Here is a 41151-nt window from a genome sequence, read left to right on the forward strand (position 1 = left end):
AGCACCGTTGCAGCATCCGAGAGCAGCGCCTGTGAACGCTCAGACAGCGCCAGACGGCTGCCAAGTTTCGCGCCGCCGAGGCGCATCAAATAGGTTCCCGCAGACAAAAGAGCAATACCGATAATAAATAGCGTCATATTGCCCATTATTTTTTCCTCGCCAGTAGGCCAAGCAGCGAAAGCAACACCGGCAATCCGGCAGCCACAAAGGGAACGGCGGCAAGCGACAGCGCGGCGCCGCTGCAACCACGAATCAATGTGGTGCGGTTTTTAAACGCCGGGATCACCAGCGCCAGTAAGATTGCCGGGAATACGGCATCCAGACCGATGGTTTCTGGGGCCGGGAGCAGTTTGCCGACACCTGCGCCAATCAGTGTGCCAATCGGCCAGAATAGGGCGACGCCCAGACCGCATAGCCAGTAGGCGGCTTTACGTTGTTCGGGTGTTTTTTGCGACAGGCCGAACACCACGCTCTCATCATTCATAATATGGCAGCCGAAAAAGCTGGCGGCGCGGGTGCCAACCAAATCGCGCACCGTTACGCCAAACGGCACGTGGCGCGCATTCACCAGTAGTCCTGCCGCCGCCGCCGCTAACGGATTGCCGCCGCTGGCAACAATGCCGATAAACATAAATTCGGACGCGCCCGCCAGTACAAAAATAGAGAGGACAAACGGCACCCACAGTGGGAAACCGTAGGCCATCGCCAGTGAGCCATAGGACATGCCGACGACGCCCACGGCCAGGCACACTAAAAATATCGCTTTTATCGTGTCTCCCTTGAGACAGGAAAAATAGTGTTTCATCTTCTTTAGTCATATCGAACGAATTTTCATTATAATGAACGGAACAGATTTGCTTTACAAGACGAACATTTCGTTCGTTATAGTGAACGTTGGATGCTTTATGACACAACCTATTAGCGTCATTGCCAGAAGTCTGGTACGCGAACGCCAGCGAACCGGACTGTCGCTGGCGGAGATTGCGCGGCGCGCAGGCATCGCTAAATCTACGCTTTCACAACTGGAAGCAGGGAACGGCAACCCCAGCCTGGAGACGTTATGGTCGCTATGCGTCGCGCTCGACATTCCCTTTGCCAGGCTGCTGGAGCCGCAGGTACAAAAAACGCAGGTGATTCGCCGCGGAGAGGGCACCAAAGTCGTGGCGGAGCAGGCGCATTATCAGGCGATATTACTGGCGGCGTGTCCGCCCGGCGCGCGGCGTGATATCTATCTGCTGTTGACGCAGCCGGGGGCCGACCGGATCTCTCATCCGCATCCGCCGGGGTCGGTGGAACATATTATTGTTACGCAGGGAAAAGCCCTCGTCGGCTTAACCGAGGCGCCGGAAGAGCTGGCGGAGGGCGATTACATTTGTTATCCCGGCGACCAGGCGCATATCTTTAAAGCGCTGGAACCGGATACTCAGGCTATCCTGGTAGCGGAGCAGAATTGAAATTGCCGGATGGCGGCGTAACCGCCTTATCCGGCCGACAAAAAATAAAACCGTAGGCCCGGTAAGCTTGCGCCACCGGGCACACGACTTACTGCAGATAGAACACCTCTTTTAGCTCTGCGCTGACCGGGCTGTTATCCGGATTCGCGGGCATAACGTCACGCATATGTTTCCACCAACGCTGGCAAACGTCGGTGCTGGCAACGGCGTTCCAGCGCTCCTCGGATTCAATCTCAACGGTGGCGAACAGCAGATTGCGCTCCTGATCGAGATAAATCGCGTAGTGATGCGCGCCGTGAGATTTTAATACGGCTTCCAGCTCCGGCCAGATTGGGTTATGACGACGCTGATACTCCTCGTGCGCGTCGGCATTTACCTGCATCACAAAGGCTTTGCGGATCATAACGCCTCCAGGTACAGCTCGCGAACTTCATCGCGGCTGGCGGTGCGCGGGTTACACGGCGCGCACGGGTCGGCGAGGGCTTTATCCAGCCAGCCTTCGATATCTTCTTTTGTGACGCCCAGCTTGCTGAAACCTTCTGGAATGCCGACGCGTTTGCTCAGCGTACGGATAGCGTTAATCGCTTCCTGACTTGCGACTTCGTCAGACATACCGCGCGTCTCCACGCCCATCGCCTGTGCGATGCGGGCAAAACGCGCGACGGCGTTCGGACGGTTAAAGTTCTCGACAATTGGCAGCAGGATAGCGTTGCAGACGCCGTGCGGCAGGTTGTGGGTTGCGCCCGGCTGGTGCGCCAGCGCGTGAACCAGCCCCAAACCGGCGCTGTTGAACGCCATACCCGCCAGGTACTGGCCGAATGCCATTTGCTCACGGGCTTCGAGGTTATGACCATCGTCAACCGCTTTCGGTAGCCACACATTGATTAAGCGAATCGCTTCCAGCGCGTTAGCGTCGGTGAGCGGATGCGCGCCAACGGAGACATAGGCTTCCACCGCATGGGTCAGGGCATCCATGCCGGTTGCGGCGGTCACAGAAGCCGGGATTTCCAGCATAACGCTGGCGTCATCCACGGCAATATCCGGGATGATATTCGGGTCGATGATCACCTCTTTGACCTTACGGGCAGAGTCGATAATCACCGCGTTGCTGGTCATCTCTGCCGCGGTACCTGCCGTAGTGTTAATCGCTACCAGCGGTACGCCGGCGTTTTTCACTTTGCCGACGCCGGAGTAGGCGGTAGATGGACCTGGGTTGGCGGTCAGAATTTTCACCGCTTTTGCGGTATCGATCGGGCTGCCGCCGCCGAAGGCGATAATGTAGTCACATTCTGCGGTCTGATACGCCGCAAAACCTTTCTGCACCAGCTCTTCTGTCGGGTTTGGGAACACCTCATCAAACAGGTGGTAAGACATTTGATGTTCATCCAGTGCGCTAAACAGGCTATCCAGCAGGCCCAGCTTTACCAGTTGACCATCGGTAACGATCAGCGCTTTGCCCCATTGCTTATTCGCCACGAGGTTCACCATATCGGCAATCGCTCCAGCGCCATGCAGGCTAATTTTTGGCAGTGCCAACATAAAGCTCATCACTATTCTCCTTAAAAAAATTCCCTGTTGCCCGATGGCGCTATGCTTATCGGGCCTACGGTAAAATGCGCACCGACCTGTAGGCCGGATAAGGCAAAGCCGCATCCGGCGTTGAGTTGGGAGGTATTAGTACAGCGCTACGGCGCTGGCCAGCGGTGTCACACCAAAACGTTTGCCGAGTGCGACCAGTTCTTCGCGCGTGATGGTCTGCTTCATACCGCCCATCGAATAGATTTTGACTAATACCTCAGCGGATTTCTCTGCGGTATCTATCAAACCGAAGGTTTCATCCAGCGTAGGTCCGCTTCCGAACACGCCGTGGAACGGCCACAGTACCAGCGAATGTTTCTGCATTTCTTGCGCGGTGGCCTGGCCGATTTCATCGGTGCCTGGCACCATCCACGGCAGAATGCCGACACCGTCCGGGAATACCACCAGACATTCGGTGCTGCCTTCCCACAGTTTGCGGGTGATCAGCGCAGTGTTGTTTTCCAGTACGTAGGTGAGGGCGATCAGGTTAGTCGCATGGCAATGCATAATGACGCGGTCTTTGCCGTGGGTGGCTTTGATGCGTTCGCAGTGGGAGAGGAAATGCGCCGGGAGTTCAGAGGTGGGTACCGCGTCGTGGGTTAAGCCCCACAGAATGTGGTAGCCTGCGCCGTCGCTGTCGATTTTGACCACGCCTAAATTGGCTGCCGGATCGAGCTGCACGTTGCGAAAGAATTTGCCGGAACCGGTAACGATAAACGGCGTGTTCGCCAGCAGCGGCATGGGTTGACTTAGCGCGATGTAGCGCGGTTTTTCGTGGAAATTAGCTGCAAACGGTGCGATATCGGCTTCATCCAGACGCAGCGTCAGGTTACCGCCATTACGTTCGTCCCACCCTTTCAGCCACGCATCAGACGTGGCTTTAATCATGCCCTGGACAAACCAGGAATCGGTAATATTTTGCATGTTCGTGTTCCCATTTATTGCCCGAAGGTTATTCGGGTCTTACGTAGGCCGGATAAGCGCAGCGCCATCCGGCAATTGTGTTTCATTTATTGCCGGATGGCGACGCGGGCGTCTTATCCGGCCTACAGATCAGGTGTCGCTGTCAGCTACGTTTGCTCAGGATCTCTTTTTCGTAGGTGCGAACGCTGTCCAGCCACTGGCTGCCAGTCGGCGTGTCGTGACGCTGGCAATACATTTCCCAGACGGCCTGCCACGGCAGAGATTTCTGCTCTTCCAGTAGCGCCAGACGCGCGGTGTAATCGCCGCTGGCCTCAAGCTGACGCAGTTGATCTGTGGGTTCCAGCAGAGCGCGCAGCAGCGCTTTTTTCATGTTGCGGGTACCGATAACCCACGCGGCGACACGGTTGATAGAGGCGTCGAAGAAATCCAGACCGATATGCACACGGTCGAACAGGTTATGACGGACGATCTCGCTGGCAATTGCCTGGGTTTCATCGTCCAGGAGCACCACGTGGTCGCTATCCCAGCGTACCGGGCGGCTGACATGCAGCAGCAGCCGTGGCACATAGAGCATGGCGGCGGAAATTTTGTCGGAAATCACTTCAGTGGGATGGAAGTGGCCCGCATCAAGGCACAGCGCGGTCTGACGGCTGGTGGCGTAGCCCATGTAGAACTCATTGGAGCCGACGGTGTAGCTTTCCGCGCCGATGCCAAACAGTTTGCTCTCAACGGCGTCGATGTGGTGCGCCGGGTCGAATTTCTCGCTAATGACCTCATCCAGCGCTTCCAGCAGGCGCTGGCGCGGGGCTAAACGGTCGACGGTAATGTCTTTCATGCCGTCCGGAATCCAGATGTTCATCACCGACGGCGTACCGAGCTGCTCACCAAAGTATGCCGAGACGCGGCGGCTGGCTTTGCAGTGATCGATCCAGAACTGGCGAATTTTCGCGTCGGGATGAGAGAGGGTAAAACCGTCAGCGCTCAGTGGATGAGAAAAACAGGTGGGGTTGAAATCCAACCCCAGCCGGTTCGCTTTCGCCCACTCCACCCAGTTTTTAAAATGCTCCGGTTTGATCTGGTCGCGAGCAATCGGCGTATCCGACTCAAGATAAATGGCGTGCAGGTTCAGCCGTTTTGGTCCTGGGATCAGACGCAGCGCCTGTTCCAGATCGGCGCGCAGTTCGGTGGCGTTACGCGCTTTGCCAGGATAGTTGCCGGTCGACTGAATTCCGCCCGTCAACGAACCTTCCGGGTTCTCGAATCCGGCAACATCGTCGCCCTGCCAGCAGTGCATGGAAACCGGCAGGCGATCGAGCTGGCGCAGTGCCTCCTCGACATCAATACCTACTGCGGCGAAACGTTGTTTTGCCAGTTCCCAGGCTTGTTCCAGTTGAGTGGTCATGCGCAAAGCTCCTTTGTCTGTCGTTTGGGTTGAAACTGCGCAACGTGGCGGGCAATTTCACTATCAGGATTAGGGATATAGGTTGTCAGGTCGTAGTTAGCGCTGATGACCTGACGGAAGTCATCGACGTTGTTTAATTCGTCGAGGGTCATAAGCTGAATACCAATATTGCCAAGGGTGGAGGCTTCAACCGGCCCGGCCATCACGCGAATACCACATGCATCGGCGCACAACTGGTTGAGTAGCGCGTTTTGGCATCCGCCGCCGACAATATGCAGTTGGGTAAATTTTTCGCCGCGCAGATTTGCCAGTTCGTGCAGAATGTCGGCATACAACAGCGCCAGACTGTCGAAAATGCAGCGCGCCAGTTCGGCATCGCTGACGGGAACGGGCTGGTCGGTCTCGCGACAGGCGGCCTGGATTTCAGCGCGCATATCGTCAGGATTGATAAAGCGATCGTCATTCGGGTTAATCAGGAAACGGCAGGCCGGCAGCGCTTCTGTTTGGGCGATAAGCGCAGGCAGATCGGTAATGCGCCGTTCTTTCAGCACGCGCTGGAGCAGCCACAAACCCATAATGTTTTTCAGTACCCGATAACGCCCTTCCGCGCCGCCTTCGTTGGTGATATTGGCAGCCAGCGCCTCGTCAGTGGTGTAGGGCATTTTGCTTTCAAAACCCATCAACGACCAGGTGCCTGAAGACAGGTAAGCGCTATGTTTATTTGCCAGCGGAGAGGCAATAACGGCGCTGGCGGTATCGTGGCTGGCGACGGCTACCACCGGAATACGGTTGCCCTGCGGGCAAATCCAGTCGCCGATAACATTGCCAGGGTGCGAGGGGCGGCCGAACCAGCCCTTTTTCGCGCCAGTCCACGCCAGCAGGGTATCGTCCCAGTCATCGGTATTGATATTGACCAATTGGGTGGTCGTGGCGTTGGTGTATTCCCAGTTCATTTCACCGGTCAGGCGGTAGCTGAAATAATCGGGCATCAGCAGCGCATGAGCGACCTGCGCCGTTAACTCAGGCTGTTGTTTCGTCAGCGCGCGTAGCTGATAGATGGTGTTAAACGGCAGAAACTGAATCCCGCTGCGGCGATAGATTTCGCTTTTGCCGATCTGGACCAGCGCTTGCGGCATGATGCCCGTGGTACGGTTATCGCGGTAGGAGACCGGCAGGCCGACACGCTGACCTTGTTTATCCAGCAGGACATAATCGACGCCCCAGGTGTCGATGCCGATGCTGTCGATAAGAATGCCTTCATTGCAGACTTTCTTCAGACCAAGACGGATATCCTTTTCCAGACTGTCGATGTCCCAGGTGTCAAACCCGTCTGTTTTTTGTAGGCAGTTCACAAAACGGTGAATTTCACGTAGCGTCAGGGTACGGTGTTTGCTGTCGTAACGCGCCAGCATCACGCGCCCGCTGGATGCGCCGAGATCAACCGCGACACAATGGCGAAAAGTCATAATCAGGTCCTTCTTAGAGTCATTGCGCACAGTCTAAAAAAGCCCTCAAAGACCTACCTTCTCGTTACTGACAGGAAAATGAGCCGCTGGCAACAAGGCAAAGATGAACGTGATAGCGTTCACAGTTTCTACTAATAGGCCGGTGTGATGTCGTCCGCATTTCCCGCTTTTTCCCGCCTTTTCTTGAAAAAAAGACCATGTTTGCGCGCTTTAGCGTCAAAAATTTAAGGTGAGGCCGATAACCCTTAATTACTATTCGGACATGTTGAATTCAGGAGGAAGCAACCATGACCGTACTGCATAGCGTGGATTTTTTTCCATCAGGTAAAGCGCCCGTGGCGATTGAGCCTCGTCTGCCGCAAGCCGCTTTCCCTGAACATCATCATGATTTTCATGAAATCGTGATTGTGGAACACGGTACGGGCATTCATGTATTCAACGGGCAGCCGTATACCATCAGCGGCGGTACCGTGTGTTTTGTTCGCGATCACGACCGGCATTTATATGAACATACCGACAACCTATGCCTGACGAATGTACTGTGGCGTTCACCGGACGCCTTCCAGTTCCTGGCGGGGTTGGATCAATTGCTGCCGCAGGAGCAGGATGGTTACTATCCTTCTCACTGGCGGGTGAATCAGAGTGTGTTGCAGCAGGTGCGCCAGTTGGTCGGTCTGATGGAGCGCGCCGGAGACGGCGTGGATGCGCCTGCCGTGGCGAATCGCGAAATTTTGTTTATGCAACTACTGGTGTTGTTACGCCGCAGTAGTCTGATGGAAGGCGCGACCAATAACGACGCCAAACTCAACCAACTGATGGCATGGCTGGAAGACCATTTTGCGGAGGAGGTCTGCTGGGAGGCGGTAGCTGAACAGTTTTCGCTATCGCTACGCACGCTGCATCGTCAGCTTAAACAGCATACCGGGCTGACGCCGCAACGTTACCTTAATCGCCTGCGTTTGATCAAAGCCCGGCATTTATTACGCCATAGCGATCATAGCGTGACAGAAATCGCGTACCGCTGCGGTTTTGGCGACAGTAACCACTTTTCGACTCTGTTTCGCCGAGAATTTAACTGGTCGCCGCGGGATATCCGTCAGGGACGCGATGCGATAATCCAGTAACGCGAACGCTATCAACGTTTTCGTCGCCAATATGCTGATAATTATACCCTTTAATACCGGATGGCGGCTGCGCCTTACCTGGCCTACGGCGGCGAGCGGTAGACAGAATAAGCGTAGTGCCATCCGGCAAGCATTCAACATGAGGTGCTGCGGTGGCAAATCAGTTAATCCTTTTGAAAAAAGATTTTTTTACTGATGAGCAGCAGGCCGTTACGGTTGCCGATCGCTATCCACAGGATGTTTTTGCGGAACATACGCATGAGTTTTGTGAACTGGTGATGGTCTGGCGGGGCAATGGCCTACACGTTCTTAATGAGCGCCCATACAGAATTACCCGCGGCGATCTGTTTTACATTCGTGCTGAAGACAAACATTCCTATACCTCCGTTAACGATCTGGTGCTGCAAAATATCATTTACTGCCCGGAGCGTTTGAAACTCAATATAAACTGGCAGGCGATGATTCCCGGCTTTCAGGGCGCGCAGTGGCATCCTCACTGGCGGCTGGGCAGTATGGGAATGAATCAGGCGCGGCAGGTCATTAACCAGCTTGAACATGAGAGTAATGGGCGCGATCCGCTGGCGAATGAGATGGCGGAATTGCTGTTTGGTCAACTGGTGATGACGTTAAAACGGCATCGCTACGCGACCGACGATCTTCCGGCAACCTCCAGAGAAACCCTGTTGGATAAATTAATTACCGCTTTGGCTAATAGTCTTGAGTGTCCCTTTGCGCTGGATGCGTTTTGCCAGCAGGAACAATGCAGCGAACGGGTGCTGCGGCAGCAGTTTCGCGCCCAAACCGGGATGACGATTAATCAATATTTACGCCAGGTCCGTATTTGCCACGCGCAGTATCTGCTTCAGCATAGCCCGCTGATGATTAGTGAGATTTCGATGCAGTGCGGTTTTGAAGATAGTAATTATTTTTCAGTGGTGTTCACGCGGGAAACCGGGATGACGCCGAGCCAATGGCGTCATCTCAGTAATCAAAGCGATTAACTGGCCATGCCTAAACCGACAATATTCGCCGCGATAATAATTACCACGCAGCCGAGGCTTAATACGGCAACGGGACGGCGGCCAGCATTTTTCCACTCTTTTAGCACCAGACCGACAAGCCCCCCGCACAGCACATAGAAGCTCATGTGCAGCATCCAGCTCATGTAGTCATATTGCGCTGGAATGCGCGCGTGGCCCCAGGCATAGAAAAAGAACTGTAAATACCACATCAGACCGCCAAGCGCGGACAACAGAATATTGCTGATAATCAACGGTCTTGCCAGCGAGAAGTCGGCTTTTATCGACAGATTTTGCACTTTTGCCAGGCGGATAAAACAGAAACCGAGGTTCACCAGCGCGCCGCCGCCCATAATCACCACGTAACTCGGCAACGCGACATAGAGCGGGTCAACGCCAAGCGCGGCAGCAGCTTCATGCATCGGTTTCGCGGCGTTCATGGCAAAAGACATCCCCGCCGAGAAAATACCGCACATCACTGCCAGCAGAAGCCCTTTCTTCAGATTGAACTCCTCCGCTTTAATGCCCATTTTGCGTTCTTTTAACTGTCCGGCGCGCGTCACAATCCCGACGCCGATCAGCGCGACAAAAACGCCAAGTAGCGTCATGCGTCCCCCTTCGGTATGGATTAACACATCGAAGTTACCGTTGATGATAGGCGTCATCAGCGTGCCGACGATAAGCGTAATGCCGATAGCGATGCCGATACCCATCGACATCCCGAGATAACGCATGGTCAGACCGTAATTAATATTGCCGATGCCCCACATGGCGCCGAACAGAAAAACCGGTAAAAGGGTGGAGAGGTTAAACTGCCCATAATAGGCCCAGAAATCAGGCAGTAACAGAGCGCTAATTGTCCACGGCAGAATAAGCCATGAGACGATGCCGCCCACTGACCACATGGTTTCCCATGACCACTGTTTCACTTGCTTGAACGGGGCATAGAAGCAGGCTGCACTGGCCGCCCCTATCAAATGCCAGAAAATACCCATCGTAATCGCGTTACTCATGACATGTTCCTCATTATTTTTTATGGACGGGATACCCCTTCCGTTTGCATGAGTTTAAAAATTACGCAGCCTGGTAACCTTATAACGATTGCCGCCGTTGGGTGTATTCTGGCAATCAGCACGTTAATGAAGTGATTAACTTCACGTTTTAAAAAAGTCGGAGCGCATCGTGACCGTCTGGATGTTATTTAAATCAGTGGGTAATATTTGTTTTCTAAAATACCTTCATCATAACGACACGAAACGACTTAGCTGGCAACAATGCAAAGAAAACGCTGCGTGAGATCACATAATGGGAATAGTCTGACTTACCGTTTGATAAAAGGGTAGTTATACAGTAATTATTTAGTTGTTTTATTTGTATTTACAATTTAAATATATTGAAATTAACGTTAGGAATCAATGAAATATAAATATAAGGAAATCCCTATATTGGCGTTGTTGATGGTGCTTTGATTTTTATTTTATATGACGAATATGAATTTCATTTATTTTATTTTGCTTTTTGAACATTATCCCAATTTTAAATTAAAGGTCTTTGTCTATATTGTCGCCATTCACATTGCGTATTATGGTTGTAATGGTCTGACATGAAACAACGTTTTAATTTTAAATTAAATGGATTCTGTTATGAGAAAATCTCTTTTCTTACTATTACCTCTTGTTGTAACAAATGCGCATGCAGTATATGTCGATGTTCGTCATGAATATCTTGATGACAGTAAAGCTAACTATGACCGTGCGTATATTTCTCATCGGTTTGCGAATGGTGTTGGTTTTGCGATAGAAGCTATCTCAAAATCAGGCGGGGATGACACCAATAAAGCGTTTAATGACCTGGAAACACAGGGCAACGAATATACGATAAGCTACCAATTTAAAACCGGTGATGTCGCCTGGCAACCGGGTTTCGTGCTAGAAACAGGCAACGGTTACTCTACCTATAAGCCTTACTTCCGCGCGACGTGGACATTAAATGAAAGCTGGTGGGTTGGTGCGCGCTATCGTTTTGAATATGTACGCCGTTCTTCTGATATCCGTGATGATGATACCATCAATCGTATGGATGTCTGGGCGGGTTATAAATGGAACAACTTTGACTGGACAATCGAAGGAATTTATAAGAAAGCTGATAAATATGATCTTTACGATGGCGGCAAAGATAACTATGAATATAACTTCAGAACTGCCTATATTATTGATCAATGGTCGCCATTCGTTGAGGTAGGTAATGTTTCCGTCAATAGCAACAGCGATGAAAGACAAACCCGTTTCCGCGTGGGTATAGGCTACACATTCTAATCATTATCCCTGTTTATTATTTATTCCCTTTTCCGGCTACTTTATAGGTAGCCGGTTTTTTTTACCTGGTGATGACCTGCGGATAATTATTATCGTGCGTTGGCCGGATAAGACGCGAATCGCCATCCGGCAACGAGATGTGCAGGAAATTATGCGCTTACATGATGCCCAGTAGACGGGGTAAGAACAGTGTGATTTCCGGAATGTAGGTAATTAATAACAGAACGCCGATAATCGCGCCGTAAAAAGGCAGCAACGGTTTAATCACTTCCTCAACTTTGACCTTACCGACGCTCGCCCCGACATATAAACCACTGCCAACTGGCGGCGTAATGGTGCCAATCGCCAGGTTATAGATCATGATAATGCCGAAATGCACCGGATCGACGCCCAGTTTAGCCATGATCGGCAGCAGAATCGGGGTAAAAATCAGAATGGCCGGACCGATATCCATAAATGCGCCGATAATCAACAAAAAGACGGTAATGACTAACAGGATAACCAGTTTATTGGCGGAAATACCGAGGATCATATCGCTCAGCGCCGCAGGAATATTGGTGATCGACATCGAGAAGGACATCGCCGAAGAGGTTGCCAGCAGGAACATGATGACCCCGGTCATTACCACTGTCTGGAGCAAAATCGAAGGCAAATCCTTAATTTTCAGCGTGCGGTAAAACACCATCGTCAGCAATAACGTATACACCACGGCAATCGCGGAGGCTTCAATGGCGGTGAAAACCCCCTGCACAATGCCGCCGACGATAATCACGATCAGCAGCAGGCTGGGAATGGCCTCAACGGCAACTTTTAGCGCCATGCCTTTTTGGACGGTGAAGAAAACCCGATAATTTCGACGCTTAGCGACCACCAGCGTGACCAGCATACAGCCAACGCCCCACAGCACTCCCGCGACCAGACCGCCGGCGAACAGAGCGGCAATCGATGTTCCCCCGCTTGCCAGCGCATAAAGGATAAAAGCCGTGGTGGGCGGAATTAACATTCCCGTCGGCGCGGAGGCGATATTCACCGCGGCCGCAAAGCCGCGATCGTAACCTTCGCGCGCGCTCATCGGCACCATCACGCCGCCGATGGAGGTTGAGGCGGCAATTGCCGATCCGGAAATTGCACCAAACATCATATTGCCGACGATGTTGGTGTAAGAGAGCGAGCCGGGCAGTTTGCCAGTAAACAGTTTGGCAAAATTGACCAGCCGGGCGGCAATTCCCCCGCTATTCATGATCACCCCGGACAAAACGAAGAACGGCACGGCCAGCAAGGCAAAACTGTCCAGGCTGGAGAACATTTTTTGCGCGGTGGCGAACATCGAAATATCGAAAGGCAGTACCAGCATCATGGTGCTGAAAGAGGCGATAACGATGCAGATCCCGATAGGCGCGCCCATGGCCAGTAAAACAACAAAGACGGCAATTAGCGTACAGGACGCAAAAATAGGGTCAATCATGTGATTTCTCCAGAGTGTGCTCAGTGGTATCCGTGGCGGAATGGATAGCTTTCAGGGCGTCAACGATATTCAGCAGCCCATAGAGGATGATCAGTACGCCCGCGCAGGGGAGCGCGTAATAAATTTTTCCCATCGGAATGCCCAGCGCAGGGGAGATTTGCAGCATAGAAATCGCAGAAATCTTTAAGCCGCCGATAATCAATACCCAAATGGAAAACGCGATAAAAATGACCTGCAGAATAATATCCCACCAGCCGCGAATCGTCGGCGACACCTTATCCAGTAAGAGAGTCAGGCTGATATGCTGTTTCTGACCGGCGACAAAAGCCATGCCCAGCATTGATACCCACACCAGGAGAAATCGCAGCATCTCTTCGGTAAGGGTGCTGGGAACGCCCAGAATGTAGCGGCTCACCACCTGCCAGCAGGCGATGCCAACCATTATCGCCAGCACCAGGCAACAGATAGCGCCCAGCAATAAATCAAGTCCTTTTCTGAATGTGTTCATCTTAATTTCCTGATTAGATTAATTTTTTGCTGTCTGGATACGTTGATACAGCCCGTAAAGCCGCGGTTTGTTTTTCAGACCGTCGTAAATAGGCTGTACTGCCTTCTGGAAGGGTTTTTTGTCGATCTCGTAGAATTCAACGTTGAAATCTTTTACCGCCGCCAGCCTGGTTTTCTCTATTTCCTTGTCCCATGCGGCTTTCTCAAATTCGATCGACGCCTTGATGGCGGCTTCGACGATGCGCTGCTGTTCCGACGTCAGCTTTTCCAGCGTGAGGGTACTCATTAGCAGGATATCGGGAATGCGGGTGTGCATATCGTAGGTGTAATAACGGGCGACTTCGCCGTGGCGGGCGATGGTGAGAGCGAACTCATTGTTTTCCGCGCCGTCGAGAATGCCTTGTTGTAACGAGGTATAGACCTCCGCCTGGCTCATGGCGATGGGCGAAGCGCCCAGCAGTTTGAGAGTTTGGATCGCCGTCTCACTCTGCATGACGCGGATCTTCTTCCCGCGTAAATCCTCAATGCGTTTAACCGGCGCTTTGCTCATATAAAAATTACGCGCGCCGGAATCATACCAGCCTACGCCGACAAAACCCTGTGCGGCGGTGGACTGATAAACAGGCTCCATCACCTGTGGGTTATCCATTACGCGGTAGTATTCATCGACGGTGGCAAACAGGTAGGGAAGTGAGAACACGCCGTACTCAGGCGAAAAACTCTCCATCAGCCCGGACGACACTTTAGTGATGTCGACGACGCCGACCTGCGTCAACTCCACCAGTTCGCGCTCGCCGCCAAGCTGTCCGTCCGGGAAGTACTGTACTTTGATATCGCCGCCCGTTTTCTCTTCAACTTGCTGTCCCAGGAAGTGCAACGCATCTTTTACCGGCTGGCTATTTTCAGCGTAGGCCAGGCGCAAAATGGTTTCGCCGTGGGAGAAGAAAGAGAGTGTGGAGAGTAAGGCCAGCGTAGCCAGACGTATAAAACCAGGTTGCTTCATAATTCCCTCGCAATTGTAATAATTTATCGGGAATGTAATTGCATGGTGAAATTATAACCTTCTTGATTTTGCCACCGCTGACAAAAATTGGCACCAAAAGAAAGATTTTGAAACCCTGTTTCACATTTCATGATTTCCAGGAATTCATCAACAGACGGTTTCGGTTGGAGGCGTAAAAAACGGTTTTTTTCAGCGGATGCCGTAACGTTTATAACCCTGGAAAAAGTACGGCATTGATAATCATTTTCAATATCATTTAATTAACTATAATGAACCAACTGCTTACGCGGCGTTAACACTGTGCCGCTCGACAATAATGGAGATGATTATGAGTTATACACTGCCATCCCTGCCGTACGCTTATGATGCACTGGAACCGCACTTCGATAAGCAGACGATGGAGATTCACCACACCAAACACCATCAAACCTATGTCAACAACGCTAACGCGGCGCTGGAAAACCTGCCTGAGTTTGCTGACCTGCCGGTTGAAGAACTGATTACTAAACTGGACCAGGTGCCAGCGGACAAAAAAACCGTGCTGCGTAACAACGCCGGCGGCCACGCTAACCACAGCCTGTTCTGGAAAGGGCTGAAAAAAGGCACCACTCTGCAGGGCGATCTGAAAGCGGCTATCGAGCGTGACTTCGGTTCCGTTGACAACTTCAAAGCTGAATTCGAAAAAGCAGCAGCAACCCGTTTCGGCTCCGGCTGGGCGTGGCTGGTGCTGAAAGGCGACAAACTGGCTGTGGTTTCTACCGCAAACCAGGATTCCCCGCTGATGGGTGAAGCCATTTCCGGCGCTTCCGGCTTCCCGATCCTGGGTCTGGACGTGTGGGAACACGCTTACTATCTGAAATTCCAGAACCGCCGCCCGGACTACATCAAAGAGTTCTGGAACGTGGTGAACTGGGACGAAGCAGCAGCGCGTTTCGCCGCTAAAAAATAATTTGCATTGCACGTCTGTAGAAGCGAGTCTGATGACTCGCTTTTTTTGTATCCGCGTAAGGAGCAGCAGATGCATTATCCGGTTGACGTGTTTATTGGCAAAATTCGTGACTATGACGGCAGCCGCCCGAGCGCTATCGCCAAGGTGCAAATCGACGGCGAACTCATGCTGACCGAGCTGGGTCTGGCAGGCGATCAGCAGGCCGAAAAGAAAATCCACGGCGGCCCCGACCGCGCGCTATGCCATTACCCCCGCGAACACTATGCTGATTGGATTCGCCAGTTCCCCGAGCAGGCGACGCTGTTTTGCGCCCCGGCGTTTGGCGAGAATCTGTCGACGGACGGAATGACCGAACACAACGTGTTTATTGGCGACATCTACCGCTGGGGCGAGGCGTTGATCCAGGTCACTCAGCCGCGCTCTCCATGCTTTAAACTTAATTTCCACTTTGCCATCAGCGACATGGCCCTCCTTATGCAGAACAGCGGAAAAACCGGCTGGCTGTATCGGGTCATTGCGCCAGGTAAGGTCTCCAGCGATGCGCCGCTGGAACTGGCGTCGCGTCTGAGCGATGTCTCGGTTCATGAAGCGGGTGTTATCGCCTGGTCTATGCCGTTTGATGACGAACAATATCACCGGCTGTTGAGCGCCGCCGGGCTGTCGGCGAGCTGGAGCCGCACCATGCAAAAGCGTCGTTTGAGCGGCAAAATTGAAGATAGCGCCAGACGACTGTGGGGGGATAAAACTCCGCCAAAATGAAAGGAAGGATTATGACTGAAGCTGAAAATGCGGTGGCGATCGTAAAAGAATTTTTGGTGGCCTCGATGATTCCCGATGCTGAACGCGCCGCAACGTATATGCACCCGGAGGTGAAAATTACCTTCACCGGAGGCCGGGCAATGGCGGGCGCGGCAGATATCGCGCAGTTTAACGGCGCTCGCTACAAGTGGGTGAAGAAGGCGCTGGGCGAGTTTGATGCGGTGCAGCATGATGATTACGTTGTGATTTATTCCAACGGTACGTTGTATGGCGAATGGCCCGACGGTCGCCCGTTTGCCGATAACCGCTTTATCGACCGCTTCGAAGTGCGCGATGGCAAAATTACCCGGATGGACGTGTGGAATGACAGCGCCGAGTGGATTCTGGCGCCGGACATTTCCCGGTAAATCTCGACGGCGAGATAAAAAATCGGCCTGCATTCGCAGGCCGATGGTTTTTAGGTTCGCTTGTACAGCGGTAGCCACAGCGTAAGCCGCAACCCGCCGAGCGGGCTATCGTCAGCCTTCACCCAGCCGCGGTGCTGCTGCATGGCGCTTTCGACAATCGCCAGCCCCAGCCCGGTGCCGCCAGACTCGCGGTCGCGCGCCTCATCAGTGCGATAGAACGGACGGAAGATCTGCTCGCGGTCTTCAGGGCTGACGCCCGGTCCGTCGTCATCGACCGTGATCGTAATACCGTCTTTATCCACCGAGAAGCCGACTTCAATCTTCGTATGTGAATAGCGCAGCGCATTACGAACAATATTTTCCAGCGCGCTTTCCAGCGCGTTTGGGTTGCCATAGAGCGGCCACGGCCCCGGCGGATAATTTACCGTTAACGACTTGCCCATCTGTTCGGCTTCAAAGGCGGCGTTATCCAGCACTTCGCCCCATAGCTGATTGGCTTTCATCGTTTCGCTGACCAGCGCGTTTTTCTGTTGGTTACGCGACATCACCAGCAGGTCATTGATCATGCTGTCCAGACGCTGCGCTTCGGTTTCAATACGCTCCAGCTCTTTGCTTTCGCCGCCACGACGACGCAGCAGCGCGGTACCCAGTTGCAGGCGCGTAAGGGGCGTTCGCAGCTCATGGGAGATGTCTGACAGCAAACGCTGCTGCGAGGTCATCATCCGTTCCAGCGCCGTCACCATCTGGTTAAAACTGGCGCCAGCGGCGAGGAACTCCTGCGGACCCGCCTCCAGCTCCGGATGCTGACGCAGGTTGCCTTGCGCCACTTCATCAGCCGCGTTTTTCAACTTACGCGCCGGTTTCGCCAGACTCCATGCCAGCCATAGCAAGAGCGGCGAACTGACCAGCATTGTGACAATGAGCAACAGGAGCGGGCGGTCAAACAGCAGATTAATAAAATCGGATTGCGAACTGCTGGCCGGTCGAATCAGGTAAAGCTGGTAATTATCCTCTCCGTCGCGAACGGAGAACGGCCCCACCATCTCTACGCGGCCATATTTTTTCTTCTGCGGATGATCGGCGTTATCCGCCTGACCAATGAAGTTACGAATGATCTGCATTTCGCTGCGTTCAGCACCGATCACGCGTCCTTCAGAGGTCACCAGTAATAACCGCTGTCCAGGCGGCGCCCACTTATCGATCGCGCGGAACAGGCGACGCCACCACATCAGGTCGTTGGGCGGATCGTTCGCAAGTTCAGCTTCTACATGTTGCTCTATCATCAATCCCTGGCGCTGTTCGCTGTCCAGCAGCTCGGTCATCTGGCGTGAATCGAGCTTGGGCAACATCAGTACCAGCATTAGCACCAGCGCCAGCGTCAACCAGAAGATGGCGAAGATGCGCGCGGTTAAACTTCCTATCATGAAGCGGAAACCATCAGATAGCCGCGACCACGCAATGTTTTAAACCACGGATGACCGTCTTTGCGTTCCGGCAGTTTGCGGCGCAGGTTAGAAATATGCATATCAATGGCGCGATCGAACGGCGTCAGGCGCTTGCCCAGCACTTCCTGACTTAAATGTTCACGGGAAACCACCTGGCCGAGGTGTTGCGCCAGCAAATAGAGCAGGGTGAACTCCGTACCGGTCAGCTCCAGCGTTTGGCCATCGAAACTGGCTTCCTGGCGGCCCGGATTAAGGCTTAGCGCATCGACTTCCAGCGTCGGCGAGCCGTTGTCGCTGCTCTGCTGCTGTTCGCTCCAGTGGGAACGGCGCAAAATAGCCCTGATGCGCGCTACCAGCTCGCGGTCGTTAAACGGTTTGGGCAAATAGTCGTCCGCGCCCAGCTCAAGGCCGAGAACGCGATCCAGCTCGCTGCCGCGCGCGGTCAGCATAATGACAGGCGTCTGGTGTGTCTGGCGAAGCGCTTTCAACGTATCGATACCGTTTTTCTTCGGCATCATGACGTCAAGCAAAAGTAAATCGATGCTGTCATCCAAAAGCTCAAGCGCCTGCTCGCCGTCGTGGGCCACCAGGACATTAAAACCTTCCATTTCGAGGAGCTCTTTTAACAGGGAAGTCAGCTCTCGGTCATCATCAACTAACAGGATTTTATTCATTGTTTACGTACCTCCGAGGCAGAAATTACGTCATCAGGCGTCGCTAATCCATGACTTTACGTTGTTTTACACCCCCTGACGCATGTTTGCAGCCCGAATCGTAAACTGTCTCTCGTTGAATCGCGACAGAAAAGATTTTGGGAGCAAGCGATGCGCAAAGTTACCGCTGCTGTTATGGCCTCAACGCTGGCATTCAGTTTTTTAAGCCACGCAGCTGAAGTTGTTACAAGCGATAACTGGCACCCCGGTGACGGGGCCACGCAGCGTAGCGCGCAAAATCATATGTTTGACGGCATAAGTTTAACCGAACATCAGCGTCAGCAGATGCGAGATCTTATGCAACAGGCAAGGCACGAACAGCCTCCTGTTAATGTTAGCGAAATGGAGACAATGCATCGGCTTGTCACCGCAGAAAAATTTGATGAAAGCGCTGTGCGCGCTCAGGCAGAAAAAATGGCGCAAGAGCAGGTTGCCCGCCAGGTCGAAATGGCCCGCGTGCGTAACCAGATGTATCGCCTGTTAACGCCGGAGCAGCAAGCGGTTTTGAATGAAAAGCATCAGCAACGAATGGAACAACTGCGCGACGTGGCGCAATGGCAAAAAAGTTCATCGTTGAAATTATTGAGTAGTAGCAACTCACGTTCCCAGTAACAACCCTGTTTTCCTTGCCATAGACACCATCCCTGTCTTCCCCCACATGATGTGGGGGTTTTTTTATCAAATACTTACATGCAATCAAAAGTAAAAACAGTTACTTATCGAAAGCTGTAAGGGTTTGGAGCGGTTTCAAAATTTCTTGAGTGTGGACACTATGTGGACACTCAGAGGGGGAAATTTATAACGTCACTCCGCCTTTTAGTGGATTCAGAGCGACGGCATTTTGCAGATAGTCAGGCGCAAGGTGCGCATAGGCCATCGTCTGCTGAATGCTCGCATGTCCCAGAATCTGTTGCAGTGCGATTATATTGCCCCCATTCATCATGAAATGGCTTGCGAATGTATGCCGCAGGATGTGGGTTGCCTGATTGGGTGGTATATCAGGTTTCACTCTGCGTAAAATCCCGCAAAATTTCTCATAATCAACTTTGAATAATTTGGCGCTGGCCTCCTCTTTAACTTTTTTCTCCAGTTCCTCAGAAATCGGCACGGTTCGCTTTTTACCGTTTTTGGTTTTCAGGAAGGTAACCCTGCAATTTGTAATCTGTGCTGGTTTTAGCGTGGCAACTTCCGTCCATCTTCCTCCAGTGCTCAGACATAAAAGCGCGACAAGTAAGTCATCACCAGCCAAAACATTTAACAGTTTTTCGATTTCTGCTTTTTCCAGGAACGTCATTTCAGGGTTGGCCTCCGCCAGTGGCGGCAGTCCGTGAATTGGGTGTTGCCCGGAAAATTCATCCAATTGAATTAATTTTGTGAACATGCCGGATAATCTGTACATGTCACGGTTTATCGTTGCGGCACTGATACCATCACGTAGTCGCATGGAACGATAATCCATCAAAGCCCTTTTACTCATCCTGCTCACTGGTATATCACCTATGCCGCTGATGGTTTTGAGTAGATGATTAAACTCTTTTGTTCCATGCTCGTGGTTTTGCCCGTGATATTTCCACCAGATGTCCAGCAACTCACTCAAAGTCCGGCGGTCTGCTCGCTGGCCTCCCCATTCTTTCTGACTGGCATTGGCGATTGTGTATCGCTCAAATGCTAGTGCTTCAGCTTTTCTTTCGAATTTCCTGCGGATGCGTTTTCCGTCGCGACCGCGAGGTCTAATGTCCACTTCATAGCGACCATCATCGAGCTTCTTAATTGCCATAAGAAAGCCCTCCGGCGCTGTATTCACCATCTTGGTAGCAAATGGTGAAAATGTAATCTTTATATAGAGTTAGCCAATCCTTTTCGCGGAGTGGTTGGACTCTGTTGACTCTGGCCCAATGTGCGCGAGAGCCGGTGCGATTTGTCCTGCGTCCGGCGCGGTTTTATCTGTCATAAGCCATAGAGCATATTTTTGGAATGTGGGATGCATAGTGATTTTTAGCAAAGCTGTGCCACCGGGTTCAAAGTTTCCTCCTTCATATTTTTTAAGTGTGCTTAGCGGTAACTCTATGATTTCACAGAATTTTGATTGGCTTAGCCCTTCAGCCTCACGCAAGGCCTTAATCTTTTCGCTTAATTTCATTTGACATGGTGCCTATATAGGGACTAAATTCCCTCAAAACTGGAACCTATATAGGTTCCATTGATTTGAGAATAAACCAGCGTCTAAACGGTTTTGAGTGGTTTAGAAAGAGCTGGATCCTATGAGGGTACCATATATGGACGCTGAAAATTATGTGATTCAGTATCCGCTTGATGCGGTTCATGTGGATAAATTTGCTGATTTATTAGGGAAGCCAAAGACAGCCGTCAGTGAAATGGTGAAGGCAAATAAATTACCAATTATTGAATTGCGTGATCCTTGCAAACCGAAGGCTCGTGCCGGTGAAAAATGGGTTTTCATTCCTGAGTTTAATCGCGCTGTACGTGAGGCGTTTTATAACCGACCGGTTGAACAGCGTGATGCATGGCTTTTGTGGATGGGGTTGTGATTATGAATGAGCCGCGTTGTATTGCTCAGTTATTGCGTAACGAAAGCCCCAGGGCGATTGACTTCACCATCACCCACGGTAAGGGGCGTAAGGGAATCATTATCCGCACCAAAAAACAGAGTCCGTTAAAGAAGGCTCTGACCTTTCTGAAAAGCCGGAGGGTCTGGAAATGACAGTGATGACGCTCAATCTCGTCGAAAAACAGCCAGCAGCTATGCGCCGGATAATTGGTAAGCATCTTGCCGTCCCTCGTTGGCAGGATACATGTGATTATTATAATCAGATGATGGAGCGCGAACGGCTAACAGTTTGCTTTCATGCGCAGTTAAAACAACGTCACGCAACGATGCGTTTTGAAGAAATGAACGACGTCGAACGTGAACGGCTGGTTTGTGCAATTGATGAATTGCGTGGGGCATTCTCAAAACGCCGTCAGGTTGGCGCAAGTGAGTATGCATATATTAGTTTTTTAACAGTCAGTCAGCGTCGTACTTTATTTATGCATGCCGGATTGACTGAAAAAGAATTCAATCAGCCATACTGGCGAATTAATGAAGAGTCATGTTACTGGCGTGATGCTTTATTCCGTGCATTACGTGAACTATTCAGTCTGTTTGAGTATGCACCGACAATTCTGACGTCGGTAAAACCAGAGCAATATTTGCATTAAATAATTAACCAGAGTTTTTAACGCACTTAATCGTGCGGGGCTTCTTTTTGCCTGGAGAAAGTCATGCATACAGTTTCTGAAAATCAGTGCGGTAAATACGCATTACTGCTGCAACAGGCCAGAACCGAAGCACAGGCCGACGCTGCGACGCGCTTTTCTTCTCATCTTGACGCCATGATTCTCCACATCACAAAGGCGGAGTTATCCCGCGTGGAGATAGTCGAGCTGCTCAGTCAGGAGTCGGAAAAATTTCACAATATCGGATTGTCTCGCGGGGAGGTGCTTTGATGTCCTGTTCTCGTTCAATTGTATTACTGAATAACGCCTTAAAAATCGCCGTTATGGAAAATGGCGATTTGTCTCTTATTCAACTTGGTCTTGATAAAGAAAAACGCGACATAACTGAATCTGTTATCGCGATTTATCAGAATGAATTAAACCTCCTGTCTGATGTGGTCAATTTACTTGTTAAACGCGCTGTATTTCATAAGCAAATTTCATCCGTGGATGAACTGACAAAATTAACGACAGAAATCGCCAGCTATTGCGCTGATGAATTTAAGAAGCTGAACGACAAAAGGAGCTGGTAATGCCGGACAACATAGATTTTATTCAGGAACAACAGGCTGAATTACTGGAGCGCCAGATTAACGCGGCAAGGGTAAAACATTGCGGTGTTTCTGCGCTGGTTTGCGAAGAGTGTGACGCGCCAATACCTGCTGCCCGTCGTGCAGCTTATCCGTCAGCCACGCGTTGTGTTTCCTGCCAGTCAGTCTTTGAAGCAAAAAACAAGCATTACCGGAGAATGGCATGAGTATTCGTATCGAAATTGGCGAACGTTATGTCGTTACCAGTGACAGCTTTCAGTTTATTCTCCACGAGAAAAAGAGAGCGGAAAGCGGTAAAAACGCCGGTCAGGAATGGCTGGCGGTGGTTGGTTATTACCCGAAATTAAGCCAGCTCGTTTCCGGCCTGATGCATCACGATATTCTGACCGGAAGCGCAAAGTCTTTTGCTGATTTAAACGCGCAGGTTGAGCAACTCAGCAAGCGTTGTTCTGGGGCATTTGGCTCATATGGCCGTTAAAGCCTCCGGGCGTTTTGTCCCTCCGTCAGCATTTGCCGCAGGCACCGGTAAGGCGTTTACCGGTGCTTATGCATGGAACGCGCCACGCGAGGCTGTCGGGCGCGAAAGACCTCTTACACGTGACGAGATGCGTCAGGTGCAAGGTGTTTTATCCACGATTAACCGCCTGCCTTACTTTTTGCGCTCGCTGTTTACTTCACGCTATGACTACATCCGGCGCAATAAAAGCCCGGTGCACGGGTTTTATTTCCTCACATCCACTTTTCAGCGTCGTTTATGGCCGCGCATTAAGCGCGTGAATCAGCGCCATGAAATGAACACCGACGCGTCGTTGCTGTTTCTGGCAGAGCGTGACCACTATGCGCGCCTGCCGGGAATGAATGACAAGGAGCTGAAAAAGTTTGCTGCCCGTATCTCATCGCAGCTTTTCATGATGTATGAGGAACTCTGCGATGCCTGGGTGGATGCGCATGGCGAAAAAGAATCGCTGTTTACGGATGAGGCGCAGGCACATCTGTATGGTCATGTTGCTGGCGCTGCACGTGCTTTCAATATTTCCCCGCTTTACTGGAAAAAATACCGTAAAGGGCAGATGACCACGAGGCAGGCATATTCTGCCATTGCCCGCCTGTTTAACGATGAGTGGTGGACTCATCAGCTTAAAGGCCAGCGTATGCGCTGGCATGAGGCGTTACTGATTGCTGTCGGGGAGGTCAATAAAGACCGTTCTCCTTATGCCAGTAAACATGCCATTCGTGATGTGCGTGCGCGCCGCCAGGCAAATCTGGAATTTCTTAAATCGTGTGACCTTGAAAACAAGGAAACCGGCGAGCGCATCGACCTTATCAGTAAGGTGATGGGCAGTATTTCTAATCCAGAAATTCGCCGGATGGAGCTGATGAACACCATCGCCGGTATTGAGCGTTACGCCGCCGCAGAGGGTGATGTGGGGATGTTTATCACGCTGACCGCGCCGTCAAAGTATCACCCGACACGTCAGGTCAGAAAAGGCGAAAGTAAAACCGTCCAGCTAAATCACGGCTGGAACGATGAGGCATTTAATCCAAAGGATGCGCAGCGTTATCTCTGCCGTATCTGGAGCCTGATGCGCACGGCATTCAAGGATAATGATTTACAGGCCTACGGTTTGCGTGTTGTTGAACCACACCACGACGGAACGCCGCACTGGCATATGATGCTTTTTTGTAATCCACGCCAGCGTAACCAGATTATTGAAATCATGCGTCGCTATGCGCTCAAAGAGGATGGCGACGAAAGAGGAGCCGCGCGAAACCGTTTTCAGGCAAAACATCTTAACCGGGGCGGTGCTGCGGGGTATATCGCAAAATACATCTCAAAAAACATCGATGGCTATGCACTGGATGGTCAGCTCGATAATGATACCGGCAGGCCGCTGAAAGATACTGCTGCGGCTGTTACCGCATGGGCGTCAACGTGGCGAATTCCGCAATTTAAAACGATTGGCCTGCCGACAATGGGGGCTTACCGTGAACTACGCAAATTGCCTCGCGGCGTCAGTATTGCTGATGAGTTTGACGAACGCGTCGAGGCTGCTCGCGCTGCCGCAGACAGTGGTGATTTTGCGTTGTATATCAGCGCGCAGGGTGGGGCAAATGTCCCGCGCGATTGTCAGACTGTCAGGGTTGCCCGTAGCCCGTCGGATGACGTTAACGAGTACGAGGAAGAAGTCGAGAGAGTGGTCGGCATTTACGCGCCGCATCTCGGCGCGCGTCATATTCATATCACCAGAACGACGGACTGGCGCATTGTGCCGAAAGTTCCGGTCGTTGAGCCTTTGACTTTAAAAAGCGGCATCGCCGCGCCTCGGAGTCCTGTCAATAACTGTGGAAAGCTCACCAGCGGTGATACTTCGTTACCGGCTCACACGCCTTCTGAGCACGCCGCAGCAGTGCTTAATCTGGTTGATGACGGTGTTATCGAATGGAATGACCCGGAGGTCGTGAGGGCGCTCAGGGGCGCATTAAAACACGGGCTGAGAACACCAAATCGTCAGCAGAGAAACGGAAGCCCGTTAAAACAGTATGAAATGGCACCATCGGCCAGACTGACCCGGTCGGAACGAATGCAAATTACCCGTATCCGCGTTGACCTCGCTCAGAACGGTATCAGGCCGCAGCGATGGGAGCTTGAGGCGCTGGCGCGTGGGGCGACCGTAAATTATGACGGGAAACATTTTACTTATCAGGTCGCTGATGAGTGGCCGGGATTCTCAACAGTATTAGAGTCAAACTCAGTGAAGCGTTAACTCAATCAATAGGAGTTTATAAGTTAGGCCTCGAGATTTTGTAGAAAGGGATGTATACTGAGCATCGTATAGATTTGGAGTGAATGATGACTGTAAAGGTGATAGACCTTTTTTGTGGTGCTGGCGGATTAACTCATGGTTTACAGCTTGCGGGGCTTGATGTCGTTGCAGGCATAGACCTTGAGGGGGAATGTCGGTTTCCCTATGAAAGAAACAATAAATCTAAGTTTATTGAGCAAGATATCGCTAAAGTAACAAAAGAGGAACTGCTGAGGCTTTATGGTGATGCGTCTGTAAAAGTATTGGCAGGATGCGCACCTTGCCAACCTTTTTCAAAATATACTCAAGGAAAAGATAAGGCTGATGATAAAAAATGGCCTCTTCTTTATGAGTTCGAACGTTTAATTCGCGAAGTATCTCCAGAAATCGTAACAATGGAGAACGTTCCTGATGTAACTAAACATAAAGTTTATAATGATTTTTATAATTCATTGTTAAAGTTGGGCTATTATGTTTGGGCGTCGAAGGTTGATTGTGTCGAATATGGAATCCCACAAAACCGTTCCCGTCATGTATTGTTGGCTTCAAAATTGGGGGCGATTGAGTTAGTAAAACGTGACGATGTTATTTTGAAAACAGTTAGAGATGCAATAGGAAATCTTCCTCCGTTAGAAGATGGCCAAACAGATCCAAATGATATATTACATAGAGCCAGTAAATTAAATCCGATTAATAAAAAAAGAATTATACACTCTGTTCCTGGTGGTACATGGAAGGACTGGCCGAAGGAGCTGATTGCTGCTTGTCATATGAAATCTAGCGGTAAAGGATATGCTAGTGTATATGGGCGCATGTCTTGGGATAAGCCGAGTCCAACAATTACAACTCTTTGTTATGGTTTCGGAAATGGACGTTTTGGACATCCAGAACAGCATAGAGCGATTTCTCTTAGAGAGGCTGCTTTATTGCAAACTTTTCCGATGGATTATATCTTTGTAGAAGACAAAGACAAGTTTGTTATAAGAAGTATTGGGAAAATGATAGGTAATGCTGTTCCTGTGGAACTAGGAAAAGCAATTGGGCAATCAATCAAGAACCATTTAGAATGATAAAATGGCCTGCTTTGCAGGCCTTATTACTATTGTTCTAAATATTCATTATTATTTATATAGTGCTCTATATTATTCGCGATTGCATCAAGATAGGCGATTACTTCTAATGAAATATTCTCTAAGTCCTGATATGAAACATTTTTTCCAATCTCAGCAAATGATACATTGCCATGAGATAAATCATTACGATGTTGTTTGACAGTGGCTAATTTTTCACCATGTTTAGTGTGAGTGTAATCAGAATATGTTGAAAAACCATATATTTTCGATTTTTCTTTGATTTCCTCTCTATCAATATTTCCTGAGAATATTTTCTTTTTGTTGAAAGTGCCATAAGATATACCGCAAGATATACCTTTAGTAAGACGGTTAACTAAACTTTCAATATTTACAGATTCATTTTTTAATCTTTTTAATATTTCTGACCTGATATTTTTCCTGAGTTTGTCAAATTCTACGTTTCTATCATAAATAGTCTCATGAATAAGGCAGATAGCTTCTCTCATTGTTGATTCAATGAGGTTATATAATAGAATATATACTGCCCCCTTTAGAGTTTTTCGTGATTGAGCAGTAATGGAGAACTTATGTTCTTTATCATCAGATGATATCAGTTCTGCACCGGCATACTCAATAAATTTCAAAAGATCTAAATAGGCCAAGATCTCTCCTGACCTTTCGTCAAAATCCTCACGAAAACGATCCATGTTAATCCTCTAATAATTTATCCCGAACATATTCAATTCGTTCAATTACCTTCACGCGACTATTAGCTCCGTCTGAAGTGGTCAATCGTTTGAATTCTTCTGAGCTTAGCCAATCCAAGTTCTTGGGAACAAGGTCAGGGATTTCACGTAATGCAAGTGCTGCGCCAACAGCGAGAGATTCGAATCTAACTCGAGGTGTAGATTTTGCAGTAATAGTTTTCTTGAATCCTGCTGGGAAATAGTTATCAACAAAAGATAGAACATTAGCAAACTCTTGTTTCATTGAGTTTTGTTTAGTTTCGTCTATATCTCGATTTTCTAACATATAGTCATTTAGAAAATCCCGTACGGAATGATCAAAGTTCTTGTACTTATCTAAGTAGGCAAAGAATCTTAATGTAAATTCTAACCGTTCATCTCGTTTTTCTTTAGTCTGAGATAAAGGTGCTAATTCTTTAAATTTAGGTATTGTTGAGCATGGCTTAATAACCTGTGTATATAAATTTGTTGAACCAAGTTCTGATCCTTTACGGACTTCCATATCTTTCAATATATCGCTGCCAGAGTTAATACGTTCAAAAAGATCTCTACGGGTTTCTTCATTGCATTTAGAACTCAATTCTATAACGCGGACAGGAATTCTCATGAAACGACGTTGACGTGATAATGGTAAATCTTGGAATTTGAAACCATTAAGGGCGTCTAAAGATTTCAGATCTTGTAAAACTAATTCATTTTGGATAAAAGCGTGTATAGTCCTAACTCGCTGTGAGCCATCAACAATCTCAATTCGCCCATCTAAATCGGGATCTTCGGAGAGAACATCTGCTGTAAATATATATGGTATAGGAAAACCCAAAATCAAAGACTCTATCAATCTTGATTGTCTTTTTTCACTCCAAACAAAATCCCTTTGATAATCAGGAACAAAGAGTTCGTTAGTATCATCCTCTAATCCGCTATGATACTTATTAACTAATAACTCAACGGTAAATTCTTTGGTCTCAAAATCCACATCCTTTTGCTCAGCACGAATTTGCTCTTCAGCGTTTTGCTTTATCACCTCTAGCTGAGCAAGCAACTCTGCTCTTTTCTTGGCATTATCTTCATTTTCTAGTTGAGATTTTAAATCAATAATGTCCATGTCTAGCTCCCTTAACAAGTGTTAAAAATTGAAGCGGATAGCATACCGCATAGATCATGAAAAATGCCATCATGTGCATGGATTTGCATGCGTCAGAAGTCGCTTTTATTGTTAGTTATCACTAGCGATGGTGTGCTCTTGGAGTGTTCATGCAACTGCATTAAAAACGCCCCATGAAGCGGGCGGGCGAGGCGGGGAAAGCACTGCGCGCTGGCGGTGGTGCTGATTTTATTTTTTCAGCGTCTGAGCGCGTCGTGAAGGTGTTTACTTGGCCTGCTGGGGCGTTGGTGTGTCTGCGGGGTGTTTTGTGCGGTGGTGAGCGTGTGAGGGCGTGATGACGTGCTGTAAAAAAGCCGCCCGCAGGCGGCGATGTTCAGCCGTTGTCAGTGTCCAGTGAGTAGTTTTTAAAGCGGATGACCTCCTGACCGAGCCAGCCGTTTATCTCGCGGATCCTGTCCTGTAACGGGATAAGCTCATTGCGGACAAAGACCTTTGCCACTTTCTCAATATCACCCAGCGACCCGACGTTCTCCGGCTTGCCCCCCATCAACTGAAAGGGGATGCGGTGTGCGTCCAGCAGGTCAGCGGCGCTGGCTTTTTTGATATTAAAAAAATCGTCCTTCGTCGCCACTTCACTGAGCGGGATAATTTTAATGCCGTCGGCTTTCCCCTGCGGGGCATAGAGAAACAGATTTTTAAAGTTATTGCGGCCTTTCGACTTAACCATGTTTTCGCGAAGCATTTCGATATCGTTGCGATCCTGCACGGCATCGGTGACGTACATGATGTATCCGGCATGTGCGCCATTTTCGTAATACTTTCGGCGGAACAGCGTGGCCGACTCATTCAGCCAGGCAGAATTAAGGGCGCTGAGATATTCCGGCAGGCCGTACAACTCCTGATTAATATCCGGCTCCAGCAGGTGAAACACGGAGCCGGGCGCGAAGGCTGTCGGTTCGTTGAAGGACGGCACCCACCAGTAAACATCCTCTTCCACCCCACGGCGGGTATATTTTGCCGGTGAGGTTTCCAGTCTGATGACCTTACCGGTGGTGCTGTAACGCTTTTCCAGAAACGCATTACCGAACACCAGAAAATCCAGCACAAAGCGGCTGAAATCCTGTTGTGAAAGCCACGGATGCGGGATAAATGTCGAGGCCAGAATATTGCGTTTGACGTAAATCGGTGAGCTGTGATGCACGGCAGCACGCAGGCTTTTTGCCAGACCGGTAAAGCTGACCGGCGGCTCATACCATCTGCCGTTACTGATGCACTCGACGTAATCCAGAATGTCACGGCGGTCGAGTACCGGCACCGGCTCACCAAAGGTGAATGCCTCCATTTTCGGGGCGCTGGCGGTCATTGTTTTCACCGCTGGCTGCGGTGTTTTCCCTTTTTTCTTGCTCATCAGTAAAACTCCAGAATGGTGGATGTCAGCGGGGTGCTGATACCGGCGGTGAGTGGCTCATTTAACAGGGCATGCATGGTCGCCCAGGCGAGGTCGGCGTGGCTGGCTTCCTCGCTGCGGCTGGCCTCATAGGTGGCGCTGCGTCCGCTGCTGGTCATGGTCTTGCGGATAGCCATAAACGAGCTGGTGATGTCGGTGGCGCTGACGTCATATTCCAGACAGCCACGGCGGATGACGTCTTTTGCCTTGAGCACCATTGCGGTTTTCATTTCCGGCGTGTAGCGGATGTCGCGCGCGGCGGGATAGAACGAGCGCACGAGCTGGAACACGCCGACACCGAGGCCGGTGGCATCAATACCGATGTATTCGACGTTGTATTTTTCGGTGAGTTTGCGGATGGATTCCGCCTGGGTGGCAAAGTCCATGCCTTTCCACTGGTGACGCTCAAGTATTCTGAATTTGCCACCGGCCACCACCGGCGGTGCCAGTACCACGCATCCGGCGCTGTCGCCACGGTGTGACGGGTCGTAACCAATCCATACCGGACGTGAGCCGAACGGATTGGCGGCAAACGGCGCATAGTCTTCCCATTCTTCCAGCGTGTCGACCATGCAGCGTTGCAGCTCCTCGAACGGGAACACCGACGCCTTGTCGTCAACAAATTCACACATGAACAGGTTTTTAAAATCGTCGGCGCTGTTTTCGCGTTTGAGCTGTTCAATGTCGAACAGCGTGCAGCCGCCTTTCAGGGCGTCCTCAATGGTGACAATCTGCCGCCACTGACCGTCCGCACAGAGAAGCCCTCCGGCAAGGGCGTTATGACTGACGTCGATCTCCACGCGTTCAGCGGCGCTGGCGCGTCCCCGGTTGAACAGTTCACCCGACCAGAACGGGTAGGCGTCGTGCGCCAGCGTGGACGGGGTGGAGAAATAGGTCGAGCGCAGGTGACTCTGTGAGGCCATACCTGATGCCACCTTACGCAGTACCTGAAAATTCGGGATCCAGAAAATCTCGTCGACGTACAGGTCGCCGTTATGGCTCTGCGCGGTGTTGGAGTTGGTGCCGAGAAAAATCAGTTTTGCGCCGTTATTGCCCAGGACAATCGGGTCACCGGTCAGGTCAACGTCAACCAGCCGGGCAAAGGCGATGATGTATTCGCGGAATACATACGCCTGCGTTTTACTGGCCGACAGAAAAATCTGGTTATGACCGGTTTTCAGGGCACGCAGCAGCGCCTCGCGGGAAAAATAAAACGTCGCGCCAATCTGGCGGGATTTCAGGATATCGCGGATGCGGTGCTCAAGCCCGGCGCGATACCAGTGCAACTGATAGTCGAAAGACTGCTCAAAGAAAATCTGCTCCAGCTTTTCGATGGCCTCGTCACTGAAAAAATTCTTTTTCGGTTTGCGACGCCCGCCTTTGTTGCGGTTAGCGACGTTCGGATTAAGGTCTGCCTCGTTGCCGGTCTGACTGTAACGGTTTACCCGTGCCAGTCGTTCAATCTGGCGTCCCAGAAGGTCAATTTCCTTGAAGTCACCGCCGGTTTTCTGCGGTTTGATGATGAGCTGGGTCAGCCGCGCTTCCAGGCTCATTTCGACACGGCTGATGGGGGCAACGCTGTCCCAGCCGTCGCGCTGTTTCCAGCTCTGCACCGTCGGGCGTTTCATCTGCAACATGGCGGCAATCTGCGGCACGGAAAACCCCTGCCAGTACAGCAGCGCCGCCTGACGACGCGGGTCGTGTAAAAGAGTGGTGTCTGTGGTGATGGTCATGAATACCTCGCCGTGATGAATACACGGCAAGGCTACTGAGTCGCGCCCCGCGATTCGCTAAGGTGCTGTTGTGTCAGTGATAAGCCATCCGGGACTGATGGCGGAGGATGCGCATCGTCGGGAAACTGATGCCGACATGTGACTCCTCTAATCACTATTCAGGACTCCTGACAATGGCAAAAAAAGCATCAAAATTCTTTCGTATCGGCGTTGAGGGTGACACCTGTGACGGGCGTGTCATCAGTGCGCAGGATATTCAGGAAATGGCCGAAACCTTTGACCCGCGAGTCTATGGTTGCCGCATTAACCTGGAACATCTGCGCGGCATCCTGCCTGACGGTATTTTTAAGCGTTATGGCGATGTGGTCGAACTGAAGGCCGAAAAGATTGACGATGATTCGGCGCTGAAAGGCAAATGGGCGCTGTTTGCGAAAATCACCCCGACCGATGACCTTATCGCGATGAACAAGGCCGCGCAGAAGGTCTATACCTCAATGGAAATTCAGCCGAACTTTGCCAATACAGGCAAATGTTATCTGGTGGGTCTGGCCGTCACCGATGACCCGGCAAGCCTCGGCACGGAATACCTGGAATTCTGCCGCACGGCAAAACACAACCCCCTGAACCGCTTCAAATTAAGCCCTGAAAACCTGATTTCAGTGGCAACGCCTGTTGAGCTGGAATTTGAAGACCTGCCTGAAACCGTGTTCACCGCCCTGACCGAAAAGGTGAAATCCATTTTTGGCCGCAAACAGGCCAGCGATGACGCCCGTCTGAATGACGTGCATGAAGCGGTGACCGCTGTTGCTGAACATGTGCAGGAAAAACTGAGCGCCACTGAGCAGCGCCTTGCTGAGATGGAAACCGCCTTTTCCGCACTTAAGCAGGATGTGACTGACAGGGCGGATGAAACCAGTCAGGCATTCACCCGCCTGAAAAACAGTCTCGACCACACCGAAAGTCTGACCCAGCAGCGCCGCAGTAAAGCCACCGGCGGTGGCGGTGACGCCCTGATGACGAACTGCTGACCGGCGTCAGTCAGTCCGGGAAAACCTTCACGATTAACCCTTAATTTCAGGAAAAACTATGCGCCAGGAAACCCGCTTTAAATTTAATGCCTACCTGTCCCGTGTTGCCGAACTGAACGGCATCGACGCCGGTGATGTGTCGAAAAAATTCACCGTTGAACCGTCGGTCACCCAGACCCTGATGAACACCATGCAGGAGTCCTCTGACTTTCTGACCCGCATCAACATTGTGCCGGTCAGCGAAATGAAAGGGGAAAAAATTGGTATCGGTGTCACCGGCTCCATCGCCAGCACCACCGACACCGCCGGTGGCACCGAGCGTCAGCCGAAGGACTTCTCGAAGCTGGCGTCCAACAAGTACGAATGCGACCAGGTTAACTTCGATTTTTATATCCGCTACAAAACGCTGGACCTGTGGGCGCGTTATCAGGATTTCCAGCTCCGTATCCGTAACGCCATTATCAAACGCCAGTCCCTTGATTTCATCATGGCCGGTTTTAACGGCGTGAAGCGTGCCGAAACCTCTGACCGCAACAGTAATCCGATGCTGCAGGATGTGGCGGTCGGCTGGCTGCAGAAATACCGCAATGAAGCCCCGGCGCGCGTGATGAGCAAGGTCACTGACGAGGAAGGTCACACGACCTCTGAGGTCATCCGCGTGGGTAAGGGCGGTGATTATGCCAGCCTTGATGCACTGGTGATGGATGCGACCAACAATCTGATCGAACCGTGGTATCAGGAAGACCCTGACCTTGTGGTGATAGTGGGACGTCAGTTACTGGCGGACAAGTATTTCCCCATCGTTAACAAGGAGCAGGACAACAGCGAAATGCTGGCCGCTGACGTCATCATCAGCCAGAAACGCATCGGTAACCTGCCAGCGGTACGCGTCCCGTACTTCCCGGCGGATGCGATGCTCATCACGAAGCTGGAAAACCTGTCCATCTACTACATGGATGACAGCCATCGCCGCGTGATTGAGGAAAACCCGAAACTCGACCGCGTGGAGAACTACGAGTCAATGAACATTGATTACGTGGTGGAAGACTACGCCGCCGGTTGTCTGGTGGAAAAAATTAAGGTCGGTGATTTCTCCACACTGGCTAAAGCGACCGCAGAGCCGGGAGCGTAACCGATGACGAGTCCCGCACAGCGCCACATGATGCGGGTCTCGGCAGCGATGACCGCGCAGCGGGAAGCCGCCCCGCTGCGACATGCAACTGTCTATGAGCAGATGCTGGTTAAGCTCGCCGCAGACCAGCGCACACTGAAAGCGATTTATTCAAAAGAGCTGAAGGCCGCGAAAAAACGCGAACTGCTGCCGTTCTGGTTGCCGTGGGTGAACGGCGTGCTGGAGCAGGGCAAAGGTGCACAGGATGACATTCTGATGACGGTCATGCTGTGGCGTCTGGATACCGGCGATATTGCCGGTGCGCTGGAGATTGCCCGTTATGCCCTGAAGTACGGTCTGACCATGCCGGGTAAACACCGCCGTACCCCGCCGTACATGTTCACCGAGGAGGTAGCGCTTGCGGCCATGCGCGCTCACGCTGCCGGTGAGTCTGTGGATACCCGCCTGCTGACGGACACCCTTGAACTGACCGCCACGGCTGACATGCCTGATGAAGTGCGCGCAAAGCTGCACAAAATCACCGGTCTGTTTCTGCGTGACGGTGGTGATGCCGCCGGTGCGCTGGCTCACCTGCAACGTGCGACACAGCTCGACTGTCAGGCAGGCGTCAAAAAAGAGATTGAACGACTGGAGCGGGAGCTGAAACCGAAGCCGGAGCCGCAGCCCAAAGCGGCCACCCGCGCCCCGCGTAAGACCCGGAGCGTGACACCGGCAAAACGTGGACGCCCGAAAAAGAAAGCCAGTTAACAACCGAATGCGCCCCGCGCCAGGGCGGCACGCCGGTCAGTGTGGGTGAATCACCTGACGCTGTACCGGCGTCCACCGCCCGACTTTTCTGAGGTAGTCATGATGACGCTGATTATTCCGCGAAAGGAGGCTCCCGTGTCCGGTGAGGGTACGGTGGTCATCCCGCAACCGGCAGGCGACGAGCCGGTGATTAAAAACACGTTCTTTTTTCCCGATATCGACCCGAAGCGCGTCCGGGAACGTATGCGCCTTGAGCAGACCGTCGCCCCCGCCCGTCTGCGTGAGGCCATCAAGTCAGGCATGGCGGAAACAAATGCGGAGCTGTACGAGTACCGCGAACAGAAAATTGCCGCCGGTTTTACGCGTCTGGCGGACGTCCCGGCGGACGACATCGACGGTGAAAGCATCAAAGTTTTTTACTACGAGCGCGCCGTGTGTGCGATGGCGACCGCGTCGCTTTATGAGCGTTACCGCGGCGTGGATGCCAGTTCGAAAGGCGACAAGAAGGCTGACAGCATTGACAGCACCATTGATGAACTGTGGCGGGATATGCGCTGGGCGGTGGCGCGTATCCAGGACAAGCCGCGCTGCATCGTGAGTCAAATCTGATGAAGACCTTTGCGCTACAGGGCGACACGCTCGACGCCATCTGTGTCCGGTATTACGGGCGCACTGAGGGCGTGGTTGAGACCGTGCTCGCCGCAAATCCGGGACTGGCTGAACTGGGTGCGGTGCTGCCGCATGGCACCGCCGTCGAACTGCCCGACGTTCAGACCGCGCCCGTGGCTGAAACTGTCAATCTGTGGGAGTAACGCATGACAGCAGAAGAAAAAAGCGTCCTGTCGCTTTTCATGATTGGGGTGCTGATTGTTGTCGGCAAGGTGCTTGCCGGTGGTGAACCCATCACCCCGCGTCTGTTTATCGGGCGCATGTTGCTCGGTGGTTTTGTCTCGATGGTTGCCGGTGTTGTTCTGGTGCAGTTTCCTGACCTGTCACTGCCTGCGGTGTGCGGTATCGGCTCCATGCTGGGTATCGCCGGTTATCAGGTGATTGAGATTGCCATTCAGCGCCGTTTTAAGGGCAGGGGGAAACCGTAATGCCGGTAATTAACACGCATCAGAATATCGCGGCCTTTCTCGACATGCTGGCCGTGTCCGAAGGGACGGCGAATCATCCGCTGACGAAAAACCGGGGCTATGACGTGATAGTCACCGGACTGGACGGGAAGCCGGAAATTTTCACTGACTACAGTGACCACCCGTTCGCGCATGGCCGACCGGCGAAGGTGTTTAACCGTCGCGGTGAAAAATCCACGGCCTCCGGTCGCTATCAGCAGCTTTACCTGTTCTGGCCGCACTACCGCAAACAGCTTGCCCTGCCGGATTTCAGTCCGTTGTCACAGGACAGGCTCGCCATTCAGTTGATCCGCGAACGCGGTGCACTGGATGACATCCGGGCGGGACGCATTGAGCGCGCCATTTCACGCTGTCGCAATATCTGGGCGTCCCTGCCGGGTGCCGGTTACGGTCAGCGTGAGCATTCACTGGAAAAACTGGTCACCGTCTGGCGTACCGCTGGCGGTGTACCGGCTTAAACGGAGTAAACACCATGAAGAAATTATCCCTTTCACTGATGCTGAATGTGTCGCTGACGCTGATGCTGGCACTGTCCCTGATTTACCCGCAGAGCGTGGCCGTCAGTTTTGTCGCCGCCTGGGCGATTCTGGCGACGGTTATCTGTGTGGTTGCCGGTGGTGTCGGCGTGTATGCCACGGAGTATGTACTGGAACTCTACGGGCGGGAGCAGCCACCGGAATCGCTGGCCGTGAAGATTGTCTCGTCGCTGTTTTTGCAGCCGGTGCCGTGGCGCAGACGGGCGACGGCTCTGGTGGTGATGGTGGCGACGTTTGTCTCGCTGATTGCTGCCGGGTGGATTTTTACCGCGCTGATTTATCTCATGGCGTCGCTGTTCTTCCGGTTGGTACGTACGGCCTGCCGTCAGCGTTTTGAGGGGCGGGAACCATGTCAAAGCTGATGACTGTGCTGGTTGTGTTGTTATCGCTGGCGGTGGCGGGGCTGTTTCTGGCGAAGCATGAAAACGCCAGCCTGCGCGCCTCGCTGGACAGGGCGAATAACGTCGCCAGTGAACAGCAGGCGACCATCACCATGCTGAAAAATCAGCTTCATGTTGCCATCACCAGGGCAGACAAAAACGAGCTGGCGCAGGTGGCACTGCGTCAGGAACTGGAAAACGCCGCGAAGCGTGAAGCACAGCGCGAGAAAACCATCACGAGGTTACTGAATGAAAACGAGGATTTTCGCCGCTGGTATGGCGCTGACCTGCCTGATGCTGTGCGCCGGTTGCACCAGCGTCCGGCCTGCACCGACGCCAGTGATTGTCGCCAACGCCTGCCCGAAAGTGAGTCTTTGCCCGATGCCGGGCAGTGACCCGCAGACGAACGGCGATTTAAGTGCCGATATCCGGCAGCTTGAGAACGCGCTGGCACGCTGTGCCAGCCAGGTAAAAATGATTAAACACTGTCAGGACGAAAACGATGCTCAAACCCGACAGCCTGCGCAGGGCGCTGACTGATGCCGTCACGGTGCTGAAAACCAGTCCCGAGATGCTGCGGATATTCGTGGATAACGGGAGTATTGCCTCCACACTGGCGGCGTCGTTGTCATTTGAAAAGCGTTACACGCTCAATGTCATTGTGACCGACTTTACCGGTGATTTTGACCTGCTCATCGTGCCGGTGCTGGCGTGGCTGCGGGAAAATCAGCCCGACATCATGACCACCGACGAAGGCCAGAAAAAGGGCTTCACGTTTTATGCAGACATCAACAATGACAGCAGCTTTGATATCAGCATCAGCCTGATGCTGACCGAGCGCACGCTGGTCAGTGAGGTGGACGGCGCGCTGCATGTGAAGAATATCCCGGAACCTTCGCCGCCGGAGCCGGTCACCCGCCCGATGGAGCTGTATATCAATGGCGAACTGGTGAGCAAGTGGGATGAATGAGTTTAAGCGTTTTGAAGACCGGCTGACCGGACTGATTGAGTCGCTGTCACCGTCAGGGCGTCGGCGACTGAGTGCCGAACTGGCGAAACGTCTGCGGCAGAGTCAGCAGCGTCGGGTGATGGCTCAGAAAGCCCCGGACGGCACACCCTACGCGCCACGCCAGCAGCAGAGCGCCAGAAAAAAGACTGGTCGTGTTAAGCGAAAAATGTTTGCGAAACTTATCACCAGTCGTTTTTTGCATATCCGCGCCAGCCCGGAACAGGCATCAATGGAGTTTTACGGCGGGAAGTCACCGAAAATCGCCAGTGTGCATCAGTTCGGTCTGTCGGAAGAAACCCGGAAAGACGGTAAGAAAATTGATTATCCGGCGCGTCCTCTGCTCGGCTTTACCGGTGAGGATGTGCAGATGATTGAAGAGATTATCCTGGCTCACCTCGACCGTTAGTTGTGCCATTCCCGACACCTCATCGTCACATTGCCGCCGGTATGACCCGGCGGCATCCTTCCCGTTATGAACACTCTCGCAAATATTCAGGAACTCGCGCGCGCACTGCGCAACATGATACGCACCGGCATTATCGTCGAAACCGACCTTAACGCCGGTCGCTGCCGTGTGCAGACCGGCGGCATGTGCACCGACTGGCTTCAGTGGCTGACCTGTCGTGCCGGGCGTTCGCGCACATGGTGGGCACCTTCCGTGGGGGAGCAGGTGCTGATTCTGGCCGTGGGCGGTGAACTTGACACGGCGTTTGTTCTGCCGGGGATTTATTCCGGCGATAACCCCGCGCCGTCTGCGTCGGCGGATGCCCTGCATATCCGTTTCCCTGACGGGGCGGTGATTGAATATGAACCCGAAACCAGTGCACTCACGGTAAGCGGAATTAAAACGGCCAGCGTGACGGCTTCTGATTCTGTTACTGCCACGGTACCGGTGGTCACGGTGAAAGCGTCAACCCGTGTCACTCTGGACACACCGGAAGTGGTCTGCACTAACAAACTGACTACCGGCACGCTGGAAGTGCAGAAGGGCGGGACGATGCGCGGCAACATTGAACACACCGGCGGTGAACTCTCATCAAACGGTAAGGTACTGCATACCCACAAACACCCCGGCGACAGCGGCGGCACAACCGGGAGTCCTTTATGACAGCGCGTTATCTCGGAATGAATCGCAGTGATGGCCTGACGGTCACTGACCTTGAGCATATCAGCCAGAGTATCGGCGATATCCTGCGCACACCGGTCGGCTCACGGGTGATGCGTCGTGATTACGGCTCGTTGCTGGCGTCAATGATTGACCAGCCGCAGACTCCGGCGCTTGAGTTGCAGATTAAGGTCGCCTGTTACATGGCAGTGCTGAAATGGGAACCCCGCGTCACCCTGTCATCCGTCACCACGGCGCGCAGTTTTGACGGGCGAATGACGGTCACGTTAACCGGTCAGCACAACGACACCGGCCAGCCACTTTCGTTAACCATCCCTGTGAGTTGAAACCATGCCGATTATCGACCTGAACCAGCTACCCGCACCGGATGTGGTCGAGGAGCTGGACTTTGAAACCATTCTCGCCGAACGCAAGGCGACACTGATTTCCCTTTACCCGGAAGACCAGCAGGAGGCGGTCGCCCGTACCCTGACGCTGGAATCTGAGCCTCTCGTCAAACTGCTGGAGGAAAATGCTTATCGTGAGCTTATCTGGCGTCAGCGTGTGAATGAGGCCGCACGGGCTGTGATGCTGGCCTGTGCAGCCGGTAATGACCTTGATGTGATTGGTGCCAATTACAACACCACGCGCCTGATTATCACTCCGGCAGATGATTCGACTATCCCGCCGACACCGGCAGTGATGGAATCTGACACCGATTATCGTCTGCGTATTCAGCAGGCGTTTGAAGGTTTAAGCGTCGCCGGGTCGGTGGGTGCCTATCAGTATCATGGCCGCAGTGCCGACGGGCGTGTCGCGGATATCTCTGTCACCAGTCCGTCTCCGGCCTGCGTCACTATCTCTGTGCTGTCACGTGAAAATAACGGTGTCGCATCCGAAGACCTGCTGGCCGTGGTGCGTAACGCCCTTAATGGCGAGGACGTCAGGCCGGTGGCTGACCGTGTGACCGTGCAGTCTGCCGCCATCGTTGAATACCAGATAAACGCCACGCTGTATCTTTACCCTGGTCCAGAAAGCGAACCCATCCGCGCCGCCGCCGTGAAAAAACTGGAAGCGTATATCACGGCACAGCACCGGCTGGGGCGCGATATCCGTCTGTCTGCCATTTATGCCGCTTTGCATGTGGAAGGCGTGCAGCGTGTCGAACTGGCTGCACCGCTGGCCGACATCGTGCTCAACAATACGCAGGCGTCTTTCTGTACTGAATACCGCGTCGTGACCGGAGGCTCGGATGAGTGATTCGCGCCTGCTGCCAACCGGCTCATCGCCGCTTGAAGTTGCCGCCGCAAAAGCCTGTGCGGAAATTGAAAAAACGCCGGTCAGTATTCGTGAGCTGTGGAACCCGGACACCTGCCCGGCAAATCTGCTGCCGTGGCTGGCGTGGTCATTTTCGGTTGACCGCTGGGATGATAAGTGGCCGGAAGCGACAAAACGCGCTGTTATCCGCGATGCGTATTTCATTCACTGCCATAAGGGCACTATAGGCGCAATCCGGCGTGTGGTGGAGCCGCTCGGCTATCTGATTGAGGTGAGGGAGTGGTGGCAGCTCAACGAGGAGCCGGGGACGTTCCGTATCGTTGTTGGCGTGCTTGAGCAGGGTATTACCGAGGAAATGTATCAGGAGCTGGAGCGCCTCGTTGCTGATGCAAAACCGGCAAGCCGCCATCTGACGGGACTGGCTATCAGTTTAAGTACAACCGGCAACATTTTTGCCGGTGCGGGATGCTATCACGGCGACGCCCTGACGGTTTATCCCTACACCCCGGAGGCCATTATTGTCGGAGGGGATTATTTCCCGGCCTCGGCCATTCATTTAATTGATAACCTGAGAGTAAACGCATGACAGTGAAATACTACGCCATTCTGACTAATCAGGGCGCAGCACGGCTGGCTAACGCGACGATGCTCGGCAGTAAGCTGAATCTGACGCAAATGGCCGTTGGTGATGCGAATGGTGTCTTGCCGACACCAGACCCGGCACAGACAAAACTGATTAACCAGAAACGCATCGCGCCGCTGAATCTTCTGAGTGTTGACCCGAACAACCAGAGCCAGATTATTGCGGAGCAAATCATCCCTGAGAACGAGGGCGGATTCTGGATCCGTGAGATTGGGCTTTATGATGATGAAGGCGTACTCATTGCGGTGGCGAACTGCCCGGAAACGTACAAACCGCAGTTGCAGGAAGGCAGTGGTCGTACCCAGACTATCCGCATGATTCTGGTTGTCACGAATACCGAAGCTATCACGCTGAAAATCGACCCGTCGGTGGTACTGGCGACCCGTAAATACGTGGATGATGAAGTCCTGGAATTAAGGCTGTATGTGGATGACCAGATGAGCAAACACATTGCCGCACAGGACCCTCATACCCAGTATGCGCAGAAACATAATCCGACATTTACCGGAGAACCAAAAGCGCCGACGCCTGCCGCAGGAAATAACACCACGCGGATTGCGACCACTGAGTTTGTTCAGGCTGCTATTACCGCTCTGATTAACGGCGCGCCAGCCACGCTGGACACACTGAAAGAAATTGCCGCGGCCATTAACAATGACCCGAAATTCAGCACCACCATTAACAATGCGCTGGCAGGTAAACAACCGCTGGACAATACGCTGACTCATTTGAGTGGAAAGGATGTTGCCGGTCTTCTCGCATACCTTGGTTTAGGCGAAACGATAAATCTGGCTGCGGGCGCAGTCCAGAAAACTGGCGATGAGATGAACGGGAAGTTAACCCTGCCACAGACATCTTCCTTCGGCGTGAATACTAATAACACACTGGGCGG

General features: G+C 52.1%; 52 protein-coding genes and 2 pseudogenes (1 of these 54 cut by a window edge). 35 read left to right on the forward strand and 19 right to left on the reverse strand.

Going from position 1 to position 41151, the window contains the following annotated elements; translation table 11 throughout:
• On the reverse strand, positions 1–146 hold the start of the coding sequence (locus ACH0WD_RS19765; RefSeq protein WP_000527677.1) for an AzlD domain-containing protein. Its footprint begins 178 nt before the window's first position; the window shows 146 of its 324 coding nt (coding positions 1–146); its start codon is at positions 144–146; its stop codon lies off the left edge, out of view.
• Positions 146–805 (reverse strand): AzlC family ABC transporter permease, encoded by a 660-nt coding sequence (locus ACH0WD_RS19770; protein WP_000683586.1) that lies wholly within the window; start codon positions 803–805, stop codon positions 146–148. Before ACH0WD_RS19770 ends, ACH0WD_RS19765 begins: the two co-directional genes overlap by 1 nt.
• A gap of 100 nt (positions 806–905) precedes the next feature.
• Between ACH0WD_RS19770 and ACH0WD_RS19775 the strand changes: the two genes are divergently transcribed.
• Positions 906–1454, forward strand: a complete 549-nt coding sequence (locus ACH0WD_RS19775) for a helix-turn-helix domain-containing protein (RefSeq protein ID WP_001517951.1) — start codon at positions 906–908, stop codon at positions 1452–1454.
• A gap of 88 nt (positions 1455–1542) precedes the next feature.
• On the opposite strand, the gene rhaM is transcribed toward ACH0WD_RS19775, so the two are convergent.
• The 5 genes from rhaM to rhaB form a co-directional block, all read right to left on the reverse strand.
• Positions 1543–1857, reverse strand: a complete 315-nt coding sequence (gene rhaM / locus ACH0WD_RS19780) for an L-rhamnose mutarotase (protein ID WP_000619478.1) — start codon at positions 1855–1857, stop codon at positions 1543–1545.
• A complete protein-coding gene (gene fucO / locus ACH0WD_RS19785; RefSeq protein WP_000009261.1) occupies positions 1854–3002 on the reverse strand; it encodes a lactaldehyde reductase in 1149 nt (382 codons plus the stop codon). Before fucO ends, rhaM begins: the two co-directional genes overlap by 4 nt.
• Before the next feature lie 126 nt (positions 3003–3128).
• Positions 3129–3956 (reverse strand): rhamnulose-1-phosphate aldolase, encoded by an 828-nt coding sequence (gene rhaD / locus ACH0WD_RS19790; RefSeq protein WP_001179685.1) that lies wholly within the window; start codon positions 3954–3956, stop codon positions 3129–3131.
• Between the two features lie 142 nt (positions 3957–4098).
• The gene (locus tag ACH0WD_RS19795; RefSeq protein WP_000211462.1) at positions 4099–5358 is read right to left on the reverse strand and encodes an L-rhamnose isomerase; all 1260 of its coding nucleotides are present in this window, start codon (positions 5356–5358) and stop codon (positions 4099–4101) included.
• Positions 5355–6824, reverse strand: coding sequence for a rhamnulokinase (gene rhaB / locus ACH0WD_RS19800; RefSeq protein ID WP_000143953.1), 1470 nt, complete (start codon positions 6822–6824; stop codon positions 5355–5357). The genes ACH0WD_RS19795 and rhaB overlap by 4 nt, the downstream gene beginning before the upstream one ends.
• Positions 6825–7111: 287 nt before the next feature.
• Here rhaB and rhaS point away from each other — a divergent pair, with 287 nt between their 5' ends.
• Positions 7112–7948, forward strand: a complete 837-nt coding sequence (rhaS, locus tag ACH0WD_RS19805; protein ID WP_000217114.1) for an HTH-type transcriptional activator RhaS — start codon at positions 7112–7114, stop codon at positions 7946–7948.
• A 152-nt stretch (positions 7949–8100) separates the two neighbouring features.
• Entirely contained in the window at positions 8101–8949 is an 849-nt protein-coding gene (gene rhaR, locus ACH0WD_RS19810; protein WP_000013288.1) for an HTH-type transcriptional activator RhaR, read from the forward strand.
• Here rhaR and rhaT read toward each other — a convergent pair.
• On the reverse strand, positions 8946–9980 hold the full coding sequence (gene rhaT, locus ACH0WD_RS19815; protein WP_000063541.1) for an L-rhamnose/proton symporter RhaT: 1035 nt from the start codon (positions 9978–9980) through the stop codon (positions 8946–8948). The genes rhaR and rhaT overlap by 4 nt on opposite strands.
• Before the next feature lie 618 nt (positions 9981–10598).
• On the opposite strand from rhaT, the gene ACH0WD_RS19820 reads away from it, so the two are divergent.
• Positions 10599–11282 carry an oligogalacturonate-specific porin KdgM family protein gene (locus tag ACH0WD_RS19820; protein ID WP_000378721.1) on the forward strand — a complete coding sequence of 228 codons (684 nt, stop codon included), beginning with the start codon at positions 10599–10601 and terminating at the stop codon, positions 11280–11282.
• Positions 11283–11439: 157 nt separating this feature from the next.
• Here ACH0WD_RS19820 and ACH0WD_RS19825 read toward each other — a convergent pair whose 3' ends face one another.
• Genes ACH0WD_RS19825 through ACH0WD_RS19835 form a run of 3 tightly spaced genes read right to left on the reverse strand, consistent with a single transcriptional unit; the run spans position 11440 to position 14257 of the window.
• Positions 11440–12747: a TRAP transporter large permease gene (locus tag ACH0WD_RS19825; protein ID WP_000566804.1), complete on the reverse strand. Its 1308-nt coding sequence runs from the start codon at positions 12745–12747 to the stop codon at positions 11440–11442.
• Positions 12740–13255 carry a TRAP transporter small permease gene (locus ACH0WD_RS19830; protein WP_001091413.1) on the reverse strand — a complete coding sequence of 172 codons (516 nt, stop codon included), beginning with the start codon at positions 13253–13255 and terminating at the stop codon, positions 12740–12742. Before ACH0WD_RS19830 ends, ACH0WD_RS19825 begins: the two co-directional genes overlap by 8 nt.
• Positions 13256–13273: 18 nt before the next feature.
• Positions 13274–14257 carry a TRAP transporter substrate-binding protein gene (locus ACH0WD_RS19835; RefSeq protein ID WP_000812818.1) on the reverse strand — a complete coding sequence of 328 codons (984 nt, stop codon included), beginning with the start codon at positions 14255–14257 and terminating at the stop codon, positions 13274–13276.
• A 328-nt stretch (positions 14258–14585) separates the two neighbouring features.
• On the opposite strand from ACH0WD_RS19835, the gene sodA reads away from it, so the two are divergent.
• The 3 genes from sodA to ACH0WD_RS19850 all read left to right on the forward strand — a co-directional run bounded on the left by sodA (position 14586) and on the right by ACH0WD_RS19850 (position 16372).
• Positions 14586–15206, forward strand: a complete 621-nt coding sequence (gene sodA, locus ACH0WD_RS19840; RefSeq protein WP_000122632.1) for a superoxide dismutase [Mn] — start codon at positions 14586–14588, stop codon at positions 15204–15206.
• A 69-nt stretch (positions 15207–15275) separates the two neighbouring features.
• Entirely contained in the window at positions 15276–15965 is a 690-nt protein-coding gene (gene yiiM, locus ACH0WD_RS19845; protein ID WP_000559225.1) for a 6-hydroxyaminopurine reductase, read from the forward strand.
• An 11-nt stretch (positions 15966–15976) separates the two neighbouring features.
• The gene (locus ACH0WD_RS19850; protein ID WP_000133441.1) at positions 15977–16372 is read left to right on the forward strand and encodes a nuclear transport factor 2 family protein; all 396 of its coding nucleotides are present in this window, start codon (positions 15977–15979) and stop codon (positions 16370–16372) included.
• A gap of 50 nt (positions 16373–16422) precedes the next feature.
• On the opposite strand, the gene cpxA is transcribed toward ACH0WD_RS19850, so the two are convergent.
• Positions 16423–17796, reverse strand: a complete 1374-nt coding sequence (cpxA, locus tag ACH0WD_RS19855; RefSeq protein ID WP_000580402.1) for an envelope stress sensor histidine kinase CpxA — start codon at positions 17794–17796, stop codon at positions 16423–16425.
• On the reverse strand, positions 17793–18491 hold the full coding sequence (cpxR, locus tag ACH0WD_RS19860) for an envelope stress response regulator transcription factor CpxR (protein WP_001033731.1): 699 nt from the start codon (positions 18489–18491) through the stop codon (positions 17793–17795). Before cpxR ends, cpxA begins: the two co-directional genes overlap by 4 nt.
• 150 nt (positions 18492–18641) lie before the next feature.
• Here cpxR and cpxP point away from each other — a divergent pair, with 150 nt between their 5' ends.
• Positions 18642–19142: a cell-envelope stress modulator CpxP gene (gene cpxP / locus ACH0WD_RS19865; protein WP_001233463.1), complete on the forward strand. Its 501-nt coding sequence runs from the start codon at positions 18642–18644 to the stop codon at positions 19140–19142.
• Between the two features lie 184 nt (positions 19143–19326).
• On the opposite strand, the gene ACH0WD_RS19870 is transcribed toward cpxP, so the two are convergent.
• A complete protein-coding gene (locus tag ACH0WD_RS19870) occupies positions 19327–20307 on the reverse strand; it encodes a tyrosine-type recombinase/integrase (protein WP_000985246.1) in 981 nt (326 codons plus the stop codon).
• 69 nt (positions 20308–20376) lie between these two features.
• Positions 20377–20670, reverse strand: a complete 294-nt coding sequence (locus ACH0WD_RS19875) for a DNA-binding transcriptional regulator (protein ID WP_000777029.1) — start codon at positions 20668–20670, stop codon at positions 20377–20379.
• A gap of 136 nt (positions 20671–20806) precedes the next feature.
• Between ACH0WD_RS19875 and ACH0WD_RS19880 the strand changes: the two genes are divergently transcribed.
• From ACH0WD_RS19880 to ACH0WD_RS19920, 9 genes are all read left to right on the forward strand, one after another.
• On the forward strand, positions 20807–21079 hold the full coding sequence (locus ACH0WD_RS19880; protein ID WP_001308179.1) for a Cox family DNA-binding protein: 273 nt from the start codon (positions 20807–20809) through the stop codon (positions 21077–21079).
• Between the two features lie 2 nt (positions 21080–21081).
• Positions 21082–21252 (forward strand): hypothetical protein, encoded by a 171-nt coding sequence (locus ACH0WD_RS19885; RefSeq protein WP_001005162.1) that lies wholly within the window; start codon positions 21082–21084, stop codon positions 21250–21252.
• Positions 21249–21749, forward strand: a complete 501-nt coding sequence (locus ACH0WD_RS19890; protein WP_000217670.1) for a hypothetical protein — start codon at positions 21249–21251, stop codon at positions 21747–21749. Before ACH0WD_RS19885 ends, ACH0WD_RS19890 begins: the two co-directional genes overlap by 4 nt.
• A 63-nt stretch (positions 21750–21812) precedes the next feature.
• Entirely contained in the window at positions 21813–22037 is a 225-nt protein-coding gene (locus tag ACH0WD_RS19895) for a DUF2732 family protein (protein WP_395202165.1), read from the forward strand.
• The gene (locus ACH0WD_RS19900) at positions 22037–22339 is read left to right on the forward strand and encodes a DUF5405 family protein (RefSeq protein WP_023136036.1); all 303 of its coding nucleotides are present in this window, start codon (positions 22037–22039) and stop codon (positions 22337–22339) included. Before ACH0WD_RS19895 ends, ACH0WD_RS19900 begins: the two co-directional genes overlap by 1 nt.
• Positions 22339–22563 carry a TraR/DksA family transcriptional regulator gene (locus tag ACH0WD_RS19905; protein WP_001113163.1) on the forward strand — a complete coding sequence of 75 codons (225 nt, stop codon included), beginning with the start codon at positions 22339–22341 and terminating at the stop codon, positions 22561–22563. Before ACH0WD_RS19900 ends, ACH0WD_RS19905 begins: the two co-directional genes overlap by 1 nt.
• Positions 22560–22835: a DUF5405 family protein gene (locus ACH0WD_RS19910; protein WP_023136037.1), complete on the forward strand. Its 276-nt coding sequence runs from the start codon at positions 22560–22562 to the stop codon at positions 22833–22835. Before ACH0WD_RS19905 ends, ACH0WD_RS19910 begins: the two co-directional genes overlap by 4 nt.
• Positions 22825–25122, forward strand: coding sequence for a replication endonuclease (locus ACH0WD_RS19915; RefSeq protein WP_254534444.1), 2298 nt, complete (start codon positions 22825–22827; stop codon positions 25120–25122). The genes ACH0WD_RS19910 and ACH0WD_RS19915 overlap by 11 nt, the downstream gene beginning before the upstream one ends.
• Positions 25123–25208: 86 nt before the next feature.
• Complete coding sequence (locus ACH0WD_RS19920; RefSeq protein ID WP_001697730.1) at positions 25209–26231, forward strand: DNA cytosine methyltransferase; 1023 nt, start codon at positions 25209–25211, stop codon at positions 26229–26231.
• Positions 26232–26260: 29 nt separating this feature from the next.
• Here the strand turns inward: ACH0WD_RS19920 and ACH0WD_RS19925 are convergent, their stop codons facing one another.
• The 4 genes from ACH0WD_RS19925 to ACH0WD_RS19940 all read right to left on the reverse strand — a co-directional run bounded on the left by ACH0WD_RS19925 (position 26261) and on the right by ACH0WD_RS19940 (position 31265).
• Positions 26261–26941, reverse strand: coding sequence for an MAE_28990/MAE_18760 family HEPN-like nuclease (locus tag ACH0WD_RS19925; protein ID WP_000373633.1), 681 nt, complete (start codon positions 26939–26941; stop codon positions 26261–26263).
• 1 nt (position 26942) lies between these two features.
• Positions 26943–28085 carry a DUF262 domain-containing protein gene (locus ACH0WD_RS19930; RefSeq protein WP_000351260.1) on the reverse strand — a complete coding sequence of 381 codons (1143 nt, stop codon included), beginning with the start codon at positions 28083–28085 and terminating at the stop codon, positions 26943–26945.
• A 373-nt stretch (positions 28086–28458) separates the two neighbouring features.
• Positions 28459–29493 carry a phage portal protein gene (locus ACH0WD_RS19935; RefSeq protein ID WP_000038188.1) on the reverse strand — a complete coding sequence of 345 codons (1035 nt, stop codon included), beginning with the start codon at positions 29491–29493 and terminating at the stop codon, positions 28459–28461.
• On the reverse strand, positions 29493–31265 hold the full coding sequence (locus tag ACH0WD_RS19940) for a terminase ATPase subunit family protein (RefSeq protein ID WP_000156861.1): 1773 nt from the start codon (positions 31263–31265) through the stop codon (positions 29493–29495). The genes ACH0WD_RS19935 and ACH0WD_RS19940 overlap by 1 nt, the downstream gene beginning before the upstream one ends.
• 173 nt (positions 31266–31438) lie before the next feature.
• On the opposite strand from ACH0WD_RS19940, the gene ACH0WD_RS19945 reads away from it, so the two are divergent.
• From ACH0WD_RS19945 to ACH0WD_RS20030, 18 genes and pseudogenes are all read left to right on the forward strand, one after another.
• Positions 31439–32293, forward strand: coding sequence for a GPO family capsid scaffolding protein (locus ACH0WD_RS19945; RefSeq protein WP_001074420.1), 855 nt, complete (start codon positions 31439–31441; stop codon positions 32291–32293).
• Between the two features lie 58 nt (positions 32294–32351).
• Positions 32352–33425 (forward strand): phage major capsid protein, P2 family, encoded by a 1074-nt coding sequence (locus ACH0WD_RS19950; protein WP_001248595.1) that lies wholly within the window; start codon positions 32352–32354, stop codon positions 33423–33425.
• Positions 33426–33428: 3 nt separating this feature from the next.
• Positions 33429–34172 (forward strand): terminase endonuclease subunit, encoded by a 744-nt coding sequence (locus ACH0WD_RS19955; RefSeq protein WP_000203444.1) that lies wholly within the window; start codon positions 33429–33431, stop codon positions 34170–34172.
• A 99-nt stretch (positions 34173–34271) separates the two neighbouring features.
• Complete coding sequence (locus tag ACH0WD_RS19960; protein WP_000988638.1) at positions 34272–34781, forward strand: head completion/stabilization protein; 510 nt, start codon at positions 34272–34274, stop codon at positions 34779–34781.
• Entirely contained in the window at positions 34781–34984 is a 204-nt protein-coding gene (locus ACH0WD_RS19965) for a tail protein X (protein WP_000846409.1), read from the forward strand. The genes ACH0WD_RS19960 and ACH0WD_RS19965 overlap by 1 nt, the downstream gene beginning before the upstream one ends.
• A gap of 3 nt (positions 34985–34987) precedes the next feature.
• On the forward strand, positions 34988–35269 hold the full coding sequence (locus ACH0WD_RS19970) for a phage holin family protein (protein WP_000123123.1): 282 nt from the start codon (positions 34988–34990) through the stop codon (positions 35267–35269).
• A complete protein-coding gene (locus ACH0WD_RS19975) occupies positions 35269–35766 on the forward strand; it encodes a glycoside hydrolase family 104 protein (RefSeq protein ID WP_001144101.1) in 498 nt (165 codons plus the stop codon). The genes ACH0WD_RS19970 and ACH0WD_RS19975 overlap by 1 nt, the downstream gene beginning before the upstream one ends.
• Positions 35767–35780: 14 nt before the next feature.
• On the forward strand, positions 35781–36206 hold the full coding sequence (locus ACH0WD_RS19980; protein WP_001749230.1) for a DNZ54_00345 family protein: 426 nt from the start codon (positions 35781–35783) through the stop codon (positions 36204–36206).
• A complete protein-coding gene (gene lysB / locus ACH0WD_RS19985; RefSeq protein WP_001697717.1) occupies positions 36194–36619 on the forward strand; it encodes an Rz-like lysis system protein LysB in 426 nt (141 codons plus the stop codon). Before ACH0WD_RS19980 ends, lysB begins: the two co-directional genes overlap by 13 nt.
• Positions 36501–36764 carry an Rz1-like lysis system protein LysC gene (lysC, locus tag ACH0WD_RS19990; protein WP_223228211.1) on the forward strand — a complete coding sequence of 88 codons (264 nt, stop codon included), beginning with the start codon at positions 36501–36503 and terminating at the stop codon, positions 36762–36764. Before lysB ends, lysC begins: the two co-directional genes overlap by 119 nt.
• The gene (locus ACH0WD_RS19995) at positions 36727–37194 is read left to right on the forward strand and encodes a phage tail protein (protein WP_001749231.1); all 468 of its coding nucleotides are present in this window, start codon (positions 36727–36729) and stop codon (positions 37192–37194) included. The genes lysC and ACH0WD_RS19995 overlap by 38 nt, the downstream gene beginning before the upstream one ends.
• The gene (locus ACH0WD_RS20000) at positions 37187–37639 is read left to right on the forward strand and encodes a phage virion morphogenesis protein (RefSeq protein ID WP_001001786.1); all 453 of its coding nucleotides are present in this window, start codon (positions 37187–37189) and stop codon (positions 37637–37639) included. The genes ACH0WD_RS19995 and ACH0WD_RS20000 overlap by 8 nt, the downstream gene beginning before the upstream one ends.
• A gap of 66 nt (positions 37640–37705) precedes the next feature.
• Complete coding sequence (locus ACH0WD_RS20005; protein ID WP_001093697.1) at positions 37706–38341, forward strand: phage baseplate assembly protein V; 636 nt, start codon at positions 37706–37708, stop codon at positions 38339–38341.
• Positions 38338–38685 (forward strand): GPW/gp25 family protein, encoded by a 348-nt coding sequence (locus tag ACH0WD_RS20010; RefSeq protein ID WP_000127163.1) that lies wholly within the window; start codon positions 38338–38340, stop codon positions 38683–38685. The genes ACH0WD_RS20005 and ACH0WD_RS20010 overlap by 4 nt, the downstream gene beginning before the upstream one ends.
• Before the next feature lie 4 nt (positions 38686–38689).
• Complete coding sequence (locus ACH0WD_RS20015) at positions 38690–39598, forward strand: baseplate assembly protein (RefSeq protein WP_001121473.1); 909 nt, start codon at positions 38690–38692, stop codon at positions 39596–39598.
• The gene (locus tag ACH0WD_RS20020; protein WP_001285340.1) at positions 39591–40202 is read left to right on the forward strand and encodes a phage tail protein I; all 612 of its coding nucleotides are present in this window, start codon (positions 39591–39593) and stop codon (positions 40200–40202) included. Before ACH0WD_RS20015 ends, ACH0WD_RS20020 begins: the two co-directional genes overlap by 8 nt.
• Positions 40199–41042: pseudogene (locus ACH0WD_RS20025) on the forward strand (phage tail protein); the annotation flags it as partial. The gene ACH0WD_RS20020 and the pseudogene ACH0WD_RS20025, both read left to right, overlap by 4 nt.
• Positions 41024–41151 (forward strand): annotated as a pseudogene (locus ACH0WD_RS20030) (phage tail protein); the annotation flags it as partial. The pseudogenes ACH0WD_RS20025 and ACH0WD_RS20030, both read left to right, overlap by 19 nt.

The sequence above is a fragment of the Salmonella sp. 2020_1395 genome (genome assembly GCF_043848115.1).
GTDB lineage: Bacteria > Pseudomonadota > Gammaproteobacteria > Enterobacterales > Enterobacteriaceae > Salmonella > Salmonella enterica.

Coding starts and splice junctions, on each gene's coding strand:
- ACH0WD_RS19770 (WP_000683586.1), bottom strand. CDS start 805: ATGAAACACTATTTTTCCTGTCTCAAGGGAGACACGATAAAAGCGATA.
- ACH0WD_RS19775 (WP_001517951.1), top strand. CDS start 906: ATGACACAACCTATTAGCGTCATTGCCAGAAGTCTGGTACGCGAACGC.
- rhaM (WP_000619478.1), bottom strand. CDS start 1,857: ATGATCCGCAAAGCCTTTGTGATGCAGGTAAATGCCGACGCGCACGAG.
- fucO (WP_000009261.1), bottom strand. CDS start 3,002: ATGAGCTTTATGTTGGCACTGCCAAAAATTAGCCTGCATGGCGCTGGA.
- rhaD (WP_001179685.1), bottom strand. CDS start 3,956: ATGCAAAATATTACCGATTCCTGGTTTGTCCAGGGCATGATTAAAGCC.
- ACH0WD_RS19795 (WP_000211462.1), bottom strand. CDS start 5,358: ATGACCACTCAACTGGAACAAGCCTGGGAACTGGCAAAACAACGTTTC.
- rhaB (WP_000143953.1), bottom strand. CDS start 6,824: ATGACTTTTCGCCATTGTGTCGCGGTTGATCTCGGCGCATCCAGCGGG.
- rhaS (WP_000217114.1), top strand. CDS start 7,112: ATGACCGTACTGCATAGCGTGGATTTTTTTCCATCAGGTAAAGCGCCC.
- rhaT (WP_000063541.1), bottom strand. CDS start 9,980: ATGAGTAACGCGATTACGATGGGTATTTTCTGGCATTTGATAGGGGCG.
- ACH0WD_RS19820 (WP_000378721.1), top strand. CDS start 10,599: ATGGATTCTGTTATGAGAAAATCTCTTTTCTTACTATTACCTCTTGTT.
- ACH0WD_RS19825 (WP_000566804.1), bottom strand. CDS start 12,747: ATGATTGACCCTATTTTTGCGTCCTGTACGCTAATTGCCGTCTTTGTT.
- ACH0WD_RS19830 (WP_001091413.1), bottom strand. CDS start 13,255: ATGAACACATTCAGAAAAGGACTTGATTTATTGCTGGGCGCTATCTGT.
- ACH0WD_RS19835 (WP_000812818.1), bottom strand. CDS start 14,257: ATGAAGCAACCTGGTTTTATACGTCTGGCTACGCTGGCCTTACTCTCC.
- sodA (WP_000122632.1), top strand. CDS start 14,586: ATGAGTTATACACTGCCATCCCTGCCGTACGCTTATGATGCACTGGAA.
- yiiM (WP_000559225.1), top strand. CDS start 15,276: ATGCATTATCCGGTTGACGTGTTTATTGGCAAAATTCGTGACTATGAC.
- ACH0WD_RS19850 (WP_000133441.1), top strand. CDS start 15,977: ATGACTGAAGCTGAAAATGCGGTGGCGATCGTAAAAGAATTTTTGGTG.
- cpxA (WP_000580402.1), bottom strand. CDS start 17,796: ATGATAGGAAGTTTAACCGCGCGCATCTTCGCCATCTTCTGGTTGACG.
- cpxR (WP_001033731.1), bottom strand. CDS start 18,491: ATGAATAAAATCCTGTTAGTTGATGATGACCGAGAGCTGACTTCCCTG.
- cpxP (WP_001233463.1), top strand. CDS start 18,642: ATGCGCAAAGTTACCGCTGCTGTTATGGCCTCAACGCTGGCATTCAGT.
- ACH0WD_RS19870 (WP_000985246.1), bottom strand. CDS start 20,307: ATGGCAATTAAGAAGCTCGATGATGGTCGCTATGAAGTGGACATTAGA.
- ACH0WD_RS19875 (WP_000777029.1), bottom strand. CDS start 20,670: ATGAAATTAAGCGAAAAGATTAAGGCCTTGCGTGAGGCTGAAGGGCTA.
- ACH0WD_RS19880 (WP_001308179.1), top strand. CDS start 20,807: ATGGACGCTGAAAATTATGTGATTCAGTATCCGCTTGATGCGGTTCAT.
- ACH0WD_RS19885 (WP_001005162.1), top strand. CDS start 21,082: ATGAATGAGCCGCGTTGTATTGCTCAGTTATTGCGTAACGAAAGCCCC.
- ACH0WD_RS19890 (WP_000217670.1), top strand. CDS start 21,249: ATGACAGTGATGACGCTCAATCTCGTCGAAAAACAGCCAGCAGCTATG.
- ACH0WD_RS19895 (WP_395202165.1), top strand. CDS start 21,813: ATGCATACAGTTTCTGAAAATCAGTGCGGTAAATACGCATTACTGCTG.
- ACH0WD_RS19900 (WP_023136036.1), top strand. CDS start 22,037: ATGTCCTGTTCTCGTTCAATTGTATTACTGAATAACGCCTTAAAAATC.
- ACH0WD_RS19905 (WP_001113163.1), top strand. CDS start 22,339: ATGCCGGACAACATAGATTTTATTCAGGAACAACAGGCTGAATTACTG.
- ACH0WD_RS19910 (WP_023136037.1), top strand. CDS start 22,560: ATGAGTATTCGTATCGAAATTGGCGAACGTTATGTCGTTACCAGTGAC.
- ACH0WD_RS19915 (WP_254534444.1), top strand. CDS start 22,825: ATGGCCGTTAAAGCCTCCGGGCGTTTTGTCCCTCCGTCAGCATTTGCC.
- ACH0WD_RS19920 (WP_001697730.1), top strand. CDS start 25,209: ATGACTGTAAAGGTGATAGACCTTTTTTGTGGTGCTGGCGGATTAACT.
- ACH0WD_RS19925 (WP_000373633.1), bottom strand. CDS start 26,941: ATGGATCGTTTTCGTGAGGATTTTGACGAAAGGTCAGGAGAGATCTTG.
- ACH0WD_RS19930 (WP_000351260.1), bottom strand. CDS start 28,085: ATGGACATTATTGATTTAAAATCTCAACTAGAAAATGAAGATAATGCC.
- ACH0WD_RS19935 (WP_000038188.1), bottom strand. CDS start 29,493: ATGAGCAAGAAAAAAGGGAAAACACCGCAGCCAGCGGTGAAAACAATG.
- ACH0WD_RS19940 (WP_000156861.1), bottom strand. CDS start 31,265: ATGACCATCACCACAGACACCACTCTTTTACACGACCCGCGTCGTCAG.
- ACH0WD_RS19945 (WP_001074420.1), top strand. CDS start 31,439: ATGGCAAAAAAAGCATCAAAATTCTTTCGTATCGGCGTTGAGGGTGAC.
- ACH0WD_RS19950 (WP_001248595.1), top strand. CDS start 32,352: ATGCGCCAGGAAACCCGCTTTAAATTTAATGCCTACCTGTCCCGTGTT.
- ACH0WD_RS19955 (WP_000203444.1), top strand. CDS start 33,429: ATGACGAGTCCCGCACAGCGCCACATGATGCGGGTCTCGGCAGCGATG.
- ACH0WD_RS19960 (WP_000988638.1), top strand. CDS start 34,272: ATGATGACGCTGATTATTCCGCGAAAGGAGGCTCCCGTGTCCGGTGAG.
- ACH0WD_RS19965 (WP_000846409.1), top strand. CDS start 34,781: ATGAAGACCTTTGCGCTACAGGGCGACACGCTCGACGCCATCTGTGTC.
- ACH0WD_RS19970 (WP_000123123.1), top strand. CDS start 34,988: ATGACAGCAGAAGAAAAAAGCGTCCTGTCGCTTTTCATGATTGGGGTG.
- ACH0WD_RS19975 (WP_001144101.1), top strand. CDS start 35,269: ATGCCGGTAATTAACACGCATCAGAATATCGCGGCCTTTCTCGACATG.
- ACH0WD_RS19980 (WP_001749230.1), top strand. CDS start 35,781: ATGAAGAAATTATCCCTTTCACTGATGCTGAATGTGTCGCTGACGCTG.
- lysB (WP_001697717.1), top strand. CDS start 36,194: ATGTCAAAGCTGATGACTGTGCTGGTTGTGTTGTTATCGCTGGCGGTG.
- lysC (WP_223228211.1), top strand. CDS start 36,501: ATGGCGCTGACCTGCCTGATGCTGTGCGCCGGTTGCACCAGCGTCCGG.
- ACH0WD_RS19995 (WP_001749231.1), top strand. CDS start 36,727: ATGCTCAAACCCGACAGCCTGCGCAGGGCGCTGACTGATGCCGTCACG.
- ACH0WD_RS20000 (WP_001001786.1), top strand. CDS start 37,187: ATGAATGAGTTTAAGCGTTTTGAAGACCGGCTGACCGGACTGATTGAG.
- ACH0WD_RS20005 (WP_001093697.1), top strand. CDS start 37,706: ATGAACACTCTCGCAAATATTCAGGAACTCGCGCGCGCACTGCGCAAC.
- ACH0WD_RS20010 (WP_000127163.1), top strand. CDS start 38,338: ATGACAGCGCGTTATCTCGGAATGAATCGCAGTGATGGCCTGACGGTC.
- ACH0WD_RS20015 (WP_001121473.1), top strand. CDS start 38,690: ATGCCGATTATCGACCTGAACCAGCTACCCGCACCGGATGTGGTCGAG.
- ACH0WD_RS20020 (WP_001285340.1), top strand. CDS start 39,591: ATGAGTGATTCGCGCCTGCTGCCAACCGGCTCATCGCCGCTTGAAGTT.